58 protein-coding genes (2 of these 58 running past the window's edge) are annotated in these 57,671 nt (G+C 44.8%); 41 read left to right on the forward strand and 17 right to left on the reverse strand.

What is annotated here, in order from left to right; genetic code table 11:
- The 12 genes in view from ftsA to mraZ are tightly spaced (at most 41 nt apart) and all read right to left on the reverse strand, a layout consistent with a single transcriptional unit that may run on beyond the window.
- Positions 1-725, reverse strand: the 5' portion of a protein-coding gene (gene ftsA, locus CIK93_RS09660) for a cell division protein FtsA (RefSeq protein ID WP_094447219.1). 721 nt of this gene lie to the left of the window's left edge; the window shows 725 of its 1,446 coding nt (coding positions 1-725); the start codon lies at positions 723-725; its stop codon lies beyond the left edge, outside the window.
- A gap of 15 nt (positions 726-740) precedes the next feature.
- Entirely contained in the window at positions 741-1,499 is a 759-nt protein-coding gene (locus CIK93_RS09665; RefSeq protein WP_094391738.1) for a cell division protein FtsQ/DivIB, read from the reverse strand.
- Positions 1,500-1,521: 22 nt separating this feature from the next.
- Positions 1,522-2,901, reverse strand: coding sequence for a UDP-N-acetylmuramate--L-alanine ligase (gene murC, locus CIK93_RS09670; protein WP_094391739.1), 1,380 nt, complete (start codon positions 2,899-2,901; stop codon positions 1,522-1,524).
- Positions 2,891-4,006 carry an undecaprenyldiphospho-muramoylpentapeptide beta-N-acetylglucosaminyltransferase gene (gene murG / locus CIK93_RS09675; RefSeq protein WP_094391740.1) on the reverse strand — a complete coding sequence of 372 codons (1,116 nt, stop codon included), beginning with the start codon at positions 4,004-4,006 and terminating at the stop codon, positions 2,891-2,893. The genes murC and murG overlap by 11 nt, the downstream gene beginning before the upstream one ends.
- 33 nt (positions 4,007-4,039) lie before the next feature.
- Positions 4,040-5,311, reverse strand: a complete 1,272-nt coding sequence (locus tag CIK93_RS09680; RefSeq protein ID WP_094447220.1) for an FtsW/RodA/SpoVE family cell cycle protein — start codon at positions 5,309-5,311, stop codon at positions 4,040-4,042.
- A gap of 33 nt (positions 5,312-5,344) precedes the next feature.
- Positions 5,345-6,676 carry a UDP-N-acetylmuramoyl-L-alanine--D-glutamate ligase gene (murD, locus tag CIK93_RS09685; protein ID WP_094434647.1) on the reverse strand — a complete coding sequence of 444 codons (1,332 nt, stop codon included), beginning with the start codon at positions 6,674-6,676 and terminating at the stop codon, positions 5,345-5,347.
- Positions 6,673-7,944 (reverse strand): phospho-N-acetylmuramoyl-pentapeptide-transferase, encoded by a 1,272-nt coding sequence (locus tag CIK93_RS09690; RefSeq protein WP_094391743.1) that lies wholly within the window; start codon positions 7,942-7,944, stop codon positions 6,673-6,675. The genes murD and CIK93_RS09690 overlap by 4 nt, the downstream gene beginning before the upstream one ends.
- 8 nt (positions 7,945-7,952) lie before the next feature.
- On the reverse strand, positions 7,953-9,407 hold the full coding sequence (locus tag CIK93_RS09695; protein ID WP_094391744.1) for a UDP-N-acetylmuramoyl-L-alanyl-D-glutamate--2,6-diaminopimelate ligase: 1,455 nt from the start codon (positions 9,405-9,407) through the stop codon (positions 7,953-7,955).
- 41 nt (positions 9,408-9,448) lie between these two features.
- A complete protein-coding gene (locus CIK93_RS09700) occupies positions 9,449-11,593 on the reverse strand; it encodes a penicillin-binding protein (protein WP_094391745.1) in 2,145 nt (714 codons plus the stop codon).
- Positions 11,594-11,601: 8 nt separating this feature from the next.
- Complete coding sequence (locus CIK93_RS09705) at positions 11,602-12,090, reverse strand: FtsL-like putative cell division protein (RefSeq protein WP_254046324.1); 489 nt, start codon at positions 12,088-12,090, stop codon at positions 11,602-11,604.
- Positions 12,091-12,102: 12 nt separating this feature from the next.
- A complete protein-coding gene (gene rsmH / locus CIK93_RS09710) occupies positions 12,103-13,020 on the reverse strand; it encodes a 16S rRNA (cytosine(1402)-N(4))-methyltransferase RsmH (protein WP_094447221.1) in 918 nt (305 codons plus the stop codon).
- Between the two features lie 6 nt (positions 13,021-13,026).
- The gene (gene mraZ / locus CIK93_RS09715) at positions 13,027-13,482 is read right to left on the reverse strand and encodes a division/cell wall cluster transcriptional repressor MraZ (protein ID WP_094391747.1); all 456 of its coding nucleotides are present in this window, start codon (positions 13,480-13,482) and stop codon (positions 13,027-13,029) included.
- 741 nt (positions 13,483-14,223) lie between these two features.
- Between mraZ and CIK93_RS09720 the strand changes: the two genes are divergently transcribed.
- Positions 14,224-15,048 carry a glycerol acyltransferase gene (locus tag CIK93_RS09720; RefSeq protein ID WP_094391748.1) on the forward strand — a complete coding sequence of 275 codons (825 nt, stop codon included), beginning with the start codon at positions 14,224-14,226 and terminating at the stop codon, positions 15,046-15,048.
- 42 nt (positions 15,049-15,090) lie between these two features.
- On the forward strand, positions 15,091-16,095 hold the full coding sequence (locus CIK93_RS09725) for a GNAT family N-acetyltransferase (protein WP_094434639.1): 1,005 nt from the start codon (positions 15,091-15,093) through the stop codon (positions 16,093-16,095).
- Between the two features lie 170 nt (positions 16,096-16,265).
- On the opposite strand, the gene dgt is transcribed toward CIK93_RS09725, so the two are convergent.
- Complete coding sequence (dgt, locus tag CIK93_RS09730; protein WP_094447288.1) at positions 16,266-17,606, reverse strand: dGTP triphosphohydrolase; 1,341 nt, start codon at positions 17,604-17,606, stop codon at positions 16,266-16,268.
- A 109-nt stretch (positions 17,607-17,715) separates the two neighbouring features.
- Here dgt and dut point away from each other — a divergent pair, with 109 nt between their 5' ends.
- From dut to CIK93_RS09750, 4 genes are read left to right on the forward strand one after another with little or no spacing between them, the layout of a single operon-like run.
- Positions 17,716-18,153 carry a dUTP diphosphatase gene (dut, locus tag CIK93_RS09735; protein WP_094391750.1) on the forward strand — a complete coding sequence of 146 codons (438 nt, stop codon included), beginning with the start codon at positions 17,716-17,718 and terminating at the stop codon, positions 18,151-18,153.
- A 44-nt stretch (positions 18,154-18,197) separates the two neighbouring features.
- Entirely contained in the window at positions 18,198-19,931 is a 1,734-nt protein-coding gene (locus CIK93_RS09740) for a tetratricopeptide repeat protein (protein WP_094447222.1), read from the forward strand.
- Entirely contained in the window at positions 19,928-20,779 is an 852-nt protein-coding gene (locus CIK93_RS09745) for a DUF4292 domain-containing protein (RefSeq protein WP_094434635.1), read from the forward strand. Before CIK93_RS09740 ends, CIK93_RS09745 begins: the two co-directional genes overlap by 4 nt.
- Before the next feature lie 8 nt (positions 20,780-20,787).
- Entirely contained in the window at positions 20,788-22,404 is a 1,617-nt protein-coding gene (locus CIK93_RS09750; protein WP_094447223.1) for a murein hydrolase activator EnvC, read from the forward strand.
- A gap of 881 nt (positions 22,405-23,285) precedes the next feature.
- Here CIK93_RS09750 and CIK93_RS09755 read toward each other — a convergent pair.
- Positions 23,286-24,353: a M20 family metallo-hydrolase gene (locus CIK93_RS09755; protein WP_094447224.1), complete on the reverse strand. Its 1,068-nt coding sequence runs from the start codon at positions 24,351-24,353 to the stop codon at positions 23,286-23,288.
- A 168-nt stretch (positions 24,354-24,521) separates the two neighbouring features.
- On the opposite strand from CIK93_RS09755, the gene CIK93_RS09760 reads away from it, so the two are divergent.
- The 8 genes from CIK93_RS09760 (at position 24,522) to CIK93_RS09790 (ending at position 32,043) form a co-directional block, all read left to right on the forward strand.
- A complete protein-coding gene (locus CIK93_RS09760) occupies positions 24,522-26,147 on the forward strand; it encodes a hypothetical protein (protein WP_158215508.1) in 1,626 nt (541 codons plus the stop codon).
- A gap of 106 nt (positions 26,148-26,253) precedes the next feature.
- Complete coding sequence (locus CIK93_RS09765; RefSeq protein ID WP_094447226.1) at positions 26,254-26,628, forward strand: hypothetical protein; 375 nt, start codon at positions 26,254-26,256, stop codon at positions 26,626-26,628.
- 38 nt (positions 26,629-26,666) lie between these two features.
- A complete protein-coding gene (locus tag CIK93_RS09770) occupies positions 26,667-27,296 on the forward strand; it encodes a hypothetical protein (RefSeq protein ID WP_094447227.1) in 630 nt (209 codons plus the stop codon).
- A gap of 263 nt (positions 27,297-27,559) precedes the next feature.
- Entirely contained in the window at positions 27,560-27,874 is a 315-nt protein-coding gene (locus CIK93_RS13705) for a hypothetical protein (RefSeq protein ID WP_158215509.1), read from the forward strand.
- Positions 27,875-28,404: 530 nt separating this feature from the next.
- Entirely contained in the window at positions 28,405-30,213 is a 1,809-nt protein-coding gene (locus CIK93_RS09780; protein WP_094447229.1) for a long-chain fatty acid--CoA ligase, read from the forward strand.
- Positions 30,214-30,248: 35 nt separating this feature from the next.
- Positions 30,249-31,370 carry a peptide chain release factor 2 gene (prfB, locus tag CIK93_RS09785; RefSeq protein WP_094391757.1) on the forward strand — a complete coding sequence of 374 codons (1,122 nt, stop codon included), beginning with the start codon at positions 30,249-30,251 and terminating at the stop codon, positions 31,368-31,370.
- 46 nt (positions 31,371-31,416) lie between these two features.
- On the forward strand, positions 31,417-31,557 hold the full coding sequence (locus CIK93_RS13710) for a hypothetical protein (protein WP_158214658.1): 141 nt from the start codon (positions 31,417-31,419) through the stop codon (positions 31,555-31,557).
- A 3-nt stretch (positions 31,558-31,560) separates the two neighbouring features.
- On the forward strand, positions 31,561-32,043 hold the full coding sequence (locus CIK93_RS09790) for a CYTH domain-containing protein (RefSeq protein WP_094447230.1): 483 nt from the start codon (positions 31,561-31,563) through the stop codon (positions 32,041-32,043).
- A gap of 80 nt (positions 32,044-32,123) precedes the next feature.
- On the opposite strand, the gene CIK93_RS09795 is transcribed toward CIK93_RS09790, so the two are convergent.
- Positions 32,124-32,513: a VanZ family protein gene (locus CIK93_RS09795; protein WP_094447231.1), complete on the reverse strand. Its 390-nt coding sequence runs from the start codon at positions 32,511-32,513 to the stop codon at positions 32,124-32,126.
- Between the two features lie 68 nt (positions 32,514-32,581).
- Here CIK93_RS09795 and CIK93_RS09800 point away from each other — a divergent pair, with 68 nt between their 5' ends.
- Together CIK93_RS09800 and CIK93_RS09805 are read left to right on the forward strand one after the other, a co-directional pair.
- The gene (locus CIK93_RS09800) at positions 32,582-33,952 is read left to right on the forward strand and encodes a sodium-dependent transporter (protein WP_094391760.1); all 1,371 of its coding nucleotides are present in this window, start codon (positions 32,582-32,584) and stop codon (positions 33,950-33,952) included.
- An 88-nt stretch (positions 33,953-34,040) separates the two neighbouring features.
- Positions 34,041-35,396: a sodium-dependent transporter gene (locus CIK93_RS09805; protein ID WP_094447232.1), complete on the forward strand. Its 1,356-nt coding sequence runs from the start codon at positions 34,041-34,043 to the stop codon at positions 35,394-35,396.
- Positions 35,397-35,586: 190 nt separating this feature from the next.
- On the opposite strand, the gene CIK93_RS09810 is transcribed toward CIK93_RS09805, so the two are convergent.
- Positions 35,587-35,967: a hypothetical protein gene (locus CIK93_RS09810; protein WP_144007625.1), complete on the reverse strand. Its 381-nt coding sequence runs from the start codon at positions 35,965-35,967 to the stop codon at positions 35,587-35,589.
- Positions 35,968-36,356: 389 nt separating this feature from the next.
- On the opposite strand from CIK93_RS09810, the gene CIK93_RS09820 reads away from it, so the two are divergent.
- The 3 genes from CIK93_RS09820 to CIK93_RS09830 all read left to right on the forward strand — a co-directional run bounded on the left by CIK93_RS09820 (position 36,357) and on the right by CIK93_RS09830 (position 41,428).
- The gene (locus CIK93_RS09820) at positions 36,357-36,917 is read left to right on the forward strand and encodes a helix-turn-helix transcriptional regulator (RefSeq protein ID WP_094447235.1); all 561 of its coding nucleotides are present in this window, start codon (positions 36,357-36,359) and stop codon (positions 36,915-36,917) included.
- Between the two features lie 275 nt (positions 36,918-37,192).
- Entirely contained in the window at positions 37,193-40,465 is a 3,273-nt protein-coding gene (gene dnaG, locus CIK93_RS09825; RefSeq protein ID WP_094447236.1) for a DNA primase, read from the forward strand.
- Between the two features lie 477 nt (positions 40,466-40,942).
- Complete coding sequence (locus tag CIK93_RS09830; protein WP_094447237.1) at positions 40,943-41,428, forward strand: hypothetical protein; 486 nt, start codon at positions 40,943-40,945, stop codon at positions 41,426-41,428.
- A gap of 168 nt (positions 41,429-41,596) precedes the next feature.
- Here the strand turns inward: CIK93_RS09830 and CIK93_RS13495 are convergent, their stop codons facing one another.
- A complete protein-coding gene (locus CIK93_RS13495) occupies positions 41,597-41,806 on the reverse strand; it encodes a hypothetical protein (protein ID WP_144007624.1) in 210 nt (69 codons plus the stop codon).
- 167 nt (positions 41,807-41,973) lie between these two features.
- Between CIK93_RS13495 and CIK93_RS09840 the strand changes: the two genes are divergently transcribed.
- The 22 genes from CIK93_RS09840 to CIK93_RS09945 all read left to right on the forward strand — a co-directional run.
- Positions 41,974-43,065 carry an ATP-dependent Clp protease proteolytic subunit gene (locus CIK93_RS09840; protein WP_094449319.1) on the forward strand — a complete coding sequence of 364 codons (1,092 nt, stop codon included), beginning with the start codon at positions 41,974-41,976 and terminating at the stop codon, positions 43,063-43,065.
- On the forward strand, positions 43,065-44,066 hold the full coding sequence (locus CIK93_RS09845) for a hypothetical protein (protein ID WP_094447240.1): 1,002 nt from the start codon (positions 43,065-43,067) through the stop codon (positions 44,064-44,066). Before CIK93_RS09840 ends, CIK93_RS09845 begins: the two co-directional genes overlap by 1 nt.
- A 26-nt stretch (positions 44,067-44,092) precedes the next feature.
- Positions 44,093-44,707 carry a hypothetical protein gene (locus CIK93_RS09850; RefSeq protein ID WP_094447241.1) on the forward strand — a complete coding sequence of 205 codons (615 nt, stop codon included), beginning with the start codon at positions 44,093-44,095 and terminating at the stop codon, positions 44,705-44,707.
- 132 nt (positions 44,708-44,839) lie between these two features.
- Positions 44,840-45,661 (forward strand): hypothetical protein, encoded by an 822-nt coding sequence (locus CIK93_RS09855; protein ID WP_094447242.1) that lies wholly within the window; start codon positions 44,840-44,842, stop codon positions 45,659-45,661.
- Complete coding sequence (locus tag CIK93_RS09860; protein WP_094447243.1) at positions 45,654-46,238, forward strand: hypothetical protein; 585 nt, start codon at positions 45,654-45,656, stop codon at positions 46,236-46,238. The genes CIK93_RS09855 and CIK93_RS09860 overlap by 8 nt, the downstream gene beginning before the upstream one ends.
- 178 nt (positions 46,239-46,416) lie before the next feature.
- Positions 46,417-47,064, forward strand: coding sequence for a hypothetical protein (locus CIK93_RS09870; RefSeq protein WP_094447245.1), 648 nt, complete (start codon positions 46,417-46,419; stop codon positions 47,062-47,064).
- Entirely contained in the window at positions 47,051-48,679 is a 1,629-nt protein-coding gene (locus tag CIK93_RS09875) for a hypothetical protein (protein WP_094447246.1), read from the forward strand. Before CIK93_RS09870 ends, CIK93_RS09875 begins: the two co-directional genes overlap by 14 nt.
- Before the next feature lie 176 nt (positions 48,680-48,855).
- A complete protein-coding gene (locus CIK93_RS13790; RefSeq protein ID WP_173815136.1) occupies positions 48,856-49,017 on the forward strand; it encodes a hypothetical protein in 162 nt (53 codons plus the stop codon).
- Between the two features lie 56 nt (positions 49,018-49,073).
- Complete coding sequence (locus CIK93_RS09880) at positions 49,074-49,352, forward strand: DUF5053 domain-containing protein (protein WP_094447247.1); 279 nt, start codon at positions 49,074-49,076, stop codon at positions 49,350-49,352.
- A gap of 89 nt (positions 49,353-49,441) precedes the next feature.
- The gene (locus tag CIK93_RS13715) at positions 49,442-49,588 is read left to right on the forward strand and encodes a hypothetical protein (protein ID WP_158215510.1); all 147 of its coding nucleotides are present in this window, start codon (positions 49,442-49,444) and stop codon (positions 49,586-49,588) included.
- 858 nt (positions 49,589-50,446) lie between these two features.
- A complete protein-coding gene (locus CIK93_RS09885) occupies positions 50,447-50,959 on the forward strand; it encodes a Panacea domain-containing protein (RefSeq protein ID WP_094447248.1) in 513 nt (170 codons plus the stop codon).
- Positions 50,949-51,455 carry a hypothetical protein gene (locus CIK93_RS09890; RefSeq protein WP_094447249.1) on the forward strand — a complete coding sequence of 169 codons (507 nt, stop codon included), beginning with the start codon at positions 50,949-50,951 and terminating at the stop codon, positions 51,453-51,455. Before CIK93_RS09885 ends, CIK93_RS09890 begins: the two co-directional genes overlap by 11 nt.
- A 388-nt stretch (positions 51,456-51,843) precedes the next feature.
- Positions 51,844-52,239, forward strand: a complete 396-nt coding sequence (locus CIK93_RS09900; RefSeq protein WP_144007621.1) for a hypothetical protein — start codon at positions 51,844-51,846, stop codon at positions 52,237-52,239.
- A 432-nt stretch (positions 52,240-52,671) separates the two neighbouring features.
- A complete protein-coding gene (locus CIK93_RS09905; protein WP_094447252.1) occupies positions 52,672-53,007 on the forward strand; it encodes a hypothetical protein in 336 nt (111 codons plus the stop codon).
- Positions 53,004-53,285, forward strand: coding sequence for a hypothetical protein (locus tag CIK93_RS09910; protein ID WP_094447253.1), 282 nt, complete (start codon positions 53,004-53,006; stop codon positions 53,283-53,285). The genes CIK93_RS09905 and CIK93_RS09910 overlap by 4 nt, the downstream gene beginning before the upstream one ends.
- Positions 53,282-53,734: a hypothetical protein gene (locus CIK93_RS09915; RefSeq protein WP_094447254.1), complete on the forward strand. Its 453-nt coding sequence runs from the start codon at positions 53,282-53,284 to the stop codon at positions 53,732-53,734. Before CIK93_RS09910 ends, CIK93_RS09915 begins: the two co-directional genes overlap by 4 nt.
- Positions 53,727-53,966 (forward strand): hypothetical protein, encoded by a 240-nt coding sequence (locus tag CIK93_RS09920; protein ID WP_094447255.1) that lies wholly within the window; start codon positions 53,727-53,729, stop codon positions 53,964-53,966. Before CIK93_RS09915 ends, CIK93_RS09920 begins: the two co-directional genes overlap by 8 nt.
- Entirely contained in the window at positions 53,959-54,201 is a 243-nt protein-coding gene (locus CIK93_RS09925; RefSeq protein WP_094447256.1) for a hypothetical protein, read from the forward strand. The genes CIK93_RS09920 and CIK93_RS09925 overlap by 8 nt, the downstream gene beginning before the upstream one ends.
- A 122-nt stretch (positions 54,202-54,323) precedes the next feature.
- Complete coding sequence (locus CIK93_RS09930; RefSeq protein ID WP_094447257.1) at positions 54,324-55,388, forward strand: hypothetical protein; 1,065 nt, start codon at positions 54,324-54,326, stop codon at positions 55,386-55,388.
- A complete protein-coding gene (locus CIK93_RS09935) occupies positions 55,385-55,642 on the forward strand; it encodes a hypothetical protein (RefSeq protein ID WP_094447258.1) in 258 nt (85 codons plus the stop codon). The genes CIK93_RS09930 and CIK93_RS09935 overlap by 4 nt, the downstream gene beginning before the upstream one ends.
- Positions 55,639-57,018, forward strand: coding sequence for a hypothetical protein (locus tag CIK93_RS09940; RefSeq protein WP_094447259.1), 1,380 nt, complete (start codon positions 55,639-55,641; stop codon positions 57,016-57,018). The genes CIK93_RS09935 and CIK93_RS09940 overlap by 4 nt, the downstream gene beginning before the upstream one ends.
- On the forward strand, positions 57,002-57,671 hold the 5' portion of the coding sequence (locus CIK93_RS09945) for a DUF6712 family protein (protein ID WP_094447260.1). Its footprint extends 188 nt past the window's final position; 670 of the gene's 858 nt are visible here — the first part of the coding sequence; it begins with the start codon at positions 57,002-57,004; its stop codon lies beyond the right edge, outside the window. Before CIK93_RS09940 ends, CIK93_RS09945 begins: the two co-directional genes overlap by 17 nt.

The following is a 57,671-nucleotide window of genomic DNA, read 5'->3' on the forward strand; positions in this document are numbered from 1 at the left end:
AGGGATGCGATGTCCTTGGTGACATTGTTGCCGCCCAATGGGATGACTGCCAGATGGCGCAGCACATTTTGCCAATAGACACTAACTGTGGTGGTGTCGGCTCCAAGATCTACCAGAACGCAACCAGAACGCTTTTCTGCTTCGGTCAGTACTGCATCGGCAAGTGCAAGAGGGGCAAGGAATAGTTCGGCAACATTAATCTTAGCGGTCTTGAAGCAGAGGTTGAGATTATTGTTGAGGGTCTTGCGCTGAAGGATGTTCAAAAAGTTTCCTTCAATATGACTACAGGGAATGCCTACAGGATCAAGTTGGTTTTGTGTATCAACCTTGTATTCTTGTACTGCAACGTCGATGGTTTCCAAATCGGGATATTCCATATTGCGGTTGGAATCCAAAAGGTCGTTGACCATTGATTCCGTCACAATAGTATCTGCAGGCAAATCTTTAGTGATAACGTTATGTACTGAACGGATAGACTGCCCACCTACGCCGACATATACGCATTTGATGCTTGTCTTGAGTTGGGTTTCGAGCTTTTTGACAATGCTGTTTAGGCTTTTGGCTGTCTTGTCGATATTGTTCACATAACCTTTTCTGATGAACGAAGAGGAATCTTCTTTCACCACGGCCAGCACTTGTGTGCTCCCATCCAGGTTCTTCTTTCCTGCGATACCAGTCATCTTGGATGATCCTAGTTCGATTGCGACGATAAAATCTTTTGGCATCTCTATATCTATATTTTACGGTTTGCTTGTTTTGTTCTTTTTGCAGATAATCTGGTTGTTGAATTCCAGATTGATGTAGGAGTATTTATTCCAGCCAGCGACATTCAGGCCGTAACGGTAGAATTTCTCCAGACGTGTAAGTTTCTGGGGAATGTCGGTGGGTGGTCCCAGATAGACTATATGGTTGCCTACACGAGGCACCATCTCTATTGTTCCGTCATGCAATACGTTGAGTTGTTCTATCTGGTTGTTCCAGAAACGGTCATGCAACAGGTTCTCTCCGATAGGTGCTAAATATCTCTTTGCGTAATTCCTGTTGAAGTGACCTGTGGCAATGACGAGGTCGCTGGTGTAGTGCGTGTTGGGCATTACGTTTCCCTTTTCGTCGAGGTAATAGTCATCGCCATTCTCTGCTTTGATGCGCATGACAGGAAGACGCTGGTTGAGTAGAATGATGACTTTACCGCCTTGCGTCTTATAGCATTGTGCTTCCTTGACAAAAGGATTGAGTAACAGCGACTCTTCGATAGCTCGCACGTTGACTTGCGACATGGGCTGCCCCTGTGGGTAGAGTTTATTGGCCTTCAGTTGCGATTCTATTTCTGACTCACCAAGGAATCCCTCCGCCATTCCGTCGGTGATGCGGATATCCACACGGGTGCATACTGCTTTCTGGTCTTGCGGTTCATTGAAAACCGTGATGGCCAGAAACAGATAGACAGCCAGAGCGATATCTATCACGATAATGGCGGATTTCTTCCAGTTGATGTTCATTACTTGCTGTTGACGTTGTTTATTATTGTTGTTTCTCTTTCAGTATCTTGGTGATTTGTGGCACTTGATTGTCAAGGTCACCGGCACCAAGCACGATGAGTACATCAAACGAATGGTCCTTGATGTATTGGAGCACATCTGATTTGGCTATCATGTGCTTCTCTATTCCAGGACGCAGGTTGTCGTAGATGAGTTGTGAAGTCACACCTTCGATAGGTTGTTCACGTGCAGGATATATCTCGGTGAGAATGACTTCATCCAAAAGACTCAGCGCATTGGCAAAGTCCTTATAGAAATCTCTTGTGCGAGTGTAAAGGTGTGGCTGGAAGATTGCAGTAATCTTACGGTCGCTATAGAGTTCGCGAATGCTCTTGGCACTCTGATAAATCTCTTTAGGATGGTGGGCATAGTCGCTGAGGAATACTATCTTGTCGTTCTTCAACTTAAAGTCGAAACGACGTTCTACACCACCATAGGTCTGCATGCCGTAGCGCAGTTCTTCGGCTGTACAACCTGAGAGCTGTGCCATGGCCATGGCTGCCACACCATTTTCGATATTGATGGGCACGGGTTGTCCCAATTGTACATCCTTCACACATTCGATGGGTGATATGAAGTCGAAGGTGATTTCGCCGTTGGCGATACGAATATTTTCTGCATGGAAGTCACCTTCATGAAGGGAATAATCGTACCGGTTTACACCTTCTTGCAGGTTTTCCTTCATCTCAAGGTCGCGATGGATGATGAGATTGCCACCTGGCTGTATCAGTTCGGTATAATGGCGGAAACTCTCAAGATAGGCTTCCTTAGTGCCGTAGATATCCAAATGGTCAGGGTCGGTAGCGGTGATGACTGTCATCCATGGACTGAGCCAATGGAATGAACGGTCGAACTCATCGGCTTCTATTACCACATAATCGGAATTGGAAAGAATGTAATTGGTGCCATAGTTCTTGGAGATACCACCCAAGAAGGCATTGCAGTCCAAATGGCTCTGATGCATGATATGTGCACACATGGTAGATGTGGTGGTCTTACCATGAGTACCTGCCACACAGAGGCCTTTGTGTTCACGAGTCAATGTACCGAGCACTTGTGCACGCTTTTCTACTTCAAAACCGTTTTGACGGAAATATTGCAGTTCCTGATGGTCGGAAGGTATGGCTGGTGTGTAGATTACTAGACATGTCTGTGGTTGCTTGCAGGCATGGGGAATCTCGTCGATATTTTCTTCGTAATGAATGAGCATGCCTTCACGTTCCAATTGTAGAGTTAAGGCACTTGGGGTTTTGTCGTAGCCGGCAACAACCAATCCACGATGTATGAAATAACGGGCGATGGCGCTCATGCCTATGCCACCAGCTCCGATGAAATATACAGCTTTGATGTCTTTAATTTCCATTGTTTGCTAATCTTATCACTTCTTTGGCGATGATTTCTGCCGAATCGGGCAGTGCGAGTTTTAATATATTCTCTTTAAGCGATGTGAGCTTGGCATTGTTGCCTACTGTCTCGATGGCCAAAGGCAAGAGCTTGGTTGCTGCTTCGGCATCTTTTACATAGAGTGCCGCATCGGCATCTACCAGTGCCATGGCATTTTTAGTCTGGTGGTCTTCGGCTACATTCGGGCTGGGGACGAGAATGACGGGCTTGCCGATGAGGCAGAATTCAGAGATGCTGCTTGCTCCGGCACGGCTGATGACGAGGTCGGCTGCTTTGTAAGCTACTCCCATATCGCTGATGAAGTCGGTAACGATGAGATTGTCAGGCCTACCGTCATGAGCTAACTGATCCATAATGGCGGCATGATAGTATTTACCTGTTTGCCAGATAAACTGTACGTCGCTCTTGCGAATGAGGTCGAGATGCTGCATCACACTATCGTTGATGGTGCGTGCACCCAAGCTACCACCTACCAACAGAATAGTTTTACGGTTGGCATCCAAACCGAATGAACGTACGGCATCTTCGTGAGATGTCGTAGTGTCGAGTAGAGACTGGCGCACGGGATTGCCCGTCTTCACAATCTTGTCGGCTGGGAAGAAACGTTCCATGTGGTCATATGCTACACAAATTTTCTCGGCTTTCTTGGCGAGAAGTTTGTTGGTAACACCAGCATACGAGTTCTGTTCTTGAATAAGACAGGGAATGCCCATAGCAGCAGCCTTGTTGAGGGTAGGGCCACTGGCATATCCACCAACTCCTACAGCTACTTGCGGTTTGAAGTCGTTTATGATGTGCTTGGCCATGCGCTGGCTCTTCCATATTTTGTAGAGCACCTTGAAATTCTTTAGTAGATGCTTACGGTCAAAACCGCAGATGGGAAGACCCTTGATGTCGTAGCCTGCAGCAGGCACACGTTGCATCTCCATGCGTCCTAATGCTCCTACAAATAGAATTTTTGCATCTGGACGTAATGTCTTTAAAGCGTTAGCTATGGACACGGCAGGAAAAATGTGTCCTCCCGTTCCGCCGCCGCTGATAATAACTCTAAGCTCTTTACTCATACCTTATATATAGTATTTTGCAAAATTACAACTTTATTTCGTCATTGCCGAATTCTCGTTGCATTTTTTATCAACATTCTTGTCTTTCTTGATTTTAGCCGTACGGCTGACGCTGAGGATGACACCAATATAAGCGCAGTTGATGACCGTTGACGAACCACCTTTTGATACCAATGGTAACGGTTGGCCTGTGACAGGTCCCAGACCTACTGCCACAGCCATGTTGGCTATGGCTTGTACTACGAGCAATAAGGTGAGTCCCATGACGAGAAATGCAGGAAAATAGTTCTCACATCGGTTGGCAATGCGGATGCCACGATAAAGCAATACCGTATAGAGGAAAATGACGCCAATAGCTCCGAACAATCCCAATTCTTCAATAATTATGGCAAAGATGAAATCAGAATATGCCTGTGGTAGGTAGTCGCGCTCTACCGATTTTCCAGGTCCGATGCCGATGATATTGCTGGTGGCAATAGCTATGTTGGCGTGTGCTACCTGGGCATCCTTACCTTGTATATCGAAGTCTTTTGGGGCTACGTCTGGTTTATTGAAACTCAGAATACGTCCTTTCCAAGTATCAGCACGGTGGAGAATCTTGTCGGCAAAATTTTTCTTTCTCGGGGCTTCTACTTTTTCGGTCTTGGCCTTACTCTCCATGACAGGTTCTTCCTGATGTCCCGCCACCATGACGAAAGTAAGAACAGCAACTCCCAGACTGGCGCAAAAAGCAAAGAGACGGAACAGTTGTCTCCATGGTACTCGACCGATTATCATCATCAAAGCTACAACGAAAAAGAGCAACATGGCTGTTGAAAGGTTCTCAAGACCAATCAGAATACATATGCCAACGGTATAGAACATGATGTATTTGAAGGCTTTGAGATCGGCCCTGTCTTCTCGTTGCATGACTGCCAGTACTTGTGCAGTTGCAAGCACTACCGTTCCTTTTGCCAGTTCGGATGGCTGGAACGACAGTCCTATGATATTGAGACTTCGATTTGCTCCGTTGATGGTTTCTCCGCCAACTAATACAACAATCAGCAATAATGCGCTTAGGAATAATAGCGGTACTATCATCAGTTTGAAATAACGACAAGGTATAAGTGGCATGACGAGTGCAACAGCAAAGCCAGCGATGATGGTTCCTGCATGAAACACGATAGGGCCGATGTAGTTCTGACTTCTGTAGGTTTGTTGACTTGAAGCCGAGAAAACTTCAACGATACTGACCATGCAGAGGAAGAAGAAGACCATCCAGATGACCTTGTCGCCTTTGAAGATATTGCTGATCTTAAAGTTCATTGCTTTTATTGTTGATATAGCTTCTATGATGTGTTATAAATTTCTGACCAGCGTCTTGAACTGTTCGCCGCGGTCTTCCATGTTTTTGAATAAGTCGAATGATGCACAGCACGGACTCAGCAGAACAGTCATACCCGGTTCTGCCATTTCGTAGCAGGCTTCTACACATTCTTTCATAGAATGGGTGTCGCGTACTGGTATTCCGAGATTGTCGAAATTGTCGTGTAACTTCTTATTGTCGGCTCCAAGATATACAATGCCAGCACATTTCTCTTTTACTAATGGGATGATAGGACTATAGTCGTTGCCCTTGTCTTTTCCGCCAATGATGAGGATGGTCTTGTTTTTCATTGATTCCAATGCGTACCAGCATGCATCCACATTGGTGGCTTTTGAATCGTTAATATACTGGACGCCACGTACCGAACAAACCTTTTCCAAGCGATGCTCTACGCCGGGGAAGTCGCTGAGCGACTGGCGGATAATGTCTTTCTTGATACCTGCTATGTTGGTAGCAATACCCGCAGCCAGCGAATTGTAGATATTGTGTTTGCCCGTCAGACTGAGAGACTCCTGCTCCATGTTGAATGGTTCGGGTTTCTCAATCTTGTATTCTCCTTCTTCGATGTAACCGATGCTTCCTTTTTCTTTCAGTTCGGAGAAAGGATACAGTATGGCTTTGATGTCATATTTGCTCAGTTCGTTATGGATGATGGGATCATCGTTCCAGAAGATGAAGGCATCTTGAGGCGTCTGATTCTGGATGATGCGCATCTTTGCATCTACATAATTCTGCATGCAGAAGTCATATCGGTCGAGATGGTCTGGAGTGATGTTCAGCAGAATGGCAATGTTGGCACGGAAGTCATACATGTTGTCCAACTGGAATGAACTCAGTTCGATAACGTAATAGGCATGTGGATCTTCTGCCACTTGAAGTGCCAGCGAATTGCCGATATTGCCTGCCAATCCTACATCGTATCCAGCCTCTTTGAAGATATGGTAGATGAGGCTCGTTGTGGTAGTTTTACCATTTGAACCAGTAATACATATCATTTTCGAATCGGTGTATCGACCAGCAAATTCTATCTCGCTGATGATATGAATGCCCTTCTCCTTCACTTTAACTATCATTGGTGCTGTGTCAGGGATGCCAGGACTTTTGATAATTTCATCGGCATTGAGAATCTTATCCTCTGTGTGTTGACCTTCCTCCCATTCGATATGGTGGTCGTCCATCAGCTTTTTATACTTGTCTTTAATTTTCGACATGTCGCTGACGAACACGTCGAAACCTTCTTTCTTGGCCAGTACAGCGGCGCCTGCACCGCTTTCTCCGGCACCTAATACTACGATTCTGCTCATCTTACTTTTAATGTTATAATCGTTATTGCTGCTAATATAATGGTTGTAATCCAGAAACGGATGGTAATTTTAGATTCATGGAACGGACGATGTGGCCAGTTGCGCAACAGATAGGTACTGGTACTGTCGAGTTGTGAATCAAGTCGGCGGAATGTGTCATGGATTGGTGTGGCACGGAACACACGTACGCGCTTGCCCTTACGTTTCTGCCATTTGAACCATTGGGTCTGGATGATGACACTCAGACTCTCGATGAAGAAAATGCCACAGAGAACTGGCAACAGCAATTCCTTATGGATGATGACTGCGCATACACCGATAATGCCGCCGATCGTCAGCGAACCTGTGTCGCCCATAAAGACCTGTGCAGGGTAGGCATTATACCATAGGAATCCTATCATGGCTCCGACAAAGGCACATAGGAATACTACAAGTTCCTGTGAACCGGGAATATACATGATGTCGAAGTATGCCGCATAGACAATATGACTGCTGACGTATGCAAAGATTCCAAGTGCCACACCAATGATGGCCGAGTTGCCGGCACACATACCGTCCATGCCGTCGTTGAGGTTTGCGCCGTTGCTCACAGCGGTTACTACTATAATTGTCATAACGACAAAGAGAATCCATCCGGCTGCAACTTTATGTTCTCCGCAGAATGCCATGATGTTGGAATAATCGAGATTATGGTTCTTAAAGAATGGAATAGTCGTCTGCAGCGACTTGACATTTTCAGTCTTATGCTTGATAACAACTTCTTGATTTTGTTGTTGTACAGATATATTTTCCCGTACTACAGCATCAGGACTCAGCCAAAGTGTTAATCCCACAATGAAGCCAATACTGATTTGTCCCACAATCTTATATTTGCCCTTTAGACCTTCCTTGTTCTTTTTGAAGATCTTGATATAGTCGTCGAGGAATCCAAGGAATCCCAACCATACCGTAGTGACAATCATCAGAATGAGATAGATGTTGCGCATTCTGCCCAACAGTAGGACAGGTACCAGAATGGCTACGATGATGATAATACCGCCCATGGTAGGAACACCTTTCTTTTCCACACCGAAGGGATCGATACTGGCGTCGCGTGCAGTTTCTGATATATGGTGTCGCTTCATCCAGCGAATGAATTTCTCGCCGAACCATGCCGAGATGACCAGCGATAGAATTAATGCCAGAAGTGCACGGAAGGAAATGTACGACCAGATATGTGCTCCTGGGATGTCGAATCCTTCTAAAAATCTAAACAGGTAGTATAACATAGTCTGAATTATGAGTTAAAAATATCTCTGACCACTTCGCGGTCGTCGAAATGATGTTTTACGCCTTTTATCTCTTGATAGTCTTCATGACCTTTACCTGCTATGAGGATGACATCGCCTTTTTGTGCCATCATGCAGGCGGTACGGATGGCTTCTTTTCGATCGACGATGCTCACGACCTTTTTCATCTGTTGAGGAGTGAGGCCCGCCAGCATGTCGTTGATGATATCTTGTGGTTCCTCAAAGCGTGGGTTATCGCTGGTGATGATGACGCGGTCGCTCTGTTTGACAGCCTCTTGTGCCATGAGCGGGCGTTTGCCTTTGTCGCGGTTGCCTCCTGCGCCACAAACTGTGATGACGTGTCCCTCTTTGCCTTCGAGTACTTCGTGGATGGCATTAAGTACATTCTCCAATGCATCGGGAGTATGTGCATAATCTACTACGGCTGTGATTCCGTCTTTGGAACGAATCGGCTCCAAGCGTCCAGCCACGCTTTTCAGCGTACTCATCACAACGAGAACGTCTTCGGGATTCTTGCCCAGCATGACAGCAGCGCCATAGACAGCCAAAAGGTTGCTGACGTTGAACTTACCGATGAATTGCACGCCTACTTCTCGACCGTTGATTTCGAGATACATGCCTTCAAAGTGACATTCGATAATGTGTGCGCGGAAGTCAGCCATTTGGCGTATGGAGTAGGTCTTGATATTGGCTTTGCAGTTTTGAACCATGACGCTACCGTTTTTGTCATCGGCATTGGTGATGGCAAAAGCCTCTTTGGGCAGTCCGTCGAAGAATGCCTTCTTGGCGTTGCGATAGTTTTCGAAAGTCTTATGATAGTCGAGGTGGTCGCGTGTGAGATTGGTGAAGATGCCTCCTGCAAATGTCAATCCGCCGATACGTTTTTGCGCAATGGCATGGCTTGAACACTCCATGAAGGCGTATTCGCATCCAGCTTCAACCATGCGGTGGAGCAGATGATTGAGTTCGATGGGGTCTGGAGTGGTATGATCGGCTGCAATGGCTTCGTCTTCAATATAATTGCAGACGGTTGAGAGCAGTCCGCAACGGTGTCCGAACTTACGGAACATGTTGTAGAGCAATGTGGCGATGGTTGTTTTACCGTTGGTGCCAGTAACTCCCACCAGTTTGAGTTTCTTAGAAGGATTGCCGTAGAAATTGGTTGCCACCTGACCTACCACATCTTCGGTTGAAGCCACTTGCAAGTAGCTTACGCTTTCGATTTTTTCCTCAGGCATATCCTCGCAGAGAATGGCAGTTGCTCCCAGTTCTATGGCTTTGGCTATGAACTTGTGTCCATCAGTCTGTGTGCCTTTGATAGCCACAAAGAGATGTCCCTTCTCTATTTTGCGTGAGTCGATATTCACGCCTGTAATTTCGGTTTCTGCCGGTCCTGCTATTTGCAGGATGCTGACGGATTTCAGCAGTTCGCTAAGTTTCATATACCTTATTATATTAATATAAGAGTTCAACATATGTTTATTTATTCCAATATCAGGGTGCAGACGGTTCCTTTTTGTAGTTTCTGTCCGGCTTGGCAACTTTGTCGTTTGACATGCCCACGGCCTTGGAGCTTTACTTTCATTCCTGTTGACTCCAACAGATAAACTGCATCTTTGGCGCCCATGCCCACAACATCGGGTACGATACCCTTGCCTACGTCGTGTTTGTGGAGAGCCACTTTGTTACTATGACGTTCGGCTGAGCCCCATATCGGGTTGCCGTCTGCATACGATCCGCTCCAGTTTTCTGAGGTTTTAATGCCGAGATGGCTCAATACATAGCCGGCGGCTCCCATATCGCCTCGTTTTACATCGGGTATTACTATGGAGTTTTCGTCATGGGCATCGTTGATGCCGAGTTTGAGGTTACGCGCCATTACACCTTCTGAAATCTGGTGGAACACATCGGCACTCATACCGCCAGAACCACCGTATCCTGATCTTTTGATGCAGACGATGCAGGAGTAGCGTGGCTTTTCTGCGGGGAAATAACCTGCAAATGAAAGCCAATAGGCAATACCTCCTGTTTTATAACCGCCACCCTGTGCCACTTGTGCGGTTCCGGTTTTTCCCGCCACATGGAACATTCTCGATCCGGCTTTCTTACCTGTGCCTTTGCTGACCACTCGTTCGAGTAGCGATTGCACGATTTTCACGGTTTTCATTTTAGCCATTCGTTTCTCCATGACCTTCGTCGGTGGATATTCCTCCACGACTTTCCCTTCTTTCATGATGTATTTCACAAAGCGTGGGCGCATCATCACACCATCATTGGCAATGGCGTTATAGAAGGTGAGTGTGGATATTGGTGGAAGCTGAGTCTCGTATCCTATCGACATCCACGGTAGTGCGGTCTTACTCCAGTTGAGCCATTGTCCTCGCTTGTTCTTCTTGGGCATGCGGATGTGAGGTCTTGCATATCCCTGAATGGGCAGTTTGAGGTCGGCTGCAAGTCCTGTGCGGTAGATTCCTTCCACATATTTCTCAGGTCGGTTGCCGTAGTTTTCGTCGATCACTCGGCTGATACCGATGTTCGAACTGACTTCCATCGCACGTCCGAGAGAGATGTAGCCATAACCGCCTTTTCGCCAGTTGTGGTCTTTCATCTGTGCGCCGTGCATGGGCCAGATGCCTCCAGCTGTTTCTATGTGTTGTGCGGTATCAGCCACTCCGTCGTCGAGCGCTACCATGACAGATGCGGTTTTGAATACCGATCCAGGTTCGCGCAGGTCAGCCACGGCAAAGTTTTTTGTTTCGCGGAATACGTCGCCTGGGCAACGCTCCATGTTGACAATAGCCTTGATATCGCCCGTCGCCACTTCCATGAGGATGGCAACGCCGAGGTCGCAGTTGTCTTTTTTCAGTTCTGCCACGAGTGCGCGTTCTGCCAAGTCTTGCATGTTGACATCAATAGTTGTGACGATGTCGCATCCGTCGATGGGTAGCGTGACCGGAATGTTCAGTTGTGCGTTGAGCACTTTGCGTCGCTTATTGAGACCTGGTGTTCCGCGGAGAATTGTGTCGTAAGCCAGTTCCAGTCCGAGTCTGGCGCTGTCTTTTGCGCCATACATAGAACCGATGGTGCGTTCGCCCAGTGATCCGAATGGGCGCCGGCGTGCATTAAATTCCTCTTCGTGGAATCCACTTGCGTTTTTCGAGAGTGAGAAGAACGGCAGCGCCTTCACCTCCGTATAGGTGTTGTAGGTGATGCGTTTGGGCCAAATGGGCCAGTGGCGTGCCTTTTTGTTGTGTCCTTCTTCGAGATGTCGTTTGAACTCCGCAGCCGAACGCTCAGGGAATATCTTGCTGAGACCTGTGCAGACAGAATCCACTTTGTCGTTCCATAGCGAGTCTTGGTCCTCGTTATCTATACCGAAGTCCATATAGATTTTGTATTCGGGAATAGAACTTGCCATGAGTTGTCCGTCGCAACTGAGGATATTTCCTCGGTTGGGCTTGACGGTAATACTGTCGCTCTTGAGTCTGCTTGCCACCTCTATCCAGTATTGTTTCTTTGCCGTCATGGTATAGAATGCCTTTCCGATAATCATAATGAATACGATTACCAGTGCGAAAGCGATCCAGAAATACCGCTGTGCTATGCTGCTATTGTTTATTTTACTCATTGACGGGTTTAGTTTTCGGGCACTTGTATAATATATGGTGGCTGGTCGGCTATGTGTAATACCGAGTCCTTGTTTTGTTGAAGTGTTTCGAGTACATGGCTCTCACGGCATTTTTCGGTGAGCGTGCTCGATGCTGCCAATGCTTTGTTTTTAGCATCCTTGAGCTGAATCTCCAGTTTTCGTATGGTTACCATGTCTTGCTGATATTGATAGCGGAATGCGATATAGACGAGTGTGAATGCCACCACAAGGAGGATCAGTCCGACTTGAGCGCGCACAAAGTCTGCCGTCAGGAAGTCGCCACCCAATACGCTCTTCATGCTGAGCTGTTGTCCGGGATGGGTATCGCTGTCCTGTGCCGTCTCCTGTATCTTCTTCAGCGTCTCTTGCAGCTGCTGTTCTGCCTTTTCGGCGCGCATCTGTTTTTTACTGACGGCGGCGTCTTCTGTGGTTTCCTTATTCTCGTCGAGAATGATGTCTGAATCTTTATTTGTCATTTTCTTGTGGTGTTATTCTGTTTTCTCTGCTATTCTCAGTTTTGCGCTACGGCTTCTGGGATTGTTTTGAAGTTCTTCGTCGCAGGGTGTGATGACCTTGTTGTTGACCAACCGGAATGGGCTGGTGATGCGTCCGAAGAAGTCTTGTTCTATTTTTCCTTCCACATTACCGGCTTTCATCACGTTTTTCACGAGTCGGTCTTCTAATGAGTGGTAGGTGATGACGCTCAGTCTTCCGCCTTTTCCCAACATTCGGGTTGCTCCCAGCAACATGTCGCGCAGGGCGTCCATCTCATGGTTGACTTCGATGCGAAGTGCCTGATAGAGTCTCGCCATGTCTTTTTTCTCCCGCTCGGAGCGCATTAGCGGTTCGATGACGGTGGTCAGGTCGCTTGTTGTGACGATGGGGTGGACGGCTCTTGCCTTGACGATGGCGGCGGCGATGCGTCGTGCACTCTTCATTTCTCCGTAGAGGTAGAAGATGTCTGCCAACTGACTTTCTGCATAGTTGTTGAGAATATCGGCTGCAGTTGTACCTGCGCGTTTGTTCATTCTCATATCCAATGGTGCATCGAATCGGAAGGAAAAGCCCCTGGTCTCGTCGTCGAAGTGGTGGCTTGATACGCCAAGATCAGCCAACAGCCCGTCGATATGGTCGATGCCATAGTAACGCATCCAGTTGCAGAGGTAGCGGAAGTTGCTTCTGACAAAGGTGAAACGGTCGTCATTCACGATGTTTTGCTCTGCATCGGCATCTTGGTCGAAGCTGTAGAGATGTCCATTGGGACCGAGATGACGCAGTATTTCGCGCGAATGTCCACCTCCGCCGAATGTCACATCTACATAGATGCCATCGGGCTTGATGTCAAGTCCGTTGATGCTCTCGTTGAGGAGCACAGGTACGTGGTATGTTTCTGCCGTTTTTGCCATGTCGGTTTAGAGTTTATCGTTGTCTGTCATCAGTTCTTCGAGTGCGTTTCCGAAGTCTTCGGCACTCATTTTCTGCTGTTCTGCCTCGCTATTGCTCCATATTTCGATGGTGTCGCCCATGCCGATGAATCGGATTTCTTGTTCGATATTAGCCATCCGTTGGAAGCGTTTGGGTATGAGAAAACGACCGTTTCCGTCGAGGCTGACAAGTTCTACGTCGCTCACAAACTGTCGAAACACTTGTTGTTGGGTCTTATTCCAGCGGTTCAGTCGTTGGCGCATGCTGTCCATTTGCTCGTTCCATACAGATTCTGGATAGAGCACGAGGCAGGTCTGAAACACGTCTTTTCTTAGCACAAGACGCTCTTCACCCCCAGTCTGCAATACTTTTCTGAATGTTGCAGGCAGGAATGCACGCCCCTTGGCGTCAGCCTTTGCTTCTATATTACCTAAAAAACGCATGCGTACTTATTTATAATATGATTTTAATTCTCGCTTGCAAAATTAAACAAAATCCTCCATATTTCCCCACATTTCCCCACTTTTTTTATGATTATTTTTGCGGGTATGATGTTTTTAGAGTGTAAGTTCCTGATATATAGGTTTATCCGTAAATGCTTGTAAGTGGTATTCCGGTGGAGCGTTTTTCGTAATATTGAGGTTCGGTTTTACAGTAAAGCGTATTGTGTTTTTGAAGTCTTGGCGTTAAGCTCTCGCAAGCGAAACTTCAACTTGCATTTTGACGAACTTCATCAAACCCTTTGTCTTCGGGATATGTTCGGGATGCCTTCGGGATGAAGTCGCCCGCAGGAGCATGTGGGCAACTCAAAACAGAGTCAGATGAAAGTCTTGTATTCTTTCGATGAAATTCTCAACTGAGTCCGATGTATCTCCCAATTAAGTCCCAATTAAGTCCCAAAACTTGCGGTTGATTATGCGAAAGTGAAGGGAGAATGATGGGAAGAAAATGGGAAACTTGTCGATGCAGAACAAATCAAAAAGTTGGTTGATAACCGAGCAAGGCAGACAGTTTCTTGCTCGTTTTTGTGGATCTTTTATGCTGTTTGCTATTTGTGTAATGTTGCAAAAACGCCCAATGTGATTACAAAAACACGAAGATTAAAAGTTTTTCGTGAAAAAATGTGCTGTTTCTCAAACTAATTTCTTAATTTTGCATCTGATTAGTATGTATGTAAGAGAGAAATGAATCAGATAACAGAGAAAACGATTGATATTGACCAGATACTCAAGAATAAGTTGGGTGCCAAATCCAAATGGGTGCCCCGCCCATTGGTATCGTGGCTGAAACGTATTGTGCATCAGGATCGCGTCAACGCATTCCTGTGGGAAAGCCGCCATAAAACAGGTACCGAATGGCTCGAAGCTTGTGTCGAATATCTGCAAATGACCATCAAGATCGTGGGCAAAGAGAATCTTCCCGATCCCAACGACGGCCGCCTCTATACCTTTGTTTCCAACCATCCGTTGGGCGGAGAAGATGGTGTAGCGCTCGGCGCCATTATCGGTCGTCATTACGACAGTCGATTCCGTTATCTCGTCAATGACCTGCTGATGAATCTTCCAGGACTGGCTCCGCTTTGCATTCCTATCAACAAAACAGGTAAACAAGGCCGTAACTTCCCGGCAATGGTGAAAGCTGGCTTTGAAAGCGACAACCACATGCTGATGTATCCTGCAGGCATTTGTTCACGTCGCCGAAACGGCGTGATTCGCGATGTGGCATGGAGCAAGACTTTTATTGTCAAGAGTGTGGAGTATCAGCGCGATATTGTGCCCATCCATTTCAGTGGGCAAAATTCTGATTTCTTCTATCGTTTGGCTAATTTTAGCGACAAACATCTGAAGTTTAACCTTGCCATGCTTTTCCTTGTAGATGAAATGTATAAGAACGTAGGCAAAAACTTCGAAATAAAAATAGGCAAGCCTATTCCCTGGCAAACCTTTGATAAATCGAAAACACCGATGGAATGGGCACAATATGTGCAAGATATCGTGTATAGTCTATAAACCAACAGAAGAACAACTTATAGCTAACAGACAGATAAGCAAATGGAACAGCCAATTATTCAACCCATTGACAAGGAAGTGCTCAAAAGCGAACTGACGCCTGACAAGCGCCTTCGCATGACCAACAAGAGCAACAATGAAATCTATGTCATTACCGCACACAATGCACCCAACGTGATGCAGGAGATCGGGCGACTGCGAGAGATTGCTTTCCGCGAGGCTGGCGGAGGAACTGGCAAGGAAGTCGATATCGACGAGTTTGATACGTGCGAGCGATGCTACAAACAGCTCATCGTGTGGAACCCGGAGGCGGAAGAGATTATCGGAGGTTACCGTTATTTGCTGGGTACTGACTGGGAATATGATGACAAGGGACAACCTATTCTTGCCACCAGTCACATGTTCCATTTCTCTGAAAAGTTTATCAAAGACTATGCACCCCAGACCGTAGAACTCGGTCGGTCGTTTGTCTCGCTTCCTTATCAGTCGTCTCGCATGGGCGCCAAGAGTCTCTTCGCACTCGATAACCTGTGGGATGGACTTGGCGCACTCACGGTTATTCGTCCTAATATACGCTACTATTTCGGAAAAATGACCATGTACCCCTCTTATATCCGTAAGGGACGCGACATGATTCTCTATTTCTTGAAAAAGCATTTCGACGATAAAGAACATCTCATTATCCCGATGAAACCGCTACAATTGGAGTCTGACGTGCGCGAATTTGAGGCGCTCTTCTCTGGCAAGGACTTTAAAGATGACTATCGTATCCTCAATCGGGAGATTAGAAAGTTGGGCTATAATATTCCCCCATTGGTTAATGCTTATATGAGTTTGTCGCCCACCATGAAACTCTTTGGCACAGCCATCAATTATGGTTTTGGCGATGTGGAGGAAACGGGAATCCTTATAGCCGTTGACGAAATACTTGAAGAGAAGCGTCAGCGCCATATCGACTCGTTTGTTCAGTCGCATCCTGAGGCTTTGAAGATTACAAGCGGCGCTAATAATGTTATCTATAAAGAGAAGACGCCCCAAGGAGAATAAGGAGCGCCTTCTATGGATTTTCAGATAATCGGTTCCATTGCAAATATCCTTGAATGATGGTGGGAAAATTGCGATGGAACCGATGTTTTTTTGCTGTTTTGGCTCAAAGGTCTAATCGAGAAAGAAGCTGATTGCTTTAGCCCACTCCCGATGCGTCAATCAAGTTTGGCTTATACGATAGGTAGTGAAATGCCGTTGATCTTCTGATAAACGTCGAGTGCATAAACATCGGTCATTCCTGCAATATAGTCGATAACCGCCATGATGCGTGTTTCAAGGTTGTCGGCCTGAATATCGTATTGGCTGGAAACCCTACTGATGAGCTGTTGTGAATAGTAACGCTCGGGATGCATGACGGCTTCGGTCATTTGTTTCATGAGCGTTTCCATAATCTTATAACCCGAAAGCTCCACGTCAAGAACCGGTCGGCTGCGATAGATGCGCACCTTTGAAAGTTCAGCACACCGGCGGTAGGCCTCTTTTTGAGTGGGATGGATGTGGTCTATCAAACAGCCGGTAAACGTACCGTTGAGAATGTTTTCTTCGTTTTCGACAAATGCGTTGGCACATTCGTTTTCTAACTTTCCTATCACGCAAGCACGCAAATACACAATCTTTTCGTTGGTGTCCTGCAACGCCTCGTCGTCGATGCGTTGGCGAATCTTCGCCTGGGTGGCTTCGTCGAAGAAGTTGAGCAGTAAGCGCTCGGTCTCTTCGTATGATAGAATCTTCAGTTTGTGAGCATCCTCAATATCCATGACTTCATAGCAGATGTCATCGGCTGCCTCTACCAAATAGACTAATGGATGGCGTGCGTACCGCAAGGGCTCTTCTGTGTGAGATAAGCGAATTATCCCCATTTCATCGGCAATTCGTTGGTAGAAATCCTGTTCTGACTGAAAGAAACCGAATTTGCCCTTCTTGCCAGCTGCCGATGAGGCATAAGGGTACTTTACGATACTTGCCAGCGTGCTGTAAGTCATGACGAAACCACCTGTGCGCCGCCCCTTAAACTGATGGGTCAACAGGCGAAAAGCATTGGCATTACCCTCGAAATGGGTGATGTCGTCCCAAAATGCATCACTTACCAACGGTTTCAGTTGCAGTCCTTCGCCTTCGGTAAAGAAGGTTTGAATGGCTTTCTCGCCACTATGACCAAATGGCGGATTGCCCAAATCGTGTGCCAGACAGGCCGTTGAAACAATCTGCCCAATCTGTTCAAAAAGTGTATCTTTCAGTTCGGGACGATTCTCGGCAATAAGTCTTTGCGCCACATCGTTGCCCAACGACATTCCCACACTTGCCACTTCCAGCGAGTGGGTAAGGCGATTGTGAACAAAGACGCTACCCGGCAGAGGAAATACTTGCGTCTTGTTTTGCAGTCGTCGAAAGGGCGCCGAGAATATCAGTCGGTCGTAATCACGCTTAAATTCAGTACGGTCGTCGTGGCGCTCGGTGTGGTGATGCTCCTGTCCGAGGCGTTTGTTTGATATGAGTTTAGTCCATTCCATGATGGCAAAGTTACTAAAAAGTATGAAACCTACAAAGTTTTCTGCAAAAAACGATGGCAGTTTGGTAGGAATTCTGTAAATTTGCACATTATTATAAATAAACCAACAAATGCTGAAAATTAACGCTATCAATCGTGGACGCCAACCTATGCCCACATACGCCACATCGCAAAGTGCGGGAATGGATCTCCGTGCCAACCTTGAAGAGCCTGTTGTGCTCCATCCTATGGAGCGTCGGCTCATACCCACCGGACTGCATATTGCATTGCCTGAGGGTTATGAAGCACAAGTAAGACCCCGTAGCGGATTAGCGCTGAAGCATGGTTTGACCGTACTTAATGCCCCTGGCACTATCGATGCCGACTATCGCGGTGAGATTGGTGTGGTGCTTATCAACTTATCGCAGGAAGACTTCACCATCAACGACGGAGAGCGCATTGCCCAGTTGGTAGTGGCACGATATGAGCAAGTGGAGTTCTCACTCGTAGAAACACTCGATGAAACCGAGCGTGGCGAAGGCGGGTATGGTCATACTGGCGTGAAGTAATTAGTAGCGCAGTAACAGACGAGATGTTAGTGTAAAGAAGACACATGAAACGCAGATATACAATCATTCTATTGGTAGTGGCTCTGGTCTGCACGGCTGTAACAGCACAGACCGATGAGGATACATCGAGAAAATACGATGCGTTCTTCCTTGAAGCCATCAACCAGCGTGTCAAAGGCAACAACGATGCGGCCTTCGACCTGTTGCGCCATTGTGTCGATATAGACTCTACCAAGTCTGAAGCATGGTATTTTCTGGCACAATACTATGATGCTTTGAAGGAAAACGACAAGGCACAACGTTGTGTGGAAAAGGCTGCTTCGCTCGATCCCGATATTTCTACCTATCAAGAAATACTCGCCAATCTGTATCTCAGCAAGCAGGATTACCCCAAAGCCATCGAGGTGTTGAACCGTATCTATGAGGCTAACCACGATAGAGAGGATGTGCTTGGCGCACTGGTGTCTATTTATGAAGACCAGCAAGATTACAAATCTGCCATCCAAACACTCAACCGCTTGGAGGTGATGGAAGGCAGAAGTCCACAGTTCTCATTGAAGAAAAGCGGATACTATACCCAACTCGGCAATAAGAAAGCTGCCATCCGTGAGATGCAGAAACTTGCCAATCAGTATCCTAATGATTTGAATTACAGGGGACTCTATGCACAGGCGCTCATCAATAATGGGCAGGAAGAAAAAGGACTCGACATCTATGATGAAATCCTTGAACAGGATCCCGACAACCGTTTCACACTCCTTGCCCTGTTGCAATACGAGCAGAAACATGGAGACCCTGATGTGGTTGACTCGCTGATGCAGCGTGTCCTGGTCAGTAAAAATGCTACTTCGCAGGATAGGGTGTCGCTCATGAGACAAGAAATCGCAGAGAGCGAACAGAATGGCGGTGACTCCACTCGTGTGCTCTACCTCTTTGACCGTATGCTTGAGCAAAAGCCTCTCGATGCTGATGTTGCCATGCTTTGTGTCGCTTATATGACGCTAAAGAATATGCCACGCGACACGATTACCGTTGTGCTCGACCGTGTTATTGCAGAAACACCGGATAATGCAGCAGCAAGATTGCAACTCGTTGATTATGCCTGGCGAGATCAGGATATGCCGCGAGTGGTCAGCCTGTGTCAGGGGGCACGCCTCTACAATCCCGATGAAATGGCATTTTATTATTATCAGGGTGTGGCTTACTATCAACAAGACAAACTTGACGAGGCGCTCAATGCCTTCCAGAATGGCATCGGAGTGATCACACAGGACAGCGATCCTGATATTGTCAGCGATTTCTATGCTGTCATGGGGGATATCTACCATCAGAAAGGATTCGACAAAGAGGCTTATGCGGCTTATGACTCCTGTCTGCAATGGAAAGAAGATAATGTGGGATGTCTCAACAACTATGCCTATTATCTCTCAGAAACCGGCCTGCAGCTCGATAAAGCCGAGCAAATGTCGCTCAAAACCGTAAAGGCTGAACCTAAAAATGCGACGTTCCTCGATACATACGCATGGATTCTCTTTCGGCAGAAACGTTATGCCGAAGCCAAAATCTATATAGACCAGACCCTGCAATGCGATTCCGACACATCGGCAGTATTGTTGGAACATGCCGGAGACATCTATTATCATGTAGGCAATAAGCAGCAGGCGGTCGAGTATTGGAAGCAAGCTTTGGAACGAACCCGACAAACAGTCGGATCAGAAGATAACCGTTTAAAAATCATAGCACGTAAAATTAAACTAAAGAAGTACGTAAAAGAATGAAAGCAACCAGCATGATGAAACTTGCAGGACTGGCAGTGGCATTTGCCCTCGCATCCTGCGGAACTCAGAAAAAAGCAGTCAAGGACAATGCCTCGAAGGCACCAGTGGCTACCGCCCAACAGCAGGAATTCCTGCAAAAGGTTACTGACAATGCGCAGTATGCCAAGTTTATCACATCTAAAGTGAAGTTCTCTGTAGAGGTGGGCAATCAGCATCTCACCCTCACCGGCAACCTCAAGATGAAGCGCGATGATGTGATCCGTCTGCAACTCACAGCCTTTGGATTTGTGGAGGCAGGCAGACTGGAATTCACCAAAGACTATGTCCTCATCATGGACCGTATCAACAAGCAGTATCTCAAAGCCAACTACAATCAGTTGGACTTCATGCGCAATAGCGGACTCAACTTCTATTCGCTGCAGGCTCTCTTCTGGAATGAACTCTTCCAGCCGGGCAATACTGCGATGACCGATGAGATGCTGAAGAATTTTACTACCGATCTCTATGGAGACGATGCCGTTATCAGTTTTGCAAAAGATAAGCTCAGCTATCGTTGGCTGGCTGATAAGGAGGGCGCACAGGTGAAGATGGCTAATATTGTCTATGAAGACAGAATCCGTGGCAACTACTCGTTGAACTGGGATTATAGCAACTTCAAGCAGACCAGCAAGCGTCTCTTCCCCTATACACACGCCATCACATTCCGCACTCCAGATAAGGAAGTGAAGTTTGGAATGACGCTCAACTATCTGTCGAATGATGATAACTGGGAAACCAGAACAGAGGTTTCTGCCAAATACCGTGAGGTGACGGTCGATCAAATCCTCCGCCGCTTTATGGCTCTCTAATATAGCGAATGAAGCGAATTATTATACTCACTCTTCTTGCCTTTGCCTTTGTGGTAGTGCCGGCACAGCAGAAACGTACCGCAAAGCCTAAGGCAAGAACTACAACCACAAGTGCCCAGCGCAAAAAAACTGCGTCGGGCAAAGCAACATCTACCCGGAAGCGAACAGGAAATGCTGCGGCAAAACGTAAGACAACGCGCCAACCAGAGTCGGTGCAGAGTCTGCAGAATCAAAGAAAGAATATTCAGCGACAGATCAAACTGCAGGAACAACGACTGCGTAGCAACGAGCGCGATGTGAAACAACGTTTGCAGAATCTGATGATCATCAATACCGAGATTGCCTCGAAGCGTCGCACCATCGACACCATACGTCGCGATCTCTCCAATATTGATGTGGAAATACAGACAATGAACCGGGAGCTCGATGCCTTGCAAAAGGATTTGGAACTGTGTAAACGACGCTATGTCAAGTCGATGCGCTATATGCACCGCAATCGATCTGTTCAGAGCCAGATGATGTTTATCTTTAGTGCCAGCAGTTTCTCGCAAATGTACCGACGCTTGCGATTCATGAGGGAATATGCCTCCTATCAGCGTTCGCAGGGTGAAGATGTGAAAGTGAAACAGGCTGAAGTCGCTGCCAAGCGCAGCGAACTGGCTGGTGCTCGCGATGCAAAACACAAACTGTTGACTCGTGGTGAGAGTGAGAAACGTTCGCTGGAAGGTAAGCAGGCCGAACAGCAGAATGTGGTATCTTCGTTGCAAAAACAGCAGAAGACCATCCAACGGGTCATTGACCAACAACGCAAGAAGGATGCTGCTATCAATGCGCAGATTGACAGACTGATTGCCCAAGAAGTGGCAAGACAAAAGGCAAGAGCCGCCGCAGAGGCCAAGCGCAAGGCTGCTGCCGAAGCTGCACGCAAGCGTGATGCAGAACTGGCTCGCAAGAAGCGGGAGGCCGAAGAGGCTGCACGCGAAAACGCGCGACGCATTGCCGAGGCTAAAGCTCTTGAGGACAAGGCACGTGCAGAAGTCAAGGCGGCTCGCGATAAGAAAGCGCGTGATGCTGCCGATCGTGCAGCCCACGAAGCATCACAGGCTCGTATTGCTGCCGAGCGTAAGGCTGCCGCAGATGCCAAACGACATAAACAGGAGGTGGCAGAAGCTAAGAAAAAATCGGATGAGGTGCTCTATACCATGAGCAGCGACGACCGGCGCATCAGTGGTAACTTTGAGAGCAACCGAGGCAGACTGCCCATGCCTATCACGGGTGGCTACCGCATCGTCAGCCATTTCGGTCAGTATAATGTAGAGGGACTGAACAACGTTCGCCTCGACAATAAGGGTATTAATATACAAGGTCAGGCTGGCGCACAGGCACGAAGCATCTTCGATGGTGAAGTGAGTGGTGTCTTCAGCTTCGGAGGCACGGTCATTGTCATGGTGCGTCACGGCAGTTACATCTCTGTTTATTGCAATTTGTCATCGGTCAACGTACACCGTGGACAGAAAGTGACTGCTCGTCAACCCCTTGGACGTATTGGTCAAGACAATATTCTGCAATTCCAATTGCGTAAGGAAACGGCTAAGCTCAATCCTGAAGCATGGCTCGGAAGATAGTAGAGGTCTCACAATAGATGAACATAACATTCCCCAATTGGTCGTTTGGCTGATTGGGGGATGTTGTTTGCCAAAGCGCATTAGAGTAGTAAGCTACTCTAAATTTTAGTTTTCTAAAAAATTCGACCACACGACCACAGATGTGGCGTAAACTGCTATGAGATAGTATTTTAGACTGTGGTCGATTGGTCAGAACCCTGTGTTTTCGACCACACTTCGACCACACGTGCTTTTCCCGATACTTATCGTGGATATTCACACGAAGTAAACAAAAATTATTTTCAGGCATTTTCAAACGGCTGACAAAGTTATTATCCAACGTTTGACAAAGGTGTTATCCAACGTTTGATAAGGGTGTTATCCAACGTTTGATAAAGGTGTTATCAAACGTTAGATAAGAGTGTTGTCAAACGTTAGACAAGAGCCTTTTCAACGTTGGAAACAAGTTGTTTCAAATATCGGAAACAAGTGGTGTCAAATATAATACAATAGTGTTGGCCAACGTTTGAAAAGGATGTTATCTGGCGTCAGAATATACAAATCATGTATTGTCGGCTATGCGGATGGACTGTTTTTATGGTGGCAACGGCAGAGGGTCTGGTGGTCGAATGGTGGTCGAAAACCGCCGAGTTAGCGTAATCGACCACCCACGTAAGCTGCATACACATAGCGTGTTATGCCGCTGAGGTGGTCGAGTGGTCGAAATTTTGCGACATCGCGTGTGCGTACGCGCGCGTATATTATTAGGTGTGCGCGCGTGATTTATAAGAGGTTTGCCTGTCTGAAATACTAATCGAATAGGGTTGAAGCCGAAGTAAAACCCGATGGAATGGGAGTTTTTTGTGTCTCCTCGGTTTGATTGCCGTAAATCACATTGACGCCTATTTCAAATGAATGGATTGCAACAGTTCCATGTAGGTGGCAATGGCATTGCCAATCTCGTCGATACCTATATATTCATCTGCACTATGACTGCGACTCGATTCGCCTGGTCCGAGTTTCAGCGAAGCAAAGGGCATAAGAGCCTGATCGCTCAGGGTTGGTGATCCAAAAGGTGTCATGCCCATGTCGATACAACGGCCCACTATGGGATGGTCGGTGGGAATCGACGAGGATGACAGCCGGTAAGAACGGGCTTTCAGTTCGCTCTTCATCTGCGACTGTAGGTATTGGCAGAGTTCTTCGTTGCGGTAATACTCGTTGGTGCGCACATCGATGGTGAATTTACATTCGTCTGGAATCACGTTGTGTTGAGTGCCAGCGCCGATAATCGTTACCGTGGCTTTGGTCGGACCAAGTAGTGGACTGACCTTTTCAAACTCATGGTTGCGCAGCCATTGTATATCGTCCAAAGCTTTGTAAATCGCATTTTCGCCTTCGTTGCGTGCTGCGTGTCCGCTCTTTCCGTGTGCCACGGCATCGATCACCATCAGTCCTTTCTCGGCAATAGCCGGTTGTAAGCCAGTCGGTTCGCCCACGATAGCCACATCAATAGGTGGCAGTTGTTCGCGAATCAGCGTAAATCCATTGGCGCCGCTGACTTCCTCTTCTGCACTGGCTACATAAACCAGATTGTAGGCAAGGTCTTCGTTGCAGAGTGCGCGATACACCATAAGCAGACTGACAAGTCCGCCGCCGCAGTCGTTAGCGCCCAGTCCGTAGAGGCGTCCGTCTTCGATGGTTGGCGTAAACGGATCGCGTGTCCATGTGCTGACGGGTTTCACCGTGTCGATATGTGCATTAAGCAGTAGGGTAGGTTTGCCTTCAGTGTGTTTCCCGATAAGCATCAGGTTGTTGCCCACACGTTTCGGAGCCAGTCCCCATAGCTTCATTTGCTGTTCCATCAGGTCGGCAACGGCTTTCTCGTCACGGCTCACCGATGGTGTTTTGATGATTTGTTGTAGCAGTCCCACTGCCTCTTCGGTCATTTGCTGTATATTGTTTGTCATCGTTCGTATGTTATTAACCTGTTTGCAAAATTACACCTTTTTATTAATATAACAGCGAGAGAAGTGACGAAATGTTTTGTTTCTATGAGAAAATGTGTGATTTTTTAATTGTCGGTTATTGTGTATTTCCAGTTTTTTGTTTAATTTTGCGAGTAAAAAGGATTAAGAATGTTAAAGACACTCAGATATATATTGTGTTGCCATGTCGTATTGGTGTTTCTTTTCTCATCGTGTGATGGGGCACGTATGCGTCAAGAATTAAATCGTATTGACTCGCTCAATATGGCACGTGTGAATCTTGATACCATTACCAAGATGGATGAGGTAGTTCGGTATTTTGATAATTACGGAACATCGAATGAACGGATGTTAGCACATTATCTGCATGGTCGTGTTGCTGCCGACCGCAATGATATTCCACGTGCATTGCGCTATTATCGTGATGCAGTGGCATGTGCTGATACCACAGAATCTGACTGTAACTATGCAAAAATGTCACGTATTTATGGACAGATGGCAAACCTTTTTCACCAACAGCGAGCTCCGAGATTGGAATTAGATGCAGAGCAAAAGGCAGTTTATTATGCGTGGAAAGCTAAAGATACCCTTGCTGCAATAAGTTTCTATTCACATCTGACCGATCCTTATGATCAGTTAAATATGATAGATTCTGCCATGTATTATAGCGAAAATGCAAGAAAAATGTATCTTGCAATTGGTCGGACTGATTATGCTGCAAACCTGTTGGCATATATTTCTGCACAGCATATAGATCAAGGCTTCTACGAACAAGGTAAGAAAGAAATGGATGAAGCAGAACAGTATGGAAGTGTTTTCGATCAGAATGGCTATATTTTGCCAGGCAAGGAAATATACTATTATTATAAAGGAGCATATTATGAAAATATAGGGAAATTGGACTCTGCAGAATATTTCTACCGTAAATTGCAATGTTCCCAAAGTGATGATAGACAGGAGGGAGCGAGTCATGGACTGATGTCTGTCTATCACCGTAAAGGAAATGTAGATTCGGTTCGTAAGTATTCATTGCTTTATACACAAGCTGTTGATTCCTCATGGATTCGTCATTCTTCCGATGAAATCATACGAACACAAGCATTGTACAATTACGGACAGAGTGAACGCGAAGCATTTGAAAAAACAAAAGAAAAACTGCGTTATCAGAAATTATCACTTTGCTTGATATTGTTGATGGTCGTTGCATCTTATGTTGGTTATGTCTTGTACAGTAAACAAAAGAAGAGAACTAAAGAACAGCTGACACGTATCAATAGTAGATATGTTGGAATACTCTCTCAGTTTGAAAAGACAAGTGGGGAATTGTCGCAACTTAAACAAAATATAGATGTCTTCCGTGAACAAAAGGAAAACGAGAACGCTGCTCTTCAACGCCAATTGAATGATTATATTTCAGCGGGAATGTTATCGAACCAATGGGAGAAAGAAAGTAAAATTACCAACGCACCGATTATTAAAGAAATGCATGGGTTGGCAAGTCGTGTTGTTAAACCTACAAGTGAACAATGGGTTGCGTTTAGAAAATATGCGGAACATACGATGCCTACTTGTGTCGATTTTATCAAGAAGAATCCGTTGACATATCAAGAAAGGCTCATTTGTTTATTGATACGTTTCCAGTTTATTCCTTCTGAGCAAGCTGCATTGTTGGGAGTGTCTAAACAGCGAATCACTAATTTGCGTGCTCATATCAATGAGGTGTTGTTCGGACAGAAAGGAACTTCTACTCTCAACGAAAATATCATGAAAATATAAATACAAATGGAAATAAATCGTGAATTTTTTAATTAGTGTACAAAGTGTACTCAGTTTTTTTATGATGAAACCGCCTTTTTTATAACTTTGCAAGAAAATAAATGCAATGAATAAAGTGCTGTTCTCGATTTCGATGTTAATGACATTCTCTTTGTCTTGTATGGCAAATGAGCAAAAGAGTCTTGGTCCTGTTGTATTGACGGATATAAAGGTTGATATTCCTATTATTATAGGTGAAAAACCTCAAAATATGAAAGAAGGACCTGCAATATACTACTCTGATTCAGAATTGATATTAGTTGGATTCGAAGAAGACTGCTATGTGAAGGTTTTAGATGGAAATAATGTGATATTCCAACAAGTTGTTCCTTGTGGCAGTGGATCTGCAACTTGTTCTTTGCCAAGTGATTTAAAAGGAAATTATATCCTGCTATTATATGATGGAATTCAATGGTATAAATGCAATTTGTATATATCCTAAAACAAACAATATTAATAAATAATCAAATTTGAAGAGTTATGAAGAAAAATTTGTTTTTAATTGCACTTGTTGCAACATTGTTTATCTCATGTAACAATGAAAAAATTATGTCGGAAAACGTAGAATATGAAGACATGTATAAGCAACTTCATTTTGAACGTTTGAAGGATTTTGTTGTAAGTAATGATTCCTTGAAGCTAACCCGTGGAAATCTGAATAATAAAATAACTGATGAAATAGACGATCAGATTAGTATTGGAATATGTAAATGGGAAGAATGGGGACGTACGAGTAGAAATTGTAAGGGCTTTGGGTTGTGTAGATTTACATGGACTCCTTTGGGGAATTTCATGCTACATGTAATTATCGATCGTTTGCTTGATAGCCTATTAGATGAAGAATATGTAGGAGTTGTTAATAAAGATGATTCAGGAAATCCTCATATGTATATAAGATTAGCTAAGGCTCCAACACAAGCTTTGGTGCCTGATTTCATAATGGATGAAGATGTTGTAGGAGAACCATATGCTCAAGAATATGTTGATGAAGAGGGAAATGTGATAAAAGGACTTCCTTCTGAGATGATTTTGAAGAAGGGAATTTATTCGTTTAATCCGAATATTGGTGAATATGGAGGTTATGAGGTTGATATTGAAGTAATTCAATAATGCTTTTTATAAACTTTCTTGAGAAAATATATAAAATGGAATTTGCAATGAAAAAGCTATTAATTATTCTTTTTTTTATTGTGTTTCTGGGTGATGTTTTATATGCACAATGCACAAAACCTGCAAAACCAGATTCCCTGCTTCTTACACTTGATGTTGACCATGTATTTTCTATACGCAATAAGGGTATGTCCATGCATGGCTATGACTTCAACTTTGGACTAAAATGTAAGCGCGTAGAGCTGTTTGGCACGTATGAGAGAATGAGTCATCATTTGGGAAAGGATGGCGTGAAAACCTATATGAATACCAATACCTTGGGTGTTGGTGTGGGTTATGACATCCAACAGAATAAGAAACGAACAAGTTTTACTCCTGTGCGCTTTAGAATGGCATGGCCTGTGGGACATCCTGATTGGAATAATAACTATTACGACCTGTCCATACACCATATTCATGCAGCGAACAGTAAGGCAATTGGCCTGAACCTTGGTGTGGGTTTCCGCTATGTAAATTCACGTTCGGAACTTAGTCCGAACCATGGTTTTGTCTATTGGTCGGTCGGTATTGCACTATAATACAGTTAGAAAAATATAATATAAACGTTCGAAAAGTCTCAAACTTGAGAACGTTGATAGTCGGCATGTCGGATGGTTGTCATGTGGTGTGAGAGAAAAAGTTTTAGATCAAACCGCTACATACAAGCATCCGATCATGCTTTTTCCTCCTTCTGTCTTTTCCTTCTCTTGCTCGGAAATGCAAAATAAATTGTGATTTATTTTGTATTCCACTCGATTTGCACTACCTTTGATGCTGCGCATCTTAGGTACTCACGCTCGGAAATAAAAGAAAAAAGTGTTTTTTTCTTTGTATTTCACTCGCTTATGCGTACCTTTGATGCTGCGCATCTTAGGTACTCACGCTCGAGTATACAAAAAGAAATTTGGCATTTCTTTTTGTATTCTGCTCACTTAATCGTACCTTTGACGCTATGCGTCTTAGGTACTCACGCTCGGAAATAAAAGAAAAAAAGTGTTTTTTCTTTGTATTTCACTCGCTTATTCGTACCTTTGCACATATTATATATAATAAATAAGGAAAAACGCTTATGCAAGTAAGAAGCCACATGTCGGTATTGGTGCATGACCTCGCTAAGAAATATGGCGAGCGCGAAGCACTCATCTATCAGGACTTTGGCGGCAAGGAATGGAAGTCGTTGTCGTGGAATAAGTTTTCTGCAACCGTTAAACAAGTCAGCAATGCGCTACTCAACATCGGAGTGAAAGAACAGGAAAACATAGGTATATTCTCGCAAAACTCCATTCAGTATCTCTTCTGCGACTTTGGTGCATGGGGAGTAAGGGCTGTCACCATACCCTTCTATGCTACCAGTAGCGAGCAGCAAATACAGTTCATGATCAACGACGCCAAGGTGCGTTTCCTCTTTGTGGGCGAACAAGAACAGTACGACCGGGCACGCCGAGTGGTATCACTCTGCCCCACATTGGAACGGATCATTGTCTATGATGCCATGGTGCATATCTCAGAACATGATACCAACGCCATCTATTTCGATGATTTCCTCAAACTTGGTGACAAGCTGCCACGTCAGACCGAGGTGGAACAGCGCCAGCGTGAGGCTAACAACGACGATATTGCCAATATCCTCTACACCAGCGGAACCACCGGAGACTCTAAGGGCGTGATACTGACCCATGGACAATTCCATGCGGCAATAATTGCCAACGACGAGTGTGTTGATGTCAATGAACACGACCGTGTGATGAATTTCCTGCCCTATACCCATATCTTTGAGCGTGGATGGGCTATTCTCTGCCTCTCTGAAGGTGCTACACTGATAGTAAACACCCATCCTCAAGAAGTGCAGCAGTCGATGCGCGAGACGCATCCCACCTGTATGTCGAGTGTGCCCCGATTCTGGGAAAAGGTATATCAGGGTGTGATGGAGAAGATAGAGCATGCCAGTAGCGTGCAACGCAAACTGTTCCATCATGCACTGGCAGTAGGAAGAAAACATAATATTGAGTATCTCAGCCTTGGCAAGAAACCACCGATAGCACTCCATCTCGAATACGAACTGCTCAACCGCACCGTATTCTCGCTCGTACGTAAAGAGTTGGGACTGGAAAATGCACATTTCTTCCCCACAGCAGGAGCTGCTGTTAGTGAGCATGTGGAAGAATTTGTCCATTCCATCGGACTTAATATGATAGTGGGATACGGACTCACCGAATCGCTTGCCACCGTCAGTTGCGACCATCTCAACAAACCATATACCGTGGGAAGTGTAGGGCGCCCCATCAACGGCATCGATATCCGCATCAGCGATGAAGGCGAGATTCTGCTCAAAGGCCCCACCATCACCAAGGGATACTACAACCGTGAAGACCTCACCCGCCAGGCATTCACAGAAGATGGTTACTTCCGTACTGGTGATGCAGGATACCTGAAAAATGGTGAACTCTTCCTCAAAGAGCGCATCAAAGACCTCTTCAAGACTTCTAACGGTAAGTATATCGCACCACAGATGATAGAGTCGAAAATCTTGGTAGATAAGTATATCGACCAGATTGCTGTCATTGCCGACCAACGCAAATTCGTTTCGGCACTCATCATCCCCGTATATGGCATGCTTGAAGAGTATGCACGTGCGCATAATATCGCCTTTGAAAATCGAGAACAGCTTTGCGCTAATCCGCAAATCTATGCCATGATGAAGGAAAGAATTGATACCCTTCAGCAGCAGCTGGCACACTATGAGCAGGTGAAGCGATTCACACTCTTGCCCCACCAATTCTCAATGGAAAAGGGCGAGTTGACTAATACGCTGAAAATACGACGTCGGGTGCTCAACGAAAACTATAAGGCAGAAATCGACAAGATGTACGAAGACTAATGTCTCTCATATAATTATTATCGCCAACAGACACGATGATTACACAAGACCAACTGAAAGATGTCCTCGATAGGACTGACAAACTGCGTCATTATCTGAAGATCGACGAGAAAAAAATAGAATTTGAAGAAGAAGACCTGCGTACACAGGCACCTGATTTCTGGGAGGATCAGAAGCGGGCTGAGGCACAGATGAAGAAAGTGAAAGCCATCAAGAAATGGATTGATGGCTATAATGACGTGCGAGCTGCAGCAGACGAACTCCAACTGGCATTCGATTTCTACAAGGAAGAGATGGTTACAGAAGAGGAAGTCGATGCAGACTATCAGCGCGCCATATCGCTCATTGAGGACTTGGAACTGAAGAACATGCTCCGTCAAAAGGAGGATCCTATGGAGTGTGTACTCAAAATCAACTCAGGAGCTGGAGGTACGGAAAGCCAGGATTGGGCGTCGATGCTCATGCGAATGTATCAACGATGGGCTGAAGCTCATGGATATAAAGTGAGCATTTCCAACCTTCAAGAAGGTGATGAAGCTGGCATCAAGAGTGTCACGATGCAGATTGAAGGTGGAGAATATGCCTATGGATACCTCAAAAGTGAAAACGGTGTGCACCGACTGGTGAGAGTATCCCCGTTTAATGCACAGGGTAAGCGAATGACTTCCTTTGCTTCTGTTTTCGTCACACCATTGGTTGACGATACCATTGAGGTGTATGTGGATCCTGCAAAACTCTCGTGGGATACCTTCCGTTCGAGCGGTGCAGGTGGACAGAACGTCAATAAGGTGGAGTCGGGTGTGCGCCTTCGCTATTGGTACACTGATCCTGATACAGGGGAGGAAGAGGAAATCCTCATTGAAAACACCGAAACGCGCGACCAACCCAAGAATAAGGAGCGCGCCATGGCTTTGCTTCGTTCACAACTTTACGACCGCGCCATGAAGAAACGTCTTGAAGCGCAAGCTAAGATAGAGGCGGGTAAGAAGAAAATAGAGTGGGGAAGTCAGATTCGCAGTTATGTCTTTGACGACAGACGAGTGAAAGACCATCGTACCAACTATCAGACATCTGATGTGGATGGCGTGATGAATGGAAAAATAGACGGTTTCATCAAGGCTTATCTCATGGAATTCCCTACCACCGATGAGGAATAAACGTATATTCGAACATAGAAATATATAACACTAAAAACTGAATATTATGAGTAAACAACATCAGGCCAAGCGTGAAGCATGGGCCAAGAAACAAGAGAAAAAGGGTTCTAAACTGATATGGTGGATTATCGGTGGCTTTATTGCACTCGGCTTGCTTTATATGGCTTGGGCATTAACCGTCCTCTAAACGATGGCTACAGAAATCGAACGCAAGTTTCTTGTCAGGGATGATTCCTACAAGAAACTTGCTTTTGCACATAGTCATATCCAACAGGGTTATATCTGCAGTGAGCGCGGAAGAACTGTTCGCGTCCGCATACGTGACGAACGTGCCTATCTCACCATCAAGGGACCGAGCCTCGATGGTGGATTATCGCGCTATGAATTTGAAAAGGAGATAACCCTTGAAGAGGGACGCCAGTTGATGCTACTCTGTGAACCGGGACTTGTCGATAAGACTCGTTGGCTTGTGCGTCATGGCGGACATGTGTTTGAAGTTGATGAATTTTATGGCGACAATACTGGTCTTGTTATGGCAGAAGTTGAACTGGAGTCGGTTGATGAAAGTGCAGAATTGCCCGATTTCATCGGAGTTGAAGTCACTGGAGATCGCCGTTATTACAATAGCCAACTTCGCCAACATCCCTATTGTAAGTGGGGTGATAAGTCATAGGTCGAAGACATGTTCTTGTTGCTGGTGGAAAAATAGTCGTTTAGCTACGATATATCCACTTTCAGTTAGTGTTGTTGGTGTTAGCGAAAAAACAACCGTTTGACCAACATGCCTACTGCTGTGGCAAGTGTGATGCCAATGGAATTGGCTAATAAATCAAGCCAATCGCCACTCCGACGCCCATTGGTACAGTATTCCTGCAATAATTCTATCATACCACTCATCATGATGGGTAACAACCATGCCCACCAAAATAGTTTGCGGTAGTTGAGGTGTGTATGACTTCTGAGATATTCCAACCATACTAATGTCCATGTTCCACCATACATAATCATGTGTACCCACTTGTCAATCAAGGGTACATCTTCCAACTCTGTTTTTGGAGGAGTGAAGAATGATAAATACCAGATAACGGCTATGCATATTAGCGATAATGGGTACTTTCTTATGATTTGTGCTGTTTTATTCATACAATTATAACAATTTGAGCGCAAATGTAGGAAATTTTTTATAATTTTGCAAGCAAAAACTGATTTATATGACAGAAAGAACTGGATTTGGAAGCAAACTCGGAGTGATTCTTGCCACGGCAGGTTCAGCAGTAGGACTGGGTAATGTATGGCGTTTCCCATACATGGCTGGTGAAAATGGTGGTGCTGTATTCATCATCATCTATCTCGCCTGTGTTCTGTTGTTGGGAATACCCTGTATGATTAGCGAGTTTATTGTGGGCCGCCATGGGCAGTCTAATACTGCGCGTGCGTACTCCAAACTGTCGGGTGGTAGCCCTTGGAAACTTGTAGGCTATATGGGTGTGCTTACTGGATTCCTCATTACAGGATATTATGCCGTTGTCACCGGATGGTGCCTGCAATACATCTGGGCATCGTTCATCGGTCAGTTGCAAGGCACACCAGACTATTTCAAAACCTATTTTGCCGAGCTTTCCTCTGATCCTGTTCGCCCTGTTTTATGGACCTTCGTCATGCTTGGTATCGCTTATTTGATTATTGAACATGGTGTGCGCGATGGTATTGAGAAGGCATCGAAGATGATGATGCCCACACTGTTTATCCTTCTGCTCATCATTGTTGTGGCTTCGTGTATGTTGCCTAATGCGGGTAAAGGCATAGAATTTCTGTTTAAACCTGATATGTCGAAGATGACTGGCGATGTTTTCCTTAGTGCATTGGGACAGAGCTTCTATTCGCTGAGTATCGCGATGGGCTGTTTGTGTACCTATGCCAGTTACTTCTCCAGATACACCAATCTCACTACGTCAGCAACGCAGATTGCTATCATCGACAGCGTTGTTGCTATTCTTGCAGGACTGATGATATTTCCTGCGGCCTTCTCTGTTGGTGTCAATCCAGATAGTGGTCCTTCACTCATATTCATCACATTGCCCAACGTCTTCTCGCAAGCATTTGGTGCCATTCCCATAGTGGGTTATTTTGTGTCGTTGCTATTCTTTGTGTTGCTGAGTCTGGCAGGACTGACATCGCTCATGTCGCTTCATGAAGTAAGTACAGCTTTCTTCCAAGAAGAGTTTACCCTGTCGCGCAAGAAAGCTGCCCTTATAGTGACCATATCAACAGCTATCATCGGTGCGTTCTGCTCGTTGTCGCTGGGAGCGACCGATATCCTTGTCTTCGGTGGAAAGGCACTTTTTGATTGGTTTGACTTCATTACAGGACAAATATTCCTACCTGTTGTGGGATTCTTGACTTGTATCTTTATCGGATGGTTTGTACCTCATAAGGTAGTGCGTGAGGAGTTTACCAACTGGGGAACGCTTCGTAGCGAGTGGTACGCCCGTTTGTTTCATATCTACCTCTTCTTGGTGAAATACATCTGTCCGATGGCGATTCTATTCATATTCCTTCATCAGTTTGGACTGTTGAAATAGAATTTTGTCCATTTCATCGGAGTATTGTTGGGGCATAAGGACTATGTTCGTCTGCCATCTACATATTTATATATAAACACAAACCATTATGACAGAACGTGGAAACTTTGGTAGTAAGATTGGCGTGATACTTGCAACGGCAGGATCTGCAGTAGGCCTTGGTAACGTATGGCGCTTCCCCTATATGGCAGGCGAGAATGGTGGCGCTGCTTTCATAGTGATATATTTGGTATGTATTCTAATGCTTGGATTGCCCGGCATGTTGAGTGAGTTTATCATCGGTCGCCATGCGCAAGCCAATGCAGCGCGTGCCTACGATAAACTGTCGAAAGGTCGGCCCTGGAAGTTTGTCGGCTATCTTGGTATTCTCACTTCTGCTATCATCCTCGGTTTCTATTCGGTAGTGGCAGGCTGGTGTCTGCAATACCTGTATATAGCACTGACTGGCATGACGAGTGGCAATGTTGATGCCGTTCGAGAGTATTTCACCGATTTTTCCGGTGATGCGATGAAACCGGCTATTTTAGGCGTTTTGTTCATCTTAATCACCCAGTTTGTGGTGGTTCGTGGTGTGCGTGGTGGTATAGAGCGCGCTTCAAAACTGCTTATGCCTGTGCTTTTCGTGTTGTTGATTATCATCGTAGTGGCATCGTGCATGTTGCCTGGAGCCTTAGAAGGCATCCGTTTCCTGTTCTATCCCGACTTTAGTAAGTTGTCGAGCGACGTGTTGCTCGAAGCATTGGGCCAATCGTTCTTCTCCTTGTCGTTGGGTACAGCATGTCTATGTACCTATGCCAGTTATTTCTCCAAAGATACAAACCTCTTGAAATCTGCATTCCAGATTGTGACCATCGATACGATGATAGCTGTTTTGGCTGGTTTGATGATATTTCCTGCAGCGTTTTCTGTAGGTGTCAATCCCGATAGTGGACCTTCACTCATATTTATCACCTTGCCTAATGTATTCTCGCAAGCCTTTGCGTCGATGCCCGTGGTGGGTTATGTGATTAGTGTGATGTTCTATGCACTATTGGTTTTTGCAGCGATGACATCAACCATTTCGATGCACGAGATTGGTACTGCTTTCTTTACTGAAGAGTTTACTTTACGACGCCGTTACTCTGCTTGGGTGGTGACAGTTGCTGCAGGAGCTATCTGTGTGTTGTGCTCATTGTCAGTAGGAGGGCGTTCGTGGTTGCAAATCACTGGTGTAGCGCTGATGGATTTTTGTGATAAAATCACTGCCAACATTATGATGCCAATCGGAGCGATGCTCACTTGTCTATTCGTCGGATGGTATATTCCCAAGCGTACGGTCTATGCTGAGTTTACTAATCGTGGCATGACCAATCAGCGTTGGTTTATGATTTATCTCTTTGCCGTCCGCTATATTTGTCCCATCTGCATCCTCATCATCTTCCTCCATCAAATGGGAGTGGTTTGATGAAAGAGGTCATGCAGGTGAGCATATCCACGTGATGAAAAACACAAAGGCGGCAAGTGAAACGTTTCACTTGCCGCCTTTTGGTCGGGATGAGGCGATTTGTTCTTAGAAAAAAATAAGCCATTCCATCACCTTACACATTGATTATAATATAGGATTTATACATGTCCGTGTCCGAGTTATGTCCGAGTTATTTGTGGTTGTTATTCTTTGAAGACATTAGTGCTAATACACTATCGAAGCGTTTGGCGATGTCGTCTTTGGACTTTTTTAACTCTGAAATTCTTTCATCTTTTTCACGCAAAAGCAGTTTTAAGGTCCGAACCTCTTTACGCAAGTCGTTAATGTCATGAGAAACAATTGATGAGTTAATGATGTTACTGTCTCCGACTACGAGCGGCGAACCATCGTAGGAGTCTGAACCTCTGAACAGATCATCCAGCGAGATGTCGAGTATGTTGCATATTCTCATCGCTGTCTCGATTTTCATGTTTGGACGTCGAAGAAACTGACCGACCGTCTGGTGAGTACCTTCTTTCCACATGGCTTGACTAAACTCCCTGTCGCTCATGTTTCTCTTCTTCAGACATTGCTTAAAAAAGTCCATGTCTAATTTAACACTATTGTACCGCATACTATAAAAATAAGTTAAAAACCGCACAAAGACGGAAATATTATTCTGTCAACGTTTGGTTGTGTGAAATATTTAATTTAATTTTGCCACAAAATTAGAATAAAGGTTTTAAATATGCAAGTAAAAATGGACAATAAAAATGTCATAGACGTGAGGGATTATTATAACAAACTATGTAGGAAAGACAAGGGAAAGTTCTTGCGATGTCTTACTGCAGAGTTTGATTATCCAGCCAGTACAATGAGTGCGAAGCTTAGTATGAATTCCCAGTTACGCATACGCAAAGATGAAATGATCAATATTACAAATATTATAAAACTAAAACTATGGGAAAAGGAAGAATAGAATTTAGAGTTTCCCCCAATGGGATAGTGTATTATCAAGAGGACGATAGTGAAGAGAAAAGGCTTACTCGCTTTGATCATCAGATCGTAGATTATATCATGAGCTCAATAAAGAATCTCTTTCCTGGAGCTTATGCTAGACTGGCAACACTCTACAAGACTGGTACGACATCACCTGTTATCAAGGATAAAGAAGATTTCAATGTTGTGCAACGCTTCATTCGTTGCAACTTTGGCGAGCATGATATGCTGACTGTAGATATTGATGCTGATATCATCAATTTTGAAGAAGTAAAATGTCCCTTAAGAGGCATATGCAAAGATGAGAATATTATATGCAAACCACAGTCGGTATATAAATTAAGTTTAGCAGAGAAGGAGGTGGCAAGATTATACTTGCGTGGCTATACCTATACAGATATCGCATCCGTCTTAGGTAAATCACCACAGACAATCAAGGTGCAGCTTGACAGTATCAAAAATAAGGTTGGAGCCAAGAACTGCAGAGAGATCATCAAGGTGATGAGAGTACGTAATCTATAATAACGACCGCCTCACAGCCATAAGTTTAGTAAAAGTTATTGTTTTTCGATTTAGCATCCTATGTATGGGAATCTAACAATGTGAGGCGGTCAATTTGTTACTTTATGAACGACGATTGTTTACTCTGCAAGTTCAAACGAAGATGTATCAATGGTGCATTTTGTACAGCGACCAATCAATATGTAGAATACACGGATAGAAAGCCATGCCAAATAGCATCTGGTATTTTAACGTGATACAATTAACAGATACATTTGCATAAAATATGTAGAAATATGATAGACCAGAAATATATAGACATGATACTCGATAGAGTGGATTGTGCGGAGGTTGTTTCTGAATACGTTGGAGGCGAGATGACCAAACGTGGTCATCGGCTATGGGCTTGTTGCCCTTTCCATCATGAGGATACGCCATCATTTGCTGTCGATACAGCAAAGAACCTCTGGTATTGCTATGGTTCTTGCCATGAAGGCGGTAATGTTATATCGTTCGTGATGAAGGCAGAGAACCTTCCATTTCCATTCGCTGTTAAAAAATTACTGAAAGAGCGTTTGAATATTGAGCTAAAGGATATAGAACTGAACCAAACGCCGGAAGAGGAAGAACGTCATCGTAAGAAAGAAACGATGCGAATCTATAATGAGATACTGGCCAAATGGTTCTACACACAAATGTGGTCAGACAGCAAAGATGCCAAAGCTGCAAGAAAATATATGCTCTCCAGATGGGATGAAAATTACTGTAAAGAGCAATCAATTGGTTTTGCACCAGAAGATGGACGTAAGGTAATAGCCTATGCAGAGCATAAAGACCTTAACATGGATATCTTGCAAGAGATGGGTATCTTCAAACGTAGTGAGAGGACTGGAGGACTATATTGCGTATATCGCAACAGGGTAATGATACCTATACGCGACAGATATTCCAATATAGAAGGCTTCACGGCTCGCACGATGGAGGCTGACAACGATAGAAAATATATCAATAGCAGCGAAAGCGATATCTATCATAAAAGCACGTCGATATTCGGTATCGACCAGGCCATAAAATTAGCGAGGCAACAAGAAAAGGTGTATCTCGTAGAAGGAGGGCCTGATGTTATTAAGTTACAGTCGGCTGGAATATTAAACACTATCGCAAGTCTGGGAGGATCATGGACAAAGGACCAGTTCATGAAACTTAAAGAACTCAGAATGCAGAATATAACCTTATGCTTTATTCCAGACTCAGATGTACCAAAGTTTGGGGAAAAGTTAGGAGCAGGTTTTAAGAATGTTATCAAAAACGGTTCGCTGGCAATGGAGTGTGGATTCACTGTGTCAGTCAGAGAGATACCGAATGATCTTGATGTCGAGAGACCAACGAAAAAAGATCCCGACGAATTTATCAATACACCGGCAGACCTTGCAGGACTGACAGAAAAAGAGTTCCTTCTGTGGTATATAGAGAAGTGTCTTGATAAGGATGAGACAACAGAGCAGAGGCAGAAAATAGTTAATACTATTAGTGACCTGGTTGTGTGTATCAAGGATAGTGATTTGCAGGAGGTATATATATCCAAGCTTGCAAAATTAAATGGAAACAAGCAACTATGGCGTAACGCTATCAATGCTGCGAAACATAGGAAACAGGAGAAATTGTCAAGCAAGAATAAGAACGGAGGCATTGATATGCTCCGATTATTCGGTTTCTCAGAATACCACAACTGTTATTATGGCTTGACAAAAGATGGCGACGAGAGCCAGTGGTCAAACTTTACGTTGAAACCACTCTTCCACATCAAAGATGATCTGCGTCCTGTCCGGCTCTTTGAGATAAACAATACTGAAGTAGATGATCCTGCAGAAATCATAGAGTTGGACATGGAGGTTCTTACGTCGAGCAAAGCCCTTCGCAAAAAATTGCTTGGAATAGGTAACTATATATGGATGGCCAGCGACCAAGAACTTATAAAGCTGCAGACTTATTTAGCAAAGGTAACAGAGACGGCAGTCGAAATCAAACAACTTGGTTGGCAGAAAGAAGGATTCTATGCTTTTAGTAATGGTGCACTTGAAGATGCAGAATGGCATGATATCGATGAAATGGGAATCGTAAGGCTTAAAGCCGGAAAATTCTACCTGCCAGCACTGTCTCGACTGTATAAGTCATCGAAAGAGCTGTATGTCAATGAACGTAAATTCCAAAGGACATCATTCTCCAACATATCTATGAATGAGTATTTCAATAAGATATGCAGAGTATTTGGTGATAATGCAAAGATAGGCTTGTGTTTCTACCTCTCATCGTTATTTGCCGATATTATTAGGCTTCGTGGTATAAAAATTCCCATACTCAATCTGTTTGGTCCTCCAGGATCCGGTAAAACAGAATTGGCGCAAACTCTTATGAGTTTCTTTCAACGTGATTACGAAGCTCCGAATATCGAGTCTTCAATTCCATCGCTGGCTGATGCTGTAGCATCGGTATCAAATGCTCTGGTACACCTTGACGAGTACAAGAATGGTATCGATATCAAGAAACTGCAGTTCCTCAAGGATATCTGGGGCGGTGTCGGTCGTATGAGAATGAACATGGATAAAGATAAGAAGCGTGAACAGGCAAGAGTAGATTCTGCAGTTATACTGACTGGTCAGGAAATGCCAACGGCAGACCCGGCATTGTTCACTCGCCTAATCTACCTTACGTATGATAAACACTCGTTTACCGAGCAGGAACGTATGGAGTTTGCAGATTTGCAACATTGGCGTATGCTTGGCGCTTCACATATCACAGTTGAGATATTGAAACATCGAGATAAATTCGAGGCTTCTTTTGGTAATGCGTGGAAGAAAGCAGAGGCAGACATGAAATATGCACTGAGAGAGCAGCCGTCTATAGTTGACCGCATACTACGTAACTGGACAGTAATACTGGCGACATATCTGGCAATAGATGATGCTATCGAATTGCCATTTGGTTACGAAGAACTGCTCGAACTGTGCAAGAGAGGTGTTATGCGACAGAATGAGATGTCATCATCTGTCGATGAAGTGGCAGGATTCTGGAATATCATCAACTCTGCCATACAAAAAGGACTCTTGATGAAGAAGAAAGATTATATCATCAAGTATAAGGATGAACTGCGAACCAACAAACAAAAAGACAAGTTCACCTTCGAGAAATCTATTCCAATTTTGATGATCCGAAAAGATATCATGTTGGCAACATACCGAGAACAAGGCAAGAAAATGGACGAGCAGGTTCTTCCGCAAGAGTCGATGCTCCACTATCTGAAGATAACCCCAGAGTACTACGGCAACACTACTTATCCGGAGCGGTTTATTAAGTTTAATAACAACGGACTGCCAGAGCGAGAAGAGCAATTTGATGAGAACGGCAGGACAATAGGCTTCAAGGCGGTCTATACACAAGACAGACCGATGTGTTTCAACTACGAGATAGTGTCAAGCAAATACGGCATTATGCTTGATACCTATAGTGGATGTGATGAACAAACCAAACCAGAGCCAAAGCAAACGGAGTTATTCCAGGACAAAGACTAATATTTTTTTCTACATAGTTTTATAAAATGCTTACATTGATTGCTAATGAAGCGGTAGCCGTGAGGCTCCCGCTTTTTTTTGCAAACGTTCCGTCTTTCTTTGGAAAACGTTTTCCGAAAGTAAAAAATAGGGTGTTACATTTGTAGCATTTTGTAGCAAGTTTATAAATAGTTGTGTAGCAGTATGTTATGTGCACTGAATATTTGTAGTAAGTTGTAGCAATGATGTAGCAAATTGTAGCATTTATATATAAAGTCCTTCTTTTTGTAGCAAAGATGATACATTTGTAGTCAATGCTACATAGGAATGAAAAATGTAAGTAGTTGTAAATCAGTATAATAAAAGTATGGCACAAAATGCTACAACTTGCTACATATAGTATTTACATATCTACAATAAAAAACATTCTTCCGACTTTAATAGGAAAATACAGAAAAAATATCTATATTTGCACCGCCAATATAAAACAAACATTATATGAATCAGATACTTATATACGTCAAGCTGCCAGTCTATGAGCGTGAATGGTGTGAACATCATTTCGGTAATCCGTGTGTTTTTCCTGTCCAGTCTCATCTCAACAACGTGATTCGCCACTTCTCTCGTAAAAGACCAGACGGAGTTCTTCCTGATGCACAACAAGAGGGAGAGGTCGCTATTGTACTTAAAGGATCTGCATCGAAAAAGCCTGAAACATACAATTATATTTCTGTACATGGTAAGGCTGCTATTGCCGAGGCAATAGACGACATCTTCAGTATGCAGCTCTGGGAAGATCTGACGGATATCGGATGCCGGTCTGTTCAGCTCTCGAAGCTCATTCGTGATTGGATGGATGATAACGGTATCAGTATGCAGTCGAATAATTATGAGAATCTTCGCCAGAAACTTCAAAGACTGAAAGATTCATTCAAAAAGTCTGGCGTGAACATTTCACGTGGCTATAAGCATGATAATCGTTAATAAAAATTAAATACATACTATCTTTCAATCATAAAAACAAAGTTTTTTTTCAAACCCGTATAAAACAGTATAATCATGTCTAAGTTCGTACACGTAAGAAAAATAGAATTTGCAAGCGCTGCATCCGTTAGCACCAATATAATTATAAGAAATTCAAGTTGCATACCATCAAAAGACATTTTGTGGACAGAAATCCCACTTAATGGTCTTGTTGATGTCCTTATCAAGGATTCTTCTGATAACGGACAACGTCTTTTTACTACCACAATTAAAGCGGAAGTACTGGATAGAGGCTTCATGAATGATGGGCGCTACTGTTTCCGACTGACTTCCATGGATGGTACCATGTTTCTGTGTGGTACCGGAAGGCGTCCTCATACTATAATAGAAGAATCAATCCCATATCCAGATAAAACATCAGATACGTGGTTGAAGACTCTGACGATTAACTGGAAATCCCAATATCCTCTTTTGTACATTATTTAATAATAGGGTATTTTCTTTCGCATTGTGTAATTACTACCTTTGTGGAAAAAGAAAACGGAATGAAATACGACTTCTATATTACAGGTACAATAGGTGAGGAGTATGACTGGTGGACTGACAGACGTGGCACCACATCTGATATGGTCAAGAATTTCCTTAATCAAAACAAGGATAAGGAAGTGACTATTGCTGTGTCATCACCAGGTGGTCTCCTCAATGAGGGTATAACAATTGCAGAGCTGATAGCAGCCCATGGTAATTGTCACATGGTTATTGTGGGTATGACCGCAAGTGCGGCAACTGTCTTGTGTATGAAAGCGAAGTCTGTTAAGATTGCGCGTGGTTCGCTGATGTTGATACACAATTCTTCGCAATATATCAACAGTCTCGGAATGTCGAATAAGAAAAAACTTGAGGCATATATCGAGACGCTGAAGAAAACCAAACAGAATCTGGACTCTTTCGATAAGGCCATTGCTGATTTCTATTCTTATCGTAATCACAAGAGTATCGAAGAAAACTGCAACATGATGGAAAAAGAAAAGTGGCTCACAGCACAAGAGGCACTTGATTTTGGACTTGTCGATGAAATTCTGGATGAAGCCAAAGCAGAGGCAGAAGCAAATGCGGTGCAGAATGTTTATGCTAATTATGATGGTATCGAAGAGCGGTTCCATCTTCCTTCTCTTCCTGCTGTAGCCCATGTGACACCCAAGGTTCCCCGTGGTATCATGGCAAAAATACAGCGTATATTCGCAGATAATAAAACCAACAATAATGTCATTATGAACAAGAAATTTATCAAGGTTAATGCTCTTCTTAAAGTTGAAGGGCTTAACGAGTCTGACTCTGGTATTGTGGTGACAGCTGAACAGATGCAGGTTATTGAAGATACTCTTGCTGCCTTGCAAGGCAAAGCCGAGAATCTTGGCAACATCGAGAGTCAGTTGGCAAAAGCAAATGCAGATCTTCAGACAGCGGAAACAGCAAAAGCTACCGCAGAGACAAATCTGCAGAATCTGCAGACAGAGTTCAATAACTTCAAAAAAGAAGCTGGTGATAGTTCAGTCAAGCTGCCAGGTAATCAACTTGGTAAGATGGAGATGCACACATCATCAGACATGTTTAACACAATCAAAGATCTTCTGTAATGGCGAAATCAGCATCACAGGCCTTAATGACGCCCGACGAAATGGCGGAGCGCGTCACACCGGCAGAACTTGAAACAGCCTGCCGTCAGTATCAGCAGCAACTTATCACTCAGCCTATTGAGGTCATGAAGGATAATACGCTGAAGTTTATCACATTAGTTCCTGGTGTCCGGAATCAGCTGACATGGGGCGAACTGCATGGTGATGCACAGTTGTCGCCATGGAGTAAGAAAAGCGGCCAGTCGGCAGACTACAAAATTGAAGGACGAACTCTTCAAGTATGGCCTGGCAACTGTTCCTATGACTTCGACCCGATGGAAGTGTTCCAGTCAATCTACGGTCATAGCATTCTGCTCGGTGAGCAATTGACAACAAGTCAGATTGCCGTTCGTGTAGCAGCCTATTTCGCTGCAAAGGTGGGTATGCATCTGAACAATGCTGTGTGGAAAGCTAAGCGTAATGTCGCTGGCAATAAGACCGAGGACCTCTTTGATGGTTTCGATACCATTATTGAGAAAGAAGCTACAGAAGAGAAACTCTCTGTTGCTAAAGGCAATCTCTTCCAGTTTGATGCTGCCATCAATAACACAACGGCTACAGAACAGCTGAAGGAGTTCTATCGCAAAGCAAATGATATGCTTCGTGGTAGAGAGTGTAATTTATACATTCCGCAAAGTGTATATGATGCTTATGTCGATGACTATCAGGTTCGCCATGGTGCGCTGCCTTATAATACGGAGTTCGACAAGCTGACACTTGAAGGCTCTGCAGGTAAGTGTAAGCTCGTGGTATTGTCTAATATGGCAGACAGTAAGTATCTGAAGATTACCACCAAGCAAAATCTGCTTTTCGGTACCGATATCAATGCTCAGGAAAATAAAGCAAATATTGCCAAGTACTCATCTTGGGTGTTGACCTTCGAAATGGCAGGTGTCTATGGCACTCAGATTCGTTCAATCTCACCAGAGGAGCTGTTCGTCGGTAAGTTGCATGTCGAGTAATGTGACAATCTAAAAAAATACATAGTATGAAAGAGTGTACTACTAAAAATGTGTATGAGAGCATCAAGGCTTGCCCCGGACAGAAAACTGTTCCGGGCATACGCCGATGCATCTACTTCGTGTCCATGTACAGCGTAGTGACATGGCCCAAACTTCCTAAACTCGGAGACGAAGAGGTGACCAAGATGGAGTCTCTTTCACAACTGAAAGGTGATTTCGTGTTGGCTGCAGACAAGTTCTTCCAGTCGATCGAGTTGAAGGATAAAGCTTCTAATGTTACCTTCGAGACAGTTGGAAACTCAGGATCCAAACTCTTCACTAATAAGGCTAATGCTATCGTAGTAGGTATGCCTGATGAGGTCAAGGGCTTCATTCGCCAGGCTATCGATGACAAGCTCATTGTTGTTTATCAGCAGCGTGACGGTAAGTTCTGTGTACTGGGTAATGAAGATTTCCCCTGTGAAACCTCAGGATCTGGTGATACCGGTTCAGACCCCACCAATGGAGATATGACATCGACCATCGCCTTGGAGTCTTATGACGAGTGTCCTGTGCCTACTTACACAGGTAAGCTTCCGCTTAGTGCAACAGAGTATCTGGACTGTGCTGACGGCCTCATTAAGAAAACGGAAGAAGGATAAATGACTGCCCTTCCGTCTTGCCCATAGATTGGAGGGCAGGTGGTTTTCCATAGATGGTTTTAAGTTAGTTAGTGGGCAGGTGGTACCAAAATGGTGTCGCTTGCCCTTTTGTCAAAATTTAGAAATAAAAACATGGATCATATACTTACATCCAAAATTTATAATTGGCTCAATTTGACCAACCTTACTGATGCGCAGATTGTCGAAGGTGCTCAATTGTTGCTGCAATGCAGCCCCGTGAGGAGTCGCGGCATCTACAATCAGGCATTGCTTAGACCGAAGGCTATGTTGCCTTGGATTCGTACTGATTTGAAAAAACAATATGATATCCGACAGCGTGGCCTCACTACTTCTGATGTGGAGAAATTCAATCAAGAAACATTAGAGAGCGTGAAAGAGACTCTTTCTTCTAAGCCAGAAACCATTGAGGATGACGAGGAAGAAGATTCTACTATTCCAGAACTTGCAAAGCTTGGTAAACGTTCGGATCATGACCAACTGCCTGATGATATTCAGGAGATTTGGGATAAGAACGCTGACAGATGGAAGCGTATCAGACAACTTCACACACAGTTGGCGCAGATGATATCCCAACCAGATTATTCTCCATGCGACGGTAACGAGTTGTGCTATCAATTGAGACAACTTGATACAGATCTTCGCGAAGCTTATCAGGTCTATGATTCGTTTGCTCTGCCTGAGGAGAAACCTCAGCCTAAGGAAAAGCCTCAGACAGATAAAGTGGAGACTGTCGTGAGTGATGTGAAAACTATTGCGAAGGCAAGAACCGCTATCTCTCGTGGGCTTAAACTCGAAAATCAAACAGAAAAGTCCTTGCAAAAACTGCAAGATGCTGTGAATACTCTGTATTCCCTCAAACAGACAATCAAGGATGAAACTGTTGATAGACTGAAAAAACTGGGTATAGCTATTCCAGAAACAGAAAATGTCTAAAGGTAAAGATATAGATTCGTTGCTAAAACCTATTGCCGATACGCCTATACAGGCATATTTCGGAGACGGGTTACACACACTTGGTCTGCTGAACTGGTTGTTGGCTCAGACAGGACCTGCCGATGTGTGGGTGAGCAGCTATTCTACATCGGAACCTTTTTTGAATGGATTCTATCTGCTTGGGCAGAAAGGCTTGGTTCGCCATTCTGCCATCCTACTTGACCAACGGGCTGCGCGGAAGACACTTCGCCTGGAGAGTCTTCTGACGCATGCCTTCGAACATGTGTTCCTCGGACAGAATCATTCGAAGATTCTACTGGTTAGAAACTCGAAGGTGACGATATCGGTGGTCACATCGCAGAACCAAACATATGGCGCACGCGCCGAAAGTACTATCATAACGACAGACCCAGATGTGTTCTATGTCATGATGCAACAATATATAGACATTTGTGGGAATGGCGCTGTCGAACTGGATCTGAAACATGGAAAAGGAATTATTAGCGAAAATAGAGCAGCTGGCGAGGATGCTGATGACTCCAGAACAGATTGGAGACCTTTTGGGTTTGAGTGGTGACGAAGTCGCTGCGTTCAAAAATCCTTGGACAGAGGTCGGCATAGTCTATCGTCATGTCCTTGCCGAAAAAACACTTGAGTTGCACGAAAAAACGCTGAAACTGGCTGACGTTGGCTCTCCTACAGCTATCGAAAAAGCTAATGAGTGGCTAAAGTCGGCTCTAATATCAATAGAATAAATGCGCTTCAATATAGATATCTACGCAGATAACCTGATGATGTCGGTCGATGAACTGCAGGAGAAAGGCATCTCCCAGCAGGTCATTCAGCGTATCGTGCGCCTACGTGACATCTATAACTATATGCTGCGCAATCCGCTCAAGAAAGAGCGCGAATATATTGATTATGTACAGGCTAACTATCGTGATGCAGATGATAAGCCTATATCGAAAAGAAAAGCGTATGAGGATCTTGAGATTCTTCATGCTATTGTTGGAAACCTACAGCAATGTTCCAAGGAATGGCATCGATGGCGCTTCAATAACATGATAATGGAGGGATATACTGTTGCGCTGCGCAAGCAGGATGCATCAGCTATTGCCAGACTCGCACAGCAGTACGGTAAGTTTAATCAGCTCGATAAAACTGATGAACATGACCGCAATTATGGTGACATTCCACGTATCAACTTCACTTTCGACCCAACATCTCTTGGCTTCAAGCGTATTCCGGACCTGCGTAAGGTTATTGACGAGTTGGTATCTAAATATTCAAAATCGGTATTCGAAGATGTTGCAGAGGATGTCGATGTGGTAGAAATGACGGATGCGATAACGGAAAAGGAGAAACAGATAAATCTATTCGTAAAGCAACATGACGAAACTTGACCAGTATATCAATCCAGCACAAGCGTTCTATCTGTCACTCATGGCGAAGAACTCCACTATAGTGGCTGGACGTGGAGTCGGTAAAGGTATGATGGCAGCATCTACACTTCGTCGTAACTTCGAGGGAATGCCTGGCAGTAATACAGCTCTGGTTGCCCCGAATGCCAAGCGAATGTGGACTAACATCATTCCGTCTTGGGATACCCATCTGCGTCGATGGGGCTTTGTCGATGGCATACACTATGCATGGGGGAAGAAACCACCCAAGGCATGGGGATGGGCAGAACCTATACAGAGACCGATGAACTGGGAGAATACGCTGTCGTTCTGGAACGGCAGCTATGCCACCATCATCTCACAGGATAGAAAGGGTACTTCCAACTCGCAGTCGTTCGACTATATTCTTATTGACGAAGCTAAATTCATTGACTTCGAACAATTGAAAGATGAGACGTATCCAGCCAACCGCGGAAACGGTAATGTGTTTGGCAAATTATACTATCATCATGGTATAGCTAAGTTTTCCGATATGCCAACAACCAATAAAGGTTCTTGGTTTCTTCGCGACAGAAAAAAATGTGATCCTGAAAAACTCGCGGTATTGGAGGGATTAGTTCTGGAACTCTATGATGCCAAGAAAAAAATATCGGATATGATTGCTGCAGGGCAACGTCCTACGGCACAGCAGATGTTCTATCTTCGCAAGTTGTCACGCACGGTCAATATGTTGCGTGCCGATACCTATTTATATAAGGAGTTCAGCAGTATAGAGAATCTTGAGATTCTTGGAGAGGATTTTATCGCACAATGTTATCGTGATATGCCTCCGGCTACATTCCGTACCACTATCATGTGTAAACGGGTGGAACATTCTGAGGATTCATTCTATAATGCCAAGACGGATCGTAATCTTTACAGTTCTGCCAACACCTCTCATTTTGAATCGGTAGGATACAATATGGAGAAGCTCAGACATGTGGACTGTCTTACAGATGGAGACGTAGATGTTGCCTCTGCTATCTGGGTTGCGATGGATGCAAATGCCAATATCAACTGGGGAGTAGTGGGACAGCCTGGCGAGGATATGATTCTGCGTGTGCTGAAAAGCTTCTATACTAAATACGACCGACGACTTCCGGAACTCGTCGATGATATCTGTGATTACTATAAACCGATGAAGCGTAAAGAAGTGGTGTTCTGCTTTGATGCAACCTTCAAGGGCAATAACTATGGTGTAGATAAGTCAGACTTCTATCGGGTAGTGAAACGTCGCTTTGAGAAAAACGGATGGAGTGTCAAGCTGTTATATATCGGCAGGCCATGGTCACATCCGAAAAAGCAGGGGCTTATCAACGGCATGTTCAAAGGACAGGGTATCTATCGGATTATGATTAACGAAGAGAACAATCCAGATCTGTTGAACTCCATCGACTCTGCGATGACTGTCAATGGTACCAACCAGAAAGATAAGAGCGGAGAGAAGAAACCTGAAACGGAGGAGAGCCCCCTCGAAGGTCGTACCGATGGATCAGACGCGTTTGATACTCTTTGTATCGCCGTCGAGACTGGTGGCTCTGCTGTATGTTCCGGAGGTTATGGTGGTGGATTTGTTTAGTACCGCATATGTGTTTTATTTAATTTAATTTTTTTGTAACAGGTGGGCACGTGAGTGTCTGCCTGTTACTTCTTTCTGAAATGTTAAATATTAGCAGTACTACAAAAAAATGTAGTAAAAGTTTGGTTACTACGAAAAAAAGTAGTACCTTTGCATTGTTCAAAAAATAATAGCAAATGAAACAGAAACAAAACATTACGATGATGGTCACACCTCAGGAAGAGGAGCTCATTAGTGCAATCAGAAATTACAAAGCGAGTTATCCAAATGGTTATCCAGAACTGCTGATTTACGCTCAGAGATGCTTCGACGAACTGACCGACATCTACTCAGAATGAACAAGGTTCTCCCTTCGGGGAGAGCCATTTGATAATATAACTAAACTGTATAGAATATGGAAATGGTAATGAAACAACAGCAAGTAATCTCTGACATGAAGAAAAGATTGCAGGACATTAGTTTGTGTCTTTCTTGGCGCGAGATAGCGAACCACTATTTTGAGAAGTCATCATCTTGGTTCTATCATAAGATGGATGGAATAGATGGGAATGGCGGTGTAGGTGGGTTTACTCCAGAAGAGGCAGACCAGCTCTATGCAGCGCTGATGGATACGTCTGATCGAATCCGTCGTGCAGCAGAATCAATTAAAGCCCATGATGCTATTGCATTTTGAACACAAACCGCTGTTGGGCTTGCAGCGTGTGCCTCTGGTGTGTATGCATCAGGGGCATTTTTTTGTCGCTCTTCGTACCTGCCCACCCGATGCCGTCATTACGCTTGCAGGTGGTATTTGGAGCATACAGAGTCTTGTTGTCTGCTGTGAAGGTTCGTAGTGGTAAGTATTACACACACACCACCACGGCGACGAGCGCATCACCATCACCGCAGACAGACACAGTACGCTCCTAATACCATCTGTTAAGCTCCACTTCCTGCCCAGGTACGAAGAGCGACGGGTCGGTGGGCACCTAAATGCTTATGGCATTTGTTGGCAGGTGTATCATGTAATACGTCGATACATTACGCTTGCAGGTGGTATTTGGATCATACTGAGTCTTGATGTCTGCTGTGTTGGTTCGTGGTGGTAAGTATTACACACACACCACCACGGCGACGAGCGCATCACCATCACCGCAGACAGACACAGTACGCTCCTGATACCATCTGATAAGCTACATTCCTCTTTGTAATTACATCATATCACCTGCCAAATGTGCTATGCCCATAGGTGCCCACCGACCGCGGATTGAGTCGGAGTGCTACATATACCGCTCGTTTTCAAAGGCTTGTAATTACAATTCGGTCGTAGGGCGGTGCTGGGCTACCTTTCGGCAGAGTTCTTTGCAAATCCAAAGAACCAAAGATTTAATTATTGACTCTCAGAGAGTTGCGAAAAATGGGTGTTCACAACATTTTTGGCGCAAATCTTGAGAGAATATCTTATTTGGTGAGTAAACTCTACAGGGTGTGTTGAAAAGTAGATTGAAATCGGTTGAAAAGTAGATTGAGTAGATTGAAATCGGTTGAAAAGTAGATTGAGAAGATTGAAAATCGATTAAAAAGTAGATTTTGCGGCGCCAAAGAAATCTACTTTTTTCTTTGGTTATTACAAAAAAATGTGTATGTCGTATGGTTATAACAAAACTATTATGTGTTTTTTCTTTTAGTCGTAGGGGTTTATTCTATTTTTAACGTAAGTTTTGTGGTAAAATTGAAATAAAAGCCGTAACTTTGCATCCGACATAACAACTATGATGGGAAATTGAAATGGTGAAGCTAACCAGCGTTGACTATGCGAACCTTGTGCAGTTTACTGCGTTGAAATTGCACATGGCTCTATTGAACAAGACACAAGTTAATAAGATCTTGTTCTATATTTATGGTGCATATATGGCAGACAACAAAGGTGCTTTGCTTTTTGATGATGATACTCCAAAGGCTTGGACTTATGGTCCTGTGTTTCCTGTTCCTAACAAAAAGGTTGTGACTTGTCAGATCATCAAGCAGGAAGACTTCTCAGAAGAAAAAATCAAGGCTTTCCGTGAAAAGAAGAACGCTTTGAAGCTGGTTACTGATGTTGTGGCTCACATGTATGACAAGAGTGCAGTTTCTTTGACCGAATGGTCGCATCAGCCGGGTTCGCCTTGGTACCAAACGGTCTATGTTCTTAATGAAGATGGAAGTGTAAGAAGTCAGAATCCTTGGAATACTGAGATTGATTCTACGTTGATACGAGACTATTTCTCCCATAAAGAAAACCGGATATTCGATGAGCAATAAAGATGTTTTTGATTCTAAGGATAAGCTCCGTTGGTACCATTTGGTGGGCCATCTCGGATATTATCTGCCTCATTGGGTGAGACTTTTCTTCAGCAAGCCCTTCAAAGAGCCGAAGAAAGACTTGAATATCCTTGAGAAAGTTCAGACATTGTTAGACTCAGAGCAAACTGATGAGAATATCGGTAAGTGTAAGGAACTGACGTTGCTGCATCGTGTGGTGGAGAATACCAGAGCACGCAGGAGGCTTGAAAAATGGTCGTTGAGGGTTATTGTGGTCTATCTGTTGGTTATCCTTACTATAGTGTTTTTGACTTATACGGATATCGACTTCTTTACTGAGAATCGGCTGAAGCTTATCATTCCTGATTCTATCATGATCACCATTTTGTCAACCACTACGGTTAATATTATAGGTCTTGGTCTGATTGTGCTTCGTGGGCATTTCCTTGCCAACGATAAAGCTAATAATATGGAGGAGGAAAAGTCGAAGGAATAGCGGAGGAATTTTGAGGGAATTTGAAGGAATTTTGAGGGAATTTGAAGGAATTCAGGGGGAATTTGAAGGAATTCAGAGCGGAAGATGAAAATGTTCCGGCTTTTTTTTGTACCTTTCCTCTATAGAAAAGTTATTTCTTTATCTCGACTGACTCATCATTCGGGATTTTTATGTAAATTTGCAGCATGAATAGAGAAAAAGATATGGAAAATTCGTGCTATAACTGTCGTTACCATTTTGTGGAAGGCAAAAAACTGGGTTGCACTTTTCCGGGTATCTGTCACACCCCCGATGGAGAAAAGCTTGGGTACAGGAAAAGTGACGAATTCCTTTCAGATGTCTATGGTCCATCAGGAGATATTATGGAGAACTTAAACTTACATTTATTATGAAAAAAATTCTATTTTTATTAGTGATGGCTCTGATGAGCCTGAGCGCTAATGCGCAGAGTGTTTCAAAACCTGGTGAGCCTTATCCTGTTTATTGTGACCTTGCTGGTTACAACACATGGGGATTTGGCAAAGTGAAGGTTCGTCTTGATATGGGTAGAACGCTGCCCAACAAGGAAGGCTACGAATATATCTATGACGGTGACAAGAAACGCAAGTTCAATACTATGATGGAGGTGTTGGACTATATGTCAAAGCGTGGATGGAAGGTACATACCACGTATGTAATCACAGAAAGTATGGGCAATCAGAATGTGCTTCATTTCCTGCTTGAAAAGCAAGTGACAGATGACAGCCAGATTGATGAAGGTTTGGAGCTTGGAAACGAGGAGTAGTTGCTTTTTTAAAGATTCTTTGTAGAAAATCCCGAAATCGTTTGGCGGTTTCGGGATTTTGTCGTATCTTTGCCAACGGAAAACAGATGATAGTAAACTATCCGGAAGGGCGCACGTCAGACGCTCGGCAGCTACTGCACGGGCATTTTTTATGTTTATGCCTCTTAGCATGCAAAGGAGTGCTTCCGGCACATCGCTCCACCGCTTCAAGCCTTGCAGCTTGGGACTTGGTTGGGACGAAAGGCGGACCTCCATCATTCCACTCGGTACTCTCGGAGGGTACTGATGGGCATACGAACAGACGGCTGCCTTCTCGTAAGATTTTCTGCTCTTTCCGGAGCTGCATCATCTGTTTTCCAACGGGATGTGCAGCCGTCTCTCTGTATCTCCGCGCCAGACGGTTTCTGGTATGGAAAACAAGATGATGCACTTATGCAACAGTCAACAATCAATTTCGGCGAGGTGCTGCCATTGGAGCAGAAACCTGCCACCGTGAACATCGTGGAGCGCGTGAAACGTGGCGCTCAAGTAGTCAACCATTGGCTGGACTCCAGGAGTGAGTTCTACAGCCGCATGCTGGGTGAGGATATCAGCTGGCGCAAGTCGCTCCGTGTGGGCGTGGTGCTGCCGCTGCTCTTCGTCGTGGTGTTTATCTGCTCTGCCCAGGCTCCGCTGGTGACCATGGCGAGCCTTTCGTGCGCAGCTTGGATTGCTTACCGCCTCAATGCAGAGGAAGAGGCTAAAGGAAAGAAAGGAGGTAAGCGATGATTGAGGATGCGATTGGAGGAAAAATCTTATCTTTAGCAAAAGAAATCAGCAACTGGGTTGGTCAGGAACCTAAGAAAAGGGTATGCTTCATGTTTCTGTCGAATGAAAGTTCTGATGATTATAAATCTGATATTCTTTGGAACGAGGGTAATACTGATTTTATCAAAAAGAATCTGCCAAAGATCCTACAGGAGAATCCGAAACTGAAGGCTGCATTGGCTGTTGCGCTGAAAGCAGCTGAGAATAATAACGAAACGGAAAAAGGAGGTAAGCGATGAAAACAGATTATAGTATATTGGAGGCGCTGCAGCGGAAGCTGGTGGAGAATGCCAAGGGTATGAATGCTCAGATTCAGCAGTATGAAGAGAAGAAGGCCTTTGCCCGTCAGAAGTATATGGACGCTATCGAGCAGCTGATGGTGAAGGAGCGCGAACTGGAAGACCAGCAGTCAGCCCTGAAAGAGGCTTACCGCCGTAATGCGAGGGCTCTTGAAGACCAGAAACGCAGTCTGGTTTCCAACCGTCGCAAGTGTGGCGATGCCTATAACATGGAGCTGAGCAGCATCAAGTCGAGTTTTCGTCTTGTCATGCAGGATCTGCAGAATGAGCGCTCAGCCTATTTTCAGCAATATCGTGAGTTGGGTGGCGAACTGTCGCTGGTAGTTGACCCTGCTTGTGGCAACAAGAGTGAGAAACTGACAGACGGAAAGGAGGCCAGCCATGAGTAATACTGATAATAAATGGGATATGCTGATGGATGGTGTGCAAGCACCAATCTTTGTCAGCGACATGGAGACTTGTATGGATGTGATGTTTGTGGCCATAGACAGCGTGTTGCATGATGACAATTTGTCGGATTCAGAACGTTGCTCTTGTGCGCAAGTCCTGACGGACATACAGAGGGATATGAGAACGATAACCCGTAACTTGAAACAGTTAAATGAACTCGAAAATGGATAAGAGCGATATTTTGAAGAATCTGCTTGCTGTTCTGCTGAACCCGAATACAGACAGTGGCCGTTACACCTCGATGGACATCTGTGACCTGCTCTCGGATACGTACTATGCCTTGCCAACAGAAGTGACCGAGTGCTTGATGGAGCAGGGCTGGAGTATTGCCAAACAGGATGACCGTCTTGTATGGTACCGTAACATGATCCGTGGGCAAGCTCCCGAATTACCCGAAAAGTTGTAGTTATAATATTCTATGTCTTTTTTTAACACCGGTACGGTGGCCAGTGATGGTCGCCGTATTTTTTTGTATTTTCGGGGTACTATTATTATATGTATCTTTGCCGATGTCAAATCCTATACAGCATGGCAACACTATTATCACAACCGTCACAGCTCTGCTTCTCTTCTGATATTGCAGATATCGTGTTCGGTTCTAACTCAACAAACGGCAAATTGATACTCGACATCATCTGTGAGGGCGAGCGTATCAATCTGCTCGAAGAGACGATGTATCCGGCTATCGATGGCAAGGTTGTACTTTGTGACCTTACCTCGATGGTTGAACTCTATGCAAAGAAGTATCTTGAGGTGCAGCTGGAATGTTCGTTTGCAGACGAATCTGGCAAGGTGAGCATCTCGCCAGTCACAATCCTCTTCTCGATGGCTGACGTCGGAACGTCGGCAACCGACTTCCTGAACAGCCACTTCCTCACTACGCTCAATGGAGAAAAGCGTACCACGATGATACGTGAAGAGCGCCTCTATGCCTATGGCGCAGCCGAAGCCACGGTTGAGGTCACACTCCTGATGCCGGCAACGGGAAAGACGGTCAGCAAGAGCAGAACCGTGGCAGCTTCGACCACCAGTGGCCATGTGTCGCAGTTTGACGTGAGTCCAGATGTTGTGGCGTCGATGTTTGACATGGAAGGCTGCGAACTGCTGACCTATACGGTATCGGCGGGCCAGCGAAGCCAGACCTACCTGCTCGATCGGCAACTTGACCGCATGTCTCCATCGCCAGTACTGCTCTTTACCAACTCGTTTGGCTGCGAAGAGTTTATCTACTGCAACGGACTCCATAAGAAGGAATCGAAATATAGCAGAGAGTCAGCCCGGTTCTTAGCCAAGCTTCGCAACTACTCCATAGTAGAGAATAGAGAGTTTACGGCAAACACCGGCTATCTGAATGAGGCAGAAGCAGACTGGGCAGACGAACTCTTCCGGGCAGAAGAGGTCTGTCTGTGGGTGGACGGCCATCGAGGTAAGAACGTGGTGATTAGTGACAGCAAGAGCGAAATCTCTAATGCCAACGACAATATGCCATCCTTTGAGTTTGTCTATTCCTATGCGCAGCGCATCCATAATGTGATGCAGGTGGCTCATGCCGGACGAGTATTTGATAACACTTTTGACAGTACGTTTGAATGAAACAGCAGGTAAAGAGTGCCATTCATCTCAAGGACGTACAGTTGTTTCTTGACGAGTGCCAGCGCAAACGGGAGCGTGTCTGGATAACCGCCCTGACATCCAAGGGCGAGATTCACCAGTATGACGGATGGCTTGTGCAAAGCTCGCATTGGAGAGCAGGCACACACGATTTCCTGAATCCAGTAAGTAGGCAAATCCGCAAGGTGCGTGATGTGCTGATATTTAGTATTAACGGACATCCAGTATATATATGAGCGAACACTTTTTTAATGTCACACGCCCTGTCGATGTGGCATCGGATGCAATTACCTCAACGGCATATTCCAGCCCAGAGAAAGATTCTGTCATACCAGTATCTGTAGGCAATAATTCTTATAATGTTGTTGCCTGGGGTAGCGACAACCAGCTTCCCTATAAGCTGAGTGATATGGTTGAGCGTAATTCAGTTTTGTCGCAAGACAAGTTTTTCAACGTGTTGACCTGCTATAGCCGTGGCATCGAATATATGGATCTTGCCACACGAGGCAGCAAACACCCCCTGCCCACAGCCGACAAGAACGTCAAGCGGTTCCTGATGCGCAACAACATGAAGCGCTTTTTCGCCGAACAGATAACAGACCTGAAGTATTACTTCTTCTGCGTCTCAGTAGTCATTCTGTCGAGAGACCGTAGCAAGATTGTGCGCATCGTGCATAAAGACGCATGCCATGTCCGCTTTGAGCAAGCCGACGAGTATGGCAGGGTGAAAAACATCCTGTATGCGGACTGGAAAAACAATAACGCTCCATCGACAGTCGAGGTCATTCCTCTGCTCGATGAGTATGATCCGCTGGGCGATCTGCTGGCGCGAACTGGCAAGGAGAGAGATGATCTTGGGGTTTTCCGCAAATCTCCGATGTCTCAGACCAAGTTCGCCATCGTCTGTCGCATGCCGACACCAGGCGCTTCCTACTACCCCATACCTTATTGGAGTGCAACACTCCGTGACGGGTGGTATGATATCTATGGCTATCTGACAGCTGCTAAAAAGGCTAAACTGAAGAATGGTCAGAGCATCCGCTATCATGTGGAGATAAACGACCGGTTCTGGGAGAACCTGGCACGCGAGAAGGGAATCTCTATGAACGAATCAGCCGAATTTGAAATGATGAGGGACGAATTCCTTGCCAAATTGCGCGACAACCTTGCAGGTTCAAAAAATAGCGATAAGATGATGTGGTCGGGATTCTCCACCAATCTGGATGGCCATGAGCTGCATGATATCAAGGTCAACGTCATCGATACCACCAAGGCAGGCAACGAGTATAATGATGATGTGGCAGAGGTCAGCAACGTTCTGGCTTACTCGGATAATGTGCACCCTAATCTCGCAGGAGCAACGCCTGGAAAGAGCCAGATGAACAATTCAGGTTCAGACAAGCGAGAACTCTTCACCATGAAGCAAGCGCTGGAAACCATGCCTCACGATATGATGATGGTGGCACACAATCTCGTGATTTACTACAACGGATGGGATGATAAGGTATATCCTGATATGCCGATGATTCTGCTCACAACACTTGACCAGAATACAGATGCCAAACAAGTTTCAACAAATAACGGAGGACTGAAAGATGGACATACAAAGTGAGATAACAAAAAAGGTGTTTGAACAACATGTTCCTGCGGCAAAGATGCCTGAACGAAACACCAGCGTCTATGATAGGTTGAGTGAGATGTTTGTCATCTCCTATCGTAAGGTTGTGGAGAATATTGTTTCACCACGCTACATAGATAACGCAGAAGCTGATAAGACAGTCAAACAACATATTATCCGTGTGGTCTGTCTCGACGCTTTCGTCAGAAGCTGCAGGTCGCTCGACCTTGTGCTTACGGCTACTGGATTCGGTATCGTCTCGACAGAGAGTATGGCTCCAGCCAGTAAGGCACGTGTCGATGCTCTCATAGAGGAAATCAATATAGAAGAGCTGATTGCAATAGATGCCATCGTGGAATGGATGCGTAATGTTGATGGTTGGGCGCTTACACCACAAGCAGAGATACGCATCAAGACATTCTTTTTCCGTCCACAGCATCTGCAGCTCCTAACCTCGATGCAGCTTACGTGGCTGAACTGGCAAAAGGCACAATCTGTTGCTATGGAAGCCCAGTGTCATTTGCGCAATACGATATCGAGTGAGTACCTCAAGGCGCTGATGGAGCGCTATCGTAGCAACACATGTACGGAAGCGGATAAGGTTATTGTCAACAAAGCGCTGGTGTTCTATGGCGCTTTTATCTCAC

Source organism: Prevotella sp. P3-92 (assembly GCF_002251205.1).
In the GTDB taxonomy this organism is placed as follows: Bacteria; Bacteroidota; Bacteroidia; order Bacteroidales; family Bacteroidaceae; genus Prevotella.

Coding starts and splice junctions, on each gene's coding strand:
- CIK93_RS09725 (WP_094434639.1), top strand. CDS start 15,091: ATGGAACAGCCAATTATTCAACCCATTGACAAGGAAGTGCTCAAAAGC.
- mraZ (WP_094391747.1), bottom strand. CDS start 13,482: ATGCGTTTTTTAGGTAATATAGAAGCAAAGGCTGACGCCAAGGGGCGT.
- CIK93_RS09755 (WP_094447224.1), bottom strand. CDS start 24,353: ATGACAAACAATATACAGCAAATGACCGAAGAGGCAGTGGGACTGCTA.
- CIK93_RS09940 (WP_094447259.1), top strand. CDS start 55,639: ATGAGCGAACACTTTTTTAATGTCACACGCCCTGTCGATGTGGCATCG.
- CIK93_RS09890 (WP_094447249.1), top strand. CDS start 50,949: ATGAGCAATAAAGATGTTTTTGATTCTAAGGATAAGCTCCGTTGGTAC.
- CIK93_RS09760 (WP_158215508.1), top strand. CDS start 24,522: ATGTTAAAGACACTCAGATATATATTGTGTTGCCATGTCGTATTGGTG.
- CIK93_RS09935 (WP_094447258.1), top strand. CDS start 55,385: ATGAAACAGCAGGTAAAGAGTGCCATTCATCTCAAGGACGTACAGTTG.
- CIK93_RS13705 (WP_158215509.1), top strand. CDS start 27,560: ATGAGTCATCATTTGGGAAAGGATGGCGTGAAAACCTATATGAATACC.
- dut (WP_094391750.1), top strand. CDS start 17,716: ATGCTGAAAATTAACGCTATCAATCGTGGACGCCAACCTATGCCCACA.
- CIK93_RS09845 (WP_094447240.1), top strand. CDS start 43,065: ATGGCGAAATCAGCATCACAGGCCTTAATGACGCCCGACGAAATGGCG.
- CIK93_RS09875 (WP_094447246.1), top strand. CDS start 47,051: ATGACGAAACTTGACCAGTATATCAATCCAGCACAAGCGTTCTATCTG.
- CIK93_RS09695 (WP_094391744.1), bottom strand. CDS start 9,407: ATGAAACTTAGCGAACTGCTGAAATCCGTCAGCATCCTGCAAATAGCA.
- CIK93_RS09850 (WP_094447241.1), top strand. CDS start 44,093: ATGAAAGAGTGTACTACTAAAAATGTGTATGAGAGCATCAAGGCTTGC.
- CIK93_RS09805 (WP_094447232.1), top strand. CDS start 34,041: ATGACAGAACGTGGAAACTTTGGTAGTAAGATTGGCGTGATACTTGCA.
- CIK93_RS09920 (WP_094447255.1), top strand. CDS start 53,727: ATGAGTAATACTGATAATAAATGGGATATGCTGATGGATGGTGTGCAA.
- CIK93_RS09855 (WP_094447242.1), top strand. CDS start 44,840: ATGGATCATATACTTACATCCAAAATTTATAATTGGCTCAATTTGACC.
- CIK93_RS09840 (WP_094449319.1), top strand. CDS start 41,974: ATGAAATACGACTTCTATATTACAGGTACAATAGGTGAGGAGTATGAC.
- CIK93_RS09870 (WP_094447245.1), top strand. CDS start 46,417: ATGCGCTTCAATATAGATATCTACGCAGATAACCTGATGATGTCGGTC.
- CIK93_RS09880 (WP_094447247.1), top strand. CDS start 49,074: ATGGAAATGGTAATGAAACAACAGCAAGTAATCTCTGACATGAAGAAA.
- CIK93_RS09915 (WP_094447254.1), top strand. CDS start 53,282: ATGAAAACAGATTATAGTATATTGGAGGCGCTGCAGCGGAAGCTGGTG.
- CIK93_RS09700 (WP_094391745.1), bottom strand. CDS start 11,593: ATGAGTAAAATAAACAATAGCAGCATAGCACAGCGGTATTTCTGGATC.
- murC (WP_094391739.1), bottom strand. CDS start 2,901: ATGGAAATTAAAGACATCAAAGCTGTATATTTCATCGGAGCTGGTGGC.
- murG (WP_094391740.1), bottom strand. CDS start 4,006: ATGAGTAAAGAGCTTAGAGTTATTATCAGCGGCGGCGGAACGGGAGGA.
- CIK93_RS09820 (WP_094447235.1), top strand. CDS start 36,357: ATGGGAAAAGGAAGAATAGAATTTAGAGTTTCCCCCAATGGGATAGTG.
- CIK93_RS09900 (WP_144007621.1), top strand. CDS start 51,844: ATGAAAAAAATTCTATTTTTATTAGTGATGGCTCTGATGAGCCTGAGC.
- CIK93_RS09720 (WP_094391748.1), top strand. CDS start 14,224: ATGAATCAGATAACAGAGAAAACGATTGATATTGACCAGATACTCAAG.
- CIK93_RS09800 (WP_094391760.1), top strand. CDS start 32,582: ATGACAGAAAGAACTGGATTTGGAAGCAAACTCGGAGTGATTCTTGCC.
- CIK93_RS09680 (WP_094447220.1), bottom strand. CDS start 5,311: ATGAACTTTAAGATCAGCAATATCTTCAAAGGCGACAAGGTCATCTGG.
- CIK93_RS09750 (WP_094447223.1), top strand. CDS start 20,788: ATGAAGCGAATTATTATACTCACTCTTCTTGCCTTTGCCTTTGTGGTA.
- rsmH (WP_094447221.1), bottom strand. CDS start 13,020: ATGGCAAAAACGGCAGAAACATACCACGTACCTGTGCTCCTCAACGAG.
- CIK93_RS09910 (WP_094447253.1), top strand. CDS start 53,004: ATGATTGAGGATGCGATTGGAGGAAAAATCTTATCTTTAGCAAAAGAA.
- CIK93_RS09830 (WP_094447237.1), top strand. CDS start 40,943: ATGAATCAGATACTTATATACGTCAAGCTGCCAGTCTATGAGCGTGAA.
- CIK93_RS09740 (WP_094447222.1), top strand. CDS start 18,198: ATGAAACGCAGATATACAATCATTCTATTGGTAGTGGCTCTGGTCTGC.
- dnaG (WP_094447236.1), top strand. CDS start 37,193: ATGATAGACCAGAAATATATAGACATGATACTCGATAGAGTGGATTGT.
- CIK93_RS09745 (WP_094434635.1), top strand. CDS start 19,928: ATGAAAGCAACCAGCATGATGAAACTTGCAGGACTGGCAGTGGCATTT.
- CIK93_RS09925 (WP_094447256.1), top strand. CDS start 53,959: ATGGATAAGAGCGATATTTTGAAGAATCTGCTTGCTGTTCTGCTGAAC.
- CIK93_RS13495 (WP_144007624.1), bottom strand. CDS start 41,806: ATGAGGACGCCTTCCGGTACCACACAGAAACATGGTACCATCCATGGA.
- CIK93_RS13710 (WP_158214658.1), top strand. CDS start 31,417: ATGAGTAAACAACATCAGGCCAAGCGTGAAGCATGGGCCAAGAAACAA.
- CIK93_RS09780 (WP_094447229.1), top strand. CDS start 28,405: ATGCAAGTAAGAAGCCACATGTCGGTATTGGTGCATGACCTCGCTAAG.
- CIK93_RS09790 (WP_094447230.1), top strand. CDS start 31,561: ATGGCTACAGAAATCGAACGCAAGTTTCTTGTCAGGGATGATTCCTAC.
- CIK93_RS09795 (WP_094447231.1), bottom strand. CDS start 32,513: ATGAATAAAACAGCACAAATCATAAGAAAGTACCCATTATCGCTAATA.
- CIK93_RS09705 (WP_254046324.1), bottom strand. CDS start 12,090: ATGACAAATAAAGATTCAGACATCATTCTCGACGAGAATAAGGAAACC.
- CIK93_RS09930 (WP_094447257.1), top strand. CDS start 54,324: ATGGCAACACTATTATCACAACCGTCACAGCTCTGCTTCTCTTCTGAT.
- CIK93_RS09860 (WP_094447243.1), top strand. CDS start 45,654: ATGTCTAAAGGTAAAGATATAGATTCGTTGCTAAAACCTATTGCCGAT.
- CIK93_RS09690 (WP_094391743.1), bottom strand. CDS start 7,944: ATGTTATACTACCTGTTTAGATTTTTAGAAGGATTCGACATCCCAGGA.
- CIK93_RS09665 (WP_094391738.1), bottom strand. CDS start 1,499: ATGAACATCAACTGGAAGAAATCCGCCATTATCGTGATAGATATCGCT.
- CIK93_RS09810 (WP_144007625.1), bottom strand. CDS start 35,967: ATGAGCGACAGGGAGTTTAGTCAAGCCATGTGGAAAGAAGGTACTCAC.
- prfB (WP_094391757.1), top strand. CDS start 30,249: ATGATTACACAAGACCAACTGAAAGATGTCCTCGATAGGACTGACAAA.
- CIK93_RS09770 (WP_094447227.1), top strand. CDS start 26,667: ATGAAGAAAAATTTGTTTTTAATTGCACTTGTTGCAACATTGTTTATC.
- CIK93_RS13715 (WP_158215510.1), top strand. CDS start 49,442: ATGCCGTCATTACGCTTGCAGGTGGTATTTGGAGCATACAGAGTCTTG.
- dgt (WP_094447288.1), bottom strand. CDS start 17,606: ATGGAATGGACTAAACTCATATCAAACAAACGCCTCGGACAGGAGCAT.
- CIK93_RS09905 (WP_094447252.1), top strand. CDS start 52,672: ATGCAACAGTCAACAATCAATTTCGGCGAGGTGCTGCCATTGGAGCAG.
- CIK93_RS09765 (WP_094447226.1), top strand. CDS start 26,254: ATGAATAAAGTGCTGTTCTCGATTTCGATGTTAATGACATTCTCTTTG.
- CIK93_RS13790 (WP_173815136.1), top strand. CDS start 48,856: ATGAAACAGAAACAAAACATTACGATGATGGTCACACCTCAGGAAGAG.
- CIK93_RS09885 (WP_094447248.1), top strand. CDS start 50,447: ATGGTGAAGCTAACCAGCGTTGACTATGCGAACCTTGTGCAGTTTACT.
- murD (WP_094434647.1), bottom strand. CDS start 6,676: ATGAGCAGAATCGTAGTATTAGGTGCCGGAGAAAGCGGTGCAGGCGCC.